Origin of the sequence: Pseudoalteromonas sp. JC3, from assembly GCF_030291895.1 — a bacterium.
Lineage (GTDB): Bacteria > Pseudomonadota > Gammaproteobacteria > Enterobacterales > Alteromonadaceae > Pseudoalteromonas.
Map to the genome: position 1 here is coordinate 4,120,343 of NZ_CP127855.1, position 57,671 is coordinate 4,178,013.

A 57,671-nucleotide genomic window follows, 5' to 3' on the forward strand; every position below is an offset into this window, starting at 1 on the left:
TCATTACCAAGCCAGATCAACGACAAAGTAAACACGTAGAAAAGCCAGTTTATTTCCAACTCTAGGGTTCTCATTGAGTATCTCCTTTATTTACCCAACCACAATCAAATTTGAGCCCTCGACGCAATAACGTGACCCAATTTATTGAAGAAAAGCTAATGATAAAGTGCCAATGTTCCTAAAGCAAGAACTTTAAAATTAATAAAACATGAAATAATCGTGACGACTTTTAGACAGGATGTTAACGCAGTAAATCATTGAGTTTAAAAATAAAAAAGGCCGCCAAAGGCGACCTTTTTATGCAAAATAAGTAATTAATTACTTAGCTGCTTTTTTCTCTTTCTCAGCTGCGATTACCGCGTCAGCAACGTTTGCTGGACATGGTGCATAGTGTGAGAATTCCATTGAGAACTGACCACGACCAGACGTGATAGTACGTAGGTGACCGATGTATCCGAACATTTCAGATAGTGGTACTTCACCCTTGATACGAACGCCCATTGCGCCAGCTTCTTGGTCTTTGATCATACCGCGACGACGGTTAAGGTCACCGATTACGTCACCTACGTTGTCTTCTGGCGTGAACACGTCAACTTTCATGATTGGCTCAAGAAGTTGTGCACCCGCTTTAGGGATAGACTGACGGAATGCGCCTTTAGCAGCGATTTCGAACGCGATTGCTGACGAGTCAACTGCGTGGAAACCACCGTCGAATAGCTCAACTTCAACGTCTAGTACTGGGAAGCCTGCTAGTACACCTTCGTCCATCATTGACTTGAAGCCTTTCTCAACTGCTGGCCAGAATTCCTTAGGAACGTTACCACCAACAACTGTAGACTTGAACGTAAAGCCAGAACCAACTTCACCAGGCTTGATACGGTAGTCAATCTTACCGAACTGACCAGAACCACCAGACTGTTTCTTATGCGTGTAGCTATCTTCAACTTCTTGTGTGATAGTTTCACGGTAAGCAACCTGAGGCTGACCAACGATTAGGTCTACACCGTATGTACGCTTAAGGATGTCTACCTTAATGTCTAGGTGAAGCTCACCCATACCTTTAAGGATAGTTTCACCTGAATCTTCATCAGTCTCAACTTGGAATGAAGGATCTTCTGCAACCATCTTACCGATCGCGATACCCATCTTCTCGTTACCACCTTTATCTTTAGGTGCAACAGCGATTGAGATTACTGGATCAGGGAAGATCATCGCTTCAAGTGTACACTCGTGCTTAGGATCACATAGCGTGTGACCTGTTTGAACGTTCTTCATACCAACAACAGCGATGATGTCACCCGCTTGTGCTTCAGTAAGTTCAGTACGCTCGTCCGCTTGCATCTCAACCATACGGCCGATACGCTCTGTTTTACCAGTTGCAGAGTTAAGGATAGTGTCACCTTTCTTCATGCGACCAGCGTAGATACGGATGAACGTAAGCGCACCGAAACGGTCGTCCATGATTTTGAACGCAAGCGCTTTAAGTGGTGCATCAGCGTCAACAGTTGCTACTTCACCAGTAGGCTCACCTGTTTCTGGATCAGTTAGCGGCTGAGGATCAACTTCTGTAGGAGAAGGTAGGTAATCTACAACAGCGTCAAGTACAAGTTGCATACCTTTGTTTTTGAACGCTGAACCACAGAAAGTTGGGAAAAACGCTAGATCACGAGTACCTTTACGGATACACGCTTTGATTTGCTCGATAGAAGGTACTTCACCTTCCATGTACGCTTCCATTAGGTCGTCGTCTTGCTCAACAGCAGACTCAACTAGCATCTCATGGTATTCTTCAACTTTGTCTACCATGTCAGCTGGAACGTCTTGTACTTCGTAGTTTTCAGGAAGACCTGTGTCATCCCAAACGTATGCTTTCTTCTCAAGTACGTCTACAACACCACAGAACTGGTCTTCGATACCGATTGGAAGCGTCATCACTAGTGGGTTAGCACCAAGTACTTTCTCAACCTGACCAACTACGCGGTAGAAGTCTGCACCCATACGGTCTAGTTTGTTTACGAAGATTACACGTGCAACTTCTGATTCGTTCGCATAACGCCAGTTAGTTTCTGATTGTGGCTCAACACCACCAGAACCACAGAATACACCGATACCACCGTCAAGTACTTTAAGTGAACGGTATACTTCTACTGTGAAGTCAACGTGTCCAGGAGTATCGATAACGTTTAAACGGTGGCCTTTCCACTCACAAGTTACCGCCGCTGATTGGATTGTAATACCACGCTCAGCTTCCTGCTCCATGAAGTCAGTAGTAGACTCACCGTCGTGTACTTCACCAGTTTTGTGGATTTTACCAGTAAGCTTTAGAATACGCTCAGTGGTGGTAGTTTTACCCGCATCAACGTGCGCGAAAATACCAATGTTTCTGTATTTCGATAAATCTGCCATTGTTTTACTCTATTTAAAGTAGAAAAATTATTCGGCGGGAGTATATCACCTCTTGTAGCGAACATCATCCTTGAAGTCGTCTAAAATGCAATCAATTCGCGAAAAAGTTTCTAATGCGAAACTTTGTGACCTATTTTTACCGTATCGCTTACTGCTAGGCCGCTGTATTTAAGAAAATTCCATTGTATTTTGTCAATTTCAGGGCGGTGAGCTTGGGTTTTTGTTTAAAATATCTGCTTTCCGAACAAGTTGGCATGCTGGACTTGGAAGGCATCATCTAGCAAAGAAAAATGCGCTATTTTACCCACTTCAATGCTGCCAAGTTCATTGTCCATATTTAAATAAGTCGCGGGTACTAAACTTGCCATATTGATGGCTTCTAGAAGCGGAATATTGGCCAATTCTGCTAAATTCTTCACTGCTTTTTCAAGTGTTAGTGTACTGCCGGCCAAACTGCCGCTGTGAGTTTTCGCCACGCCATCCTTGACCACAACTGGCATTTCACCCAATTGATATTCACCATCTTTAAGGCCACCAGCATTAATACAATCACTGATCAAGGCCACCTTATGCTGACCTTTTAGGCGGTAGATCAACTGTAAAATCGCAGGGTGCAAATGAATACCGTCGGCAATCACTTCCACCAAGGCTTGGCTATCAAGTAACAACGCACCAGCACAGCCCGGTTCACGGTGATGAATGCCACGCATGCCGTTAAACACGTGGACCCCGCCGCAGGCACCATGTGCCAAAGCGGCATTGGTTTGCGCAAAATCCGCATCACAATGACCTAGCATCACTCGCACCCCATGTTTACTTAGGTACTGTGTCATCTTTACGCCATTAGCCTTTTCTGGTGCAAGCGCCACTGCTTTAAGCGCACCATCAGCCGCGCTAATCATTTCATCAATTAAGGCTTCGTCTAACGGCTTAAAGAAAGCTTCGTTATGGGCACCTTTGTGTTTTTCACTAAAAAATAAGCCCTCACTGTATCCGCCCAACACCTGAGCGCCCGGCATCTTTTGCTTATAGGCGGCTCCAATAACCTTCATCGCTGCAATAGTTTGTGGCCATGTAGTCGTCACCGTGGTTGCCAAAAAGCCAGTGACGCCATGTTTGAGCAACGAAGTGCTAATAGTTTCTATACTGGAGAGTTTGCCATCAATAACATCACAGCCCTCGCGGCCATGAATATGTAAATCAATTAACCCAGGCCACATATCTAAATTAGAATAACATTCGGTATTATCAGGCGCTTCCGCCGCTGGAATAATCGCGTGAAAACGCTCACCTTTTATTACCGCAACGTGCGCTTCAAGGACGCTGGTAGGGGTATAGATACGACGGGGCCGAATATAACGAAGCTGTTCAAGCATGCACTTTGCTCCCTAATAGGGCCGCGCCTAATGCACCACTTGCATCACCATGCTTGGCTCTAACAATATCTGGCACTGACACCGCTGAAAATACATGAGGTTCGATGGCTTTTGGGAGCGCCTCTACAAGTTCATCGATAAGCGACATGCCACCGCCAAGCACGATAACTTCAGGGTCATATGCTTTGATTAAATTTGCAAACGCCGAGCCCAACAGATCCATATAGCAATTAAACGCATGGATTGCTTCACTTTCTCCAGCCCGCATCGCTGTGATAACTTGTTCTGAGGAACGCTTCCGCGTAGTGAAATGTTGATACAAACCGGCAAGCCCTGGTCCTGCGACATAGCGCTCTAAACACCCTTGCAACCCACAGCCACACGCTAAAATAGGCAGGTGATATTTTTGCTGTAACACCGCAGAAAGCGGATGGTGGCCATATTCACCGGCGATCCCTTGGGCACTTTTATACAACGCACCATCAATGCAAAACCCGCCTCCAGCACCGGTGCCTATTATTGCCCCAAAGACCTTTTGATATTGCTTACCGGCTCCAAGACTGGCCTCTGATAACGCAAAGCAACGGCAGTCATTTTCGACCGCGATGGGCCGTTCCAGTTTTGCAACGAGATCAGCCTTAACTTCTTTACCATTGGCGCAAGGGACATTTGCTGATAGCACGCGCTGCTGCGCATTTACTATCCCCGGCATACCAATACCAACCTGTCCTTTACAACCATATTTGTCATCGGCTTGCTGCACCAAAGTGACGATTTGCGCCAAAAACGCCTCATAACTGTGCTTTGGTGTCGCCACACGCCAAGACTCTAAGCGTTGTAGCTTTTCATCAAACACCGCAATTTCAATTTTGCTCCCGCCAACATCCACTCCATAAATCATACTTCACTCCCAAATGGATGAATGACTACGCCCTGCACGACTCTATTCACTTCCCCCGACGGGCAAGGATTGTCCGGTGAAATACCGAGATTCAGCGCTTTATAGAAACTTAACTGCTGTGCAAACAACATATACAGTAACCCTTGCCACACATCTTCTAGTCGTGGCACTTTAGGACAAAGTGAATGCACCGTCATGGCTGTACCGTCACGCTGCAATTCAGCAACTAAATCCTGATCGTACAAGCTGGTATAACCATCACTTGAGATAAAACATACCACGACAGTTTTGCTATTGATAAGTGATTTTGGACCATGACGGAACCCAAGCGGTGACTCGCTCACGCTCATTACTTGGCCTGCCGATAACTCAAGCATTTTTAACGCAGCTTCCTTTGCAAATCCCAACAAACAGCCAGAGCCTAGGTACACCAAACGCTCAAATGGTTGTTGTGCAAATGCACGGATATTTTGCTGCTCTGCCGCAGCTAACATGCTTTGCGCTGCATTGATCAACTTATCCACGGAGCCGTCATCCACTGCAAAAAGTTGTAGCGCTGCAACCATCATTGACGAATAGCTACTCGTCATTGCAAAACTTTGGTCAAGCGTAGGTTCCGGTAGCAATATACTTGTTGCATTGCTTGTCTGCAGCGCTGCTTGATGCAACTTTCCATCACGGTTGCAGGTGATAAAAAGGTGCTGGCTGTTACTAACCAGCTGTGTTACCAACTCTACGGCCGCCACACTTTCTGGACTGTTGCCAGAGCGAGCAAAAGATACTAATAAACAAGGTTTATCCGTCGCTAGGTATTGTCGTGGTGCAGCAACTAAATCAGTTGTGCTCACTGCCCGCACACTTTGGCGCATGTGTGCATTAAGATGAGTGGCGATAGCGTCACCGATATAAGCGGATGTACCCGCCCCCGTCAAAATAACCTGAGTATCAGGGTCATCTAGAAGAGGAGCTAACTCCACCAAAAGCTTAGGCTTTATGCTCGCGACTAATTGAGCGGTTTCTTGCCACATCTGTGGCTGCTGGGTGATCTCTTTTGCTGTCCAATAGGCATTTCGTGTTTTTAATTGCGCAATTTCGTGTCCTAGCAAAGTGTTCATGACGCTTTCTCCATGGCAAAACACGCATTTGAATAGCGAGCCACAACACGTTGAATTTTAGCAATCACTAACGCTTTGGCATCCCTTGCTATTTCACCACGGCGTACTTGTTGATATAGCTCTGGAAAATATTGGCTGATAAGCGGCAATGATAAGGTCTGCTGCGCTAGGTTTTCGAGCATAGTTGCTAACGCCTTTTGCACCGCATCTTGATGCCAGTAATAGCGAATACGGTCGCTAAAGCTAAATTGACGCAAGAAACGGAGTTGCTGTGATTCGCCGTGATAAAAACGCTGCCAACTCGTAGGCTCTGCCAGCATGACCTCGTCCACCACCTCAACAAACTGACTATGAACATAGGGTAGTAATTGCTTTTCAATATGGTGAAGCGCGAATAATCCTTCGCGCAGCGCAAAGGTCAATTCAGGCCCGACTTTCAAAATGGCAAAGTGGTCAGCAACCAACGACTGATAAGCGCCTGCAGTTTGATAATCTGTCGAATGCGCTTCGAAAGCGATACGGTCAACGGTACGAATAAAATCTTTTAATGCACTCGCTTCATTCGATTTGTAGTCAAAAACTTGGGTGTTATCAAACTCAACACCCGGCTGCACCACCATTGCAACCACGCGTTGCCAAGCATCCGCTAATCCTTTATTTGCAAAGAGTTCACGATGGCAAGCTAGGGTTTCTTGCGCAGCAACTTGGCTGGTCGGTTGTAGACTGTCAATCTGTTCATCAGCGCCACCAGGAGGGGGAACTTCAGTACCAATCACATAAACAATATCACTACGACCAAACGTCGCAATCGCGGCTGCTTCCGCTGTTTGACACAACAAGGCAGCGCGATTAGCTACAATATCATCGCTTAACACGTCAGGGTCGTCAGCACAGGGCATGCTGGCATCTAAGTGAATTTTCTTAAAACCAGCCTTCACGTATTCAGCGACTAAGTCACACGCTTTGGCCATTGCGGCTTGGCTATTTTCACTCGTCCAACAGACTGGTCCCAAATGATCACCGCCAAAAATCAGTAACTGCTTATCAAAACCAAGTTCGTCGGCCATCTCTTCGACTTTGGCAATAAAATCCGCGGGACGCATCCCGGTGTAACCGCCAAATTGATTAACCTGATTGGCCGTGGCTTCAATTAATAGCAGCGTATTTTCCTGCTTGGCATATCTTATCGACGCTTCTAGCACCCAAGGGTGAGCTGAGCAAATGGCATAAATGCCTGAGTTTTTCCCCGATTTATTGGCTTCGATTAGGGCTTGAAAACGCCGCATATGATCACCTCTTAAGACGTTATTAAATGTACCTCAATTCCGGCGGCAACCAATTGCTGATGAACATCAGCTGGAATACCACTGTCCGTAACCAAAACGTCAATTTCTTCGCAGGCGATAATGCGATGCACACCTTTACGATCGAATTTACTGGAGTCCGTCACCACTATGACTTGCTTTGCAACCTTACACATCTCGCGGTTAAGCGCAGCTTCCGGTTCAAAGTGTGTTGTTACACCAACATCAACAGAGAACCCATCAACACCGAGCACCAGACGGTCAAAGTGATATTGCTTTAGCTGATCTTCTGCATGGCTGCCATAAAACGACAGTGACTTTTTACGCAGTGAACCACCGGTCATCAACACTTCAACGCCATCAGCTGCAACGAGCGCTTGCGCCACGTTAAGCCCATTGGTCATCACCACTAGCTGTTGATGCTCGGTAAGTTGCTTCGCAACCTCTTCAGTGGTGGTACCTGAATCCAGAATTATAGACTCATCATTGCCTATAAGGCCCGCCACCAACTTTGCAAGCTCGACTTTCACTTGGTGATGATGATCGTGCTTTTCCGTTATGGTAAGCTCTTTGGTTAACCTAGAACTCGCAACGGCACCACCATGAGAGCGAACCAACAAACCTTTTTCATGCAGGGCATTGAGATCATTTCTGATCGTCACGGTTGATACACCAAATTGTTCTGCCAGCTCAGATACTTCTACTCGTTCCGTTTGACCAACGAGTTGAACGATTTCGTGGCGTCTTTCGATGGTGTTCAGCATGACACCTCCTTTCGTTTTGGTTGAATTTAGTCTACACAGCTTTCATTTGCTTTCAATTCATTTTTTTAACTTTAAACAAAAATAAACATAAATAAATGTTTTATAAGGATTTAAAGTTAAATTAGAAACACATTGAAAACAAAGCGAAAGAATATGAAAGATATTTTTCTTGCGTTCAAAATAAAACTGCCGTAATAATAACCAAAAAATAACATTTCGTTTTTAACAACAAGAGTGAACAACTAAGAGGTTATTATGGGTGATCTAAACCGCCGGCGATTTCTTCAATCAATGGCTGCTATCGCAGCAACAAGCGCAGTGGTTGGCTGCGCGAGTAACAATAATAAGACGCCGCTTACACCAAAGCCACAAGGAAATTCAGTTCAAGGTCTAGTCGTACCGAAACTGGATGTCGTGCGAGTGGGCTTTATTGGTGTAGGTCAACGTGGTGTTGGCGCGGTAAAGCACTTTTGCCATCTTGACGGTGTCGAGATCAAAGCCATCTGCGATACGCACCAAGCAGTCGTCGATAGAGCCGTTAAAATTGTTGTCGACAAGGGTTTACCAAAACCTGCGACTTACGGCAAGAGTGATATGGACTATCGCCGCATGTTGGCGCGCGATGACATTGATATTGTGATCATCTCTACGCCTTGGAAATGGCATACGCCTATGGCGGTAGACACAATGGAAAGTGGCAAACACGCTTTGGTCGAAGTGCCAGCAGCAGTAACCATAGAAGAAGCGTGGCAATTGGTAAATACCGCAGAGCGCACGCAAAAGAACTGCATGATGCTGGAAAACGTTTGCTATGGTCGCGACGAGCTGATGGTATTAAACATGGTTCGCCAAGGGCTATTCGGTGAGTTACTGCACGGTGAAGCAGCTTATATCCATGAACTTCGTTGGCAAATGAAAGAAATTGAGCATAAAACTGGCTCATGGCGCACACATTGGCATACCAAACGTAACGGTAACCTCTACCCAACCCATGGTCTAGGCCCGGTTTCTCAATATATGAATATCAACCGTGGCGATCGCTTCGACTATATCTCCTCCATGAGTTCACCAGCACTTGGTCGTGCAGCCTATGCCAAACGAGAGTTCCCAGCAAATCATGAGCGTAACCAACTGAACTATATTGCTGGAGATATGAACACTAGCATCATTAAAACCATCAAAGGCCGTTCGATTATGGTACAGCACGATACCACTACCCCACGCCCTTACTCCCGCCATAATTTAATTCAAGGTACTAACGGCGTATTTGCAGGATTCCCCAACCGCATCGCGCTTGAAAACGGCGGGAGTAAGAGCTTTCACGAGTGGGATTACGACATGAATGATTGGTACGGTAAATATGATCATCCACTTTGGCAAAAAATGGGGGCTGAAGCAGAGCGCAATGGCGGCCATGGTGGCATGGATTTCTTAATGTTCTGGCGCATTATTTACTGCCTTCGTAATGGCGAGCCGCTAGATCAGGATGTTTACGACGCAGCTGCTTGGTCAGCGGTCTTCCCTCTTTCAATGGACTCAGTTGCAGACAGAAGTAATAGCAAGGACTTCCCGGATTTCACCAGGGGCACATGGCGCACTGCAGCACCACTAGGCATTGTCACATAACTAACCAGAGGTTAAATACGCTATCTATAGCAAGTACTAACAATGCCTGAATAAGCGCCCGTAAAGCGGGCGCAATAATAACAACACTCAACAGGACAACAAGATGAAACACACTCTAAAACTGTGTGCTGTGGGATTGGCCGTGAGCTGTGCCCTGTCCCAATACGCGCACGCACAGGAAACAGAACAAAACAGCGGATCTGACGAGCAAGATAAAGCCAAGCAACAAGTAGAGAAAATTGAAGTACGTGGCGTACGTTCCAGTATCAAAGAGTCACTCTTTCTCAAGAAAAACGCAGTCGGCGTAATGGACGCCATCGTTGCCGAAGACATTGGCAAGTTCCCAGATCAAAACCTAGCTGAAGCGCTACAACGAATGACAGGTATCGCCATTACCCGTAACGCAGGTGAAGGACAAAACGTCACAGTGCGGGGCCTTGGCGGGGACTTTAACGTTACCACCATCAATGGTCGTAGAATGGCATCTGAACACACAAGCCGTGACTTTAACTTCGATTTAATTGCGCCTGAAATGGTTCAAGCATTAGAAGTATACAAGTCACCACAAGCACAAACACAAGAAGGGGGGATTGGTTCGGTCATCAATATAAAAACCCGCCGACCGTTAGATATGGATGGCTTTACCCTCGCCGGAAGTGCCAAAGCCATTTACGAAGAACGTACCGGCGATACCAACCCTCAAGCCTCCTTCCTAATTAGTGATACCTTTTTTGACAATACCTTTGGCGCCCTATTTACCGCCGTTTATTCCGAGCGAACACAACGCGAAGACTCCTATGAAGGACAAGGGTTTTACGATCCAGAAGAAAATACTGACGTGCGAGTCCCTGTTGACAGTAACCGAAATGGCGAGCTAGATGAGGGCGAGAAAGTACACCCATCAATGATCCCAGGATATGTGCGCTACTCGAACTGGCAAGATAAACGTGAGCGCATTGGTGCGAGCCTAGCGTTACAATGGCGTCCAACGAATGATATTGATGTCACCTTTGATAGCTTATACTCAAGCTACAAAACCGACGGTGAAAAATATCAAATCTCTTTCGTCACCTATGATGAACCTTGGACACCGGGGATCCCAGCGGTAGGTGAATTAAAATTTAATGAAGATGGCAACGTCAACTACATTGAGTTAGTCGACGGCGCGATGGCTGAGCTACTAAATGTCTCTGAGCCTCGCAATACCGACACTTGGCAGGCCGGTCTTAACTTCAAGTGGTATGCTACCAGCGATCTAACGCTTGAATTTGACGTGTCTAAGTCGCGTGCCGAGCGGATCAATGATGGCGACAACCGCTACATCGTGGCACGTGGCTTTGTGGATACTATCACTATAGATCAAACAGGCGACAACCTCCTGCCAGATGTGACCATGTCACCAGCACTTAATGCCGATCAACCCTTTGGAGCTCACTACAGCTACAACTATGGCACGGAAGTGATAAGCGATGTTGAAGAGTTAAGGCTTGAAGGGACATTTATTCCTGAATGGGAATTTGTCAAAGACATCAAGTTTGGTTTTCATTACGGAAAGCAAACTAAAGGCAGAGACGTAAGTAAATCAGATGATCCGTCAATGTTTAGTAATGGTGGGGCTTATTTTAAAAACTCAGATTACGACAGCTTTGATAACTCAAGTGTGGAAAAGCTCGGTGGTCTTAACTTATTTAGACTACCCGCAGATGTACTTGTACCCGCCAACTTTGATAACTTCCTAGATGGTGAGCCGGGCATGCATCCTGCGCCGTGGGCAAGCTTTGACTACGACAAACTCTATACATTTTATCAATCCATCAATGCCCAAGCCGCAGATGAAAAAATTAGAGCCACCAAGAGCCCTAAAGATTCCTACGAGCTTTCTGAGTCAACGTTTGCACTTTATTTAGAGACCAACCTAGTCGGCGAGCTGTCGGAAATGCCTTACAACCTAAACCTAGGCGTAAGAGCAATAAAAACCGAGATCACCTCTGATGGCTACGTTTTTGATTACCCAAGTCTGGTATACAACGTAGAAGAAGACGAAGATGGCGATATTATCTATCGTATAGAAGGGGATATTGCCGATTATTACTCCGATTCTTACGTAGAAGATGACTACACTGATGTACTGCCTAGCATGAACTTTAAGTTAGAAATAACAGACTCACTGTTATTTAGAACCAGCGCGGCTAAAGTTATCACCAGACCTAGCATCGATTTTCTAACCCCATATAGCTCAATTAATTTCAGTAAGTTTGAGCTTAATCTTGCCAACCCTGGGATCAAACCACTTAGAGCAGACCAACTTGATTTGGGACTAGAGTGGTACTTCTCTGATTATGGTGCGCTCACCTTTGCAACCTATTACAAAGACATTAAATCTGTTATCGCTCAGGGGCGTGTCGGTACGATAAAAGTGGGTAAATTCATAAAAGACGGCGTTGAAGTTGACGGTCCGGAATTTACCCAAGTATCTCCACGTTCGGAAGCGGGGGCAGAGATCAAAGGTTTCGAAATTGCTTATCAACAGTCGTTTGAGGAATTGCTACCGGCACCTTTTGATGGCCTAGGTATGCAAATCAACTATACATTTACGGATAGTAAATACGACGACCCCGAAAAAGATGAGCTACCGTTCGCTGGAATGTCTGAGCATTCTTACAATGCAGTTATCTATTATGAAAAGGATGACTACCAAGCGCGTATCGCTTACAACTGGCGAGATGATTATCTGAAGTATCCAGATGCATGGGGCGGCCCGGAATGGGCAGCGGATTATGGTCAGTTTGATTTCAGTGCCAGCTATAATCTTACGGCAAAGACACGAATTGACCTAAACGTGACCAACCTCACCAATGAGCGTCAATGGTCATACATTAAAACCCAAGAGCAAGTGAGCCACTTGAGCCGTTACGGCCGCAGTATCAGTTTAGGCATTAACACTTCTTTCTAATCAACATGGGGCAACGCGCCCCATTCAAGGAACTTAAGATGAAGAATACAATAATGACACCGATACTGCTGTGCGCCTCGCTATTTACCTCAGCGCAAGAGGCTTATATCAGCAGTTACGGCAACGCTTGGGTCAACAACGATATTGACGCCAGCAAGCAATATATAACTCAAGCAGGAATTGCCCCATGGCAGGATAAGCAGCTTAGATTTAATCACTATTTTTATGCCAATAACGTTGGCACCTATACCCTCTATTTACACCTTGAGAAACCAAGTGCACCAAGTACATTGCTGGTAACGCATAACAATAAACAAGTGACGCTTAACCTCGATAGACAAAGCCCGACTAAGGTTAAAGTCGGTGACTTTGCTGTGACACAAGTTGGCTATCAAACGGTCCAAATAGCCGGTGACACATTAGCCAAAGGGCGAAACAGTACCTTCCCCGCCATTACCGGGCTCAGTCTCGATGGCGAGGCCATGACCCCTGCACCTAACTATGTCAAAGAAGACTTTTACTGGGGTCGTCGCGGCCCTTCAGTACACCTTTCCTATACCGTACCTGACAAAAAGGACTATAACTGGTTTTACAACGAAGTGACGGTGCCATCTGGCTATGATCCACAAGGTTCGTATTTTATGGCGAATGGTTTTGGCGAAGGTTACTTTGGTATTCAGGTAAACTCACCCAGCGAGCGCCGTGTGCTGTTTTCGGTTTGGAGCCCATATCAAACGGATGATCCGAGCACGATTCCTGACAATCTTAAAATCAAATTACTCGCTAAAGGCGACGGCGTTTACGTCGGTGAATTTGGCAATGAAGGTTCTGGAGGACAAAGCTATTTACGTTATAACTGGCAGCCAGATACGACATATCGCTTTTTAGTCAATATCGAGCCCAGTACGACTTATGAAGGCCATACTGAATATCGCGGCTATTTTTATGCGCCGGAAACCGGCCAATGGAAGCTAATCGCAGCCTTTAGCCGCCCTGAAACCAACACCTATGTTGCAAGACCGCATAGCTTTTTGGAAAACTTTTTACCCGAAGCTGGACAGTTTGAGCGTAAGGCATTTTATAATCGTCAGTTTTTGCGTGACACCCAAGGTAACTGGGTTGAGTTAAATCAAGCTAAATTCACTTATGACGCCACCGCCAGAAAAGGGTCGCGTTTGGATTATCAAGGTGGTGAAGAGCAAAACCGTTTTTACTTACGTAACACCGGTTTCTTCACGGGACCCACACCTTATCTCAGCGAATTCACTCGCCCTAGCAGCAATGATGCGCCAGTGATCCCATGGCAGTCACTACAGGCACACCCTTAATTTAGATGATAGCTTCTCTCTGGTCGGCCAATGCTACCGTAGCTTTGGTCGGCTTTTACTTCTTCTATACTAACCAAAAACTCTAAATAGCGCCGCGCGGTTGAGCGGCTCACCCCCACCAATTCTCCCATTTGGGTTGCTGTAAACACCTGCTTGGGCTGACTTTGAAATGCCGTACGAATTTTTTCCAAAGTAAGTGGGTCAACGCCTTTAGGTAGTCTAGCTGTACTTTGTATGCTCGCCTGTTCACTACCAAATAAGGTGTCGACCATAGATTGCGTCACTTCATTGGCACCATCCAAACACTGCTGACGCGCCTCAAAGCGAGCGAGTGCGAGGTCGAGCCGTTCCAAGATCAGCGGTTTAACTAAAAAATCACAGACTCCCAGACGGATCGCTTTTTCTAGCGTCGCCACTTCTTTTGCTGCGGTGATCAGCATCACTTCGCTTTTACAGCCTTGCTCACGTAGCATCTTTAAAAACTCAAGACCGTTACCATCGGGTAGATAAATATCCAATAAAATTAAGTCGGCTTGTATCGCACTCAACAGTACCGTCGCAGTAGAAACATTGTCGCTACTGGCCACCACTCGATATTGCCCTTGCCTTGCGCTACTTGGTGTTGCCGGTGTCACTAGGTATTGCGCTAATAATTGTGCCACAGCTACTTCATCTTCGATGATCACCACAGAATAAGTCATTGTTATTGCTCTTTTACTTGCTTGGGAATAAAGACCGTGATCCTTGCACCAAGTAATTCAGACTCCCCAACCTCTAAGGTTCCGTGGCAGGAATCAAGATTTGTTTTTACGAGATATAAGCCAACACCATGTTGGTCGCCGGACTTAGTACTAAACTGCGGCGTAAACGCCTCTTCGACGTTACCAATCAGTCCAGTGCCGCTATCTTCAACATCAAAGATAATATCCTGAACCGTTTCATCCACTGTTACGACCACTTTGGCAGGCCGCAACTGTGCCGTCGTTCTTGCCGCTTCGATGGCATTATCGATGAGATTACCTAATATTGAAACTATTCGTTCCAACATCTCTTTTTGATGGATAGCGCACAGCGCACTGTCGGAACTCACCTCTAGTGCCACATTATGCTCTCGCGCTTTATGGTATTTACCGAGTAATAAGCCCGCGATCACTGGCTCTTGTATATAGGTGAGGAGGTTTTCAATTTGCGCTTGTGAGCCTTGGCTTTCTTGACCTATCAGCTCAATCGCTTTGTCATATTGTGCCATTTGGATAAGCGCGCCAATGGTATTTAACTTGTTTGAATAGTCGTGCGTTTGCACTCTCAACAGTTCTGCAAAAGCCTGTACTTTAGTGAGCTGCTTTGACACATACTCTAGTTCATCGGAGGGTCGCATACTCAGTAAAATACCTTCGTGTTGACCTTGCACTTGCAGCGCAAACCGCGATAACACCAAACGCTTGTCAGCAACAAATAGCTCAAAACCAACTAAAGGGCGATTGGGATTATGCAACAAGAAGTCGCTATGCTCTGGCAACAGATCGCTCAGGTGCAAACCTTGCTTACTCAAGCCGCGAGGCTTTTCGAGAATTTCGCACGCACGTTGATTCAAACGACGCACGCTGCCATCAGGGTCAAGCGCGATAATCCCCGTCCGTACGGTATTCAGTATGGCCTCTTGCTCTGCAAATAAGCGCCCGATTTCATCTGGTTGCAGGCCAAAAATGGCTTGGCGGACACGTCGACCAATCCAAATTGCGGCAATGACACTGAGCAGTAACACCGCTGCAGCTCCGACAAAAACGGCAATGCTGCGCTGCAACACCAACGACTCGACGGATTGCACTAAAAAGCCTACCGAGACTAAACCAATCACCTCACCAGCGGGAGAGTACACCGGCACTTTTCCCCGAATAGACTCACCTAAACTGCCCTGTGCTGTTGAGATATAACTCTCTCCAGACAGTGCGGCTTGGCTATCCCCTCCGACCATAGTGCGACCAATTTTTTGCTCATCTGGGTGGGCGATACGTCGCGTTTCGGTGTCACCAATGACGATAAAATCTGCGCCAGTTGCCTGGCGCAGCAGCTCAACATTAGTATTGAGGCGTTGGATCTGTGAGCTATCCCTATCTGCTATGAGTGCCGTCATAACATCTTCACGAACCGCCACCGCCTTAGCCAAAGCCAAGGCTTTTTCTCCCACTTCCTGGTGTAAGCTTTGCGTAATAACCTGATACACCAGCGCGGTAAATAAGCATGCTTGGATCACACACAAGCCCACAACCCAAGTGATCAGTCGCGTTTCTAAGCGTTTTGGTCTGCGTGCTAATTTTTGTGATTGCGACACACGTATTTCCTCACTGCTGGGTTACTGCGCAACTTTTCGTTGCTGGAAGTACTCTTTTAATGGGATCAACAACACTAACATGGCAAGCGCAAATATGCCTAAAGTTAGTGGCCTCTCCCAAATAAAGCTAATAGAGCCATCCGAAATCATCATGGCGCGGCGGTAATTGCGTTCGATCATATCGCCAAGAATAAACCCAAGGAGCAAAGGTGCCATCGGGAAACTCAATAATCTCAGCACCACCGCCACCAAGGCAAAACCTACCATCATAAACAAATCGAAGGTATTAAATGACACCAGATAAACGCCAATCAAGCTAAAGAATAAAATCATCACCGTGAGGACCGAGCGTGGCAGAGTCAAAGCCTTTGCAAAATAAGGGATCAGTGGCAAATTTAAAATCAGCAGCACAATGTTGCCAAAATACATGCTTACAATTACCGACCAAAACACCGTAGGATTATCCTGCATTAACGTAGGACCCGGCTGAATACCATAGGCAATCAGCGCCCCTAACATAATCGCAGTGGTGCCAGACCCCGGGATCCCAAGCGTTAACAAGGGCACAAACGACCCAGTACAAGCAGCATTGTTTGCCGACTCAGGTGCCGCTAAGCCGCGAATTTCACCACGCCCAAAACGCTCACGAATAGCTTTTGGTGCCAAATTTCGCTCCGTTGCATAAGCCATAAAACTCGCAATCGTTGCGCCAGCCCCCGGCAATACGCCAATGATAAACCCTAAAATCGAAGAGCGCCCCACAACTGGCGCCATTTCTTTCACTTCAGCGCCTGATAATTTTGTTGAGCCAATAACGGGGGTGTCATCATCATTCGAACCTTGATTAGCTTTTTCAGGACGGATCACGTTGATCAGTGCCTCAGACAATGCAAAGGTTGCCATTGCGACCAACAAAAAGCTTACGCCGTCTAGCAAGTCTGCCTGACCAAAGGTAAAACGCTCAGTTCCAGATGAAGGGTCTATTCCCACCGTCGACAACATCAAGCCAAATACAGTCATCATCATGGCTTTTAAAAATTGCCCTTTTGCAGAAAAAGCAGCAATCGCAGTCAAGCCCAAAAACATCAACATCACATAGTCTGGAGACTGAAAGCTTAAGCTCACTTTTGCAAGTAGTGGTGCGGCTATCATGAGCATCAACGCACCAATCGTTCCCCCAGTAAATGAAGCATAAGCTGCAACAGCTAAAGCCTTACCCGCATGTCCTTGTTTTGCCATTGGATAGCCGTCAAATGACGATGCCACAGTACCAGCTACACCGGGAGCGTTAATCAAAATAGAGGAAGTCGAGCCACCAAAAATAGCGCCGTAATATACGCCCGCCATTAAGATCATACCGGAGTCGGCACCGATGTTGTAAGTGATAGGGATCATCAACGCAATCGCCGTGATTGGCCCTAAGCCGGGCAACATGCCGATAAAAGTACCGACAAAGCAGCCAACAATTACGTACAGTAAGTTTTGCCACATAAAGGCCGTGGACAGGCCAACTAAAATACCGTCTAACATGGCTTAACTCCAAAACTCACCGGGAACCAAATAGATCCCCAGTAGCTGCGTCATAATGGCCCAAAACACGATAACCACAGGCACTGACGCCAATAACAAAATTTGCTTACGTCGCTCACCCATAATTAAAAAGCCACAGCCTAAAAACAAAATGGTCGAAACAATAAACCCGAGTTCTTCAAGCACACTGCTGTAGATAAGCATCAATACAATCAGTGCTGCACATTGGGCTATGGTTGCCTTGGAGGTAGTCTCTGCTTTTTCACGTGTATCAGGTGCAGGGACGCCTTTAAACAGTGTTGCGGCAATCGACAAAAGACAAACAACAATGCCAATCAGCGCGTATACCTTAGGCAAAGTTGCTGAGTTTACCGCCTCGTACTCTTCAAAAGGCATAATCGGGATCTGCCAAGCAGATACCGCATAGAGTGAAAACAGAATTAAAAACAGCACTGGGCCTAACAATTCTCGGTTTAACATAGTGAATTACCCACTTTTAGGTGATGCAGTAACCTCACTGCAACCACCTATTTAATTTAATCAGCGTCTAACGAAACCCAATTCTTCCATCACCACTTTCAGCTGTGTTTCTTGTGCCTCTAGCGCCTCAATAAACTCGTGCTGTGGCTTAAATAGATTCAACCAACCGTTGCGTGCGCGCACCGCTTCCCACTCTTTGCTTTGCACCAGTTTTTGTAATCTCACGGTATATTCGTCGAGTTTTGCTTGAGGGAGATCCGGAGCCGCAAAAAAACCACGCCAGTTAACAAATTCCATGTCATAGCCTAAAGACTTCAGGGTTGGGATCTCTGGATAGTCCGCGATAGGCTCTGGCGCAGTAACAGCAAGAATGCGCGCCTGACCACTTTTTGCCATGTCAAGCGCTTCACTTAATCCGGTCGAGAGCATCTTCACCTCGCCAGACAATAAACCGGCCTTGGCTTTGCCACCGGCATCGTAAGGAATGTAACGCAGCTTGCGACCGTCAACGCCAGCCGCTTTTACTGCTTGTGCTGCAACGAGATGATCCATACTGCCGCGAGCTGAACCACCCGCGACTGTCACAGAGCCCGGGTTTACTTCTAGACGAGCAATCACCTCCTGCCAGCTCTTAAAAGGCGAATCATCACGCACCACGAATGCACCATAATCGGCAATTACGCTGGCAACGGGCGTTAAATCACGATAACTGTAGGGGATCTTACCCGACAATGCGCGCAGCACGATTGGCGTTGAATTAACCATCAACATATCGCCTTTTTTATTGCCCGATTCAATCAAATAAGCAATAGCACGGCCGCCACCACCGCCTGACATATTCTGAAACGATGCATTGGACTCAAGCCCTGATTTCACTAACGCCTCGCCCACAGCTCGAGCCGTGGTATCCCAGCCACCACCTGGACCACCGGGAATTAAAAAGTGGGTATCCGCTAATACCTGAGTAGACATCATCGCCACGCCAGCCATTGCTAACTTGAGATGCTTTAATGCAAACTTCATAACCTGCTCCCGTTAAAATAGATACTGCAAGCGTGCAGCAAAGCCAAATCCTGAATCTTCGTCACCAACCAACGCGGTACTTCCAGCGCCTGAAACATCCGCATAGACAAGGTTAGCCATGAACTTTAAGCTGCTGGAATGGTAATAGGTACCGCCCAGTGTGTAGGCGTCGACTTGCGTGCCTTGGTTGGCGTTTTCAGCATCCATGCTGGAAATACGTGCAACCAACTCCCACGCATTTTTTACCCCTTTAGGTTGCTTAAATACCGCAGAGCCTGCGGAATATTGTTTGTGTTCACCGGTCAGGAAATAGCTCAAAGACAAGTGATAACCCGAAATATCTCCCCCATCTAATGCAGAAGTAGGGTCGAGGGTATCTAAGTTGCGTGTGGCATATTCGGCCTCAAGCATAAAGGCATTATGTTGATAAGCGAGTTCTAACCCGGCTTGTGACATGCTATCAAGGGCAACGACATCACCGCCTGCAGCATAATCCACGAGGCGCACTTTGGCTTCGCGTACTTCACCGCGAGCAAGGCGATTACCCAGCGTAGCACCGCCCATATCACGGTACGAACCCCAACCACCTAAATGCAGGGTTTTACCGGGAGTGTGTTGCGACCAAGTCAAACGCCCCGAATAGGCAAGTGCCAGACGGTCATCTTGGTCACGCCCAGATGCACCAAAGGCGTCGTTTTTATATACCCCTAACGCATAGCGAAAACCGGAATCTTTAAAATATTGATAAGCTGATGCGCCCCATCGAAAGTAAGGAGAAAACGTATCAGCGATAGAGCTGCGCTCTATGGTATTGATGTGTTTGCTGCTGGTGAGCGCATTCAGGGTGATATCTTCTCTTAATTTACCAAACTGAAAGCGCGGGCCGTTGTTCCAGCCGGTATAACGCACTCTTACAGTGACTATCTCGGCATCGCCTTCAGCAAAATCGAGTAGTAACTTGTGTTCCCAGTCGCCTTGCTCACTCTCTACATAGGTGCGGATCCGGCGCGGAAAAAAGTCGCTGGCGGCATTACCCTCATTATCGGCGCTGTATGCACCACTAAAATGGTTAAAATCGAGTTGTACACGCCCACCAAACTCAAGGTTCAGTGATTTATTGGACTGTAATTCCTTTAATTGCGCTTCTAGCTTTGCAACCTTGCTGGCTAGTGCTTCATCTTGTTGTGCCAAAACGGGGCAAGCAGTTACTGCAATTAATGACATTGCTGCAACTGGCTTCATTATTGTTGTTCTCATTGCTCTGTACTCATTTGTCTTAAACGTATTGTGACTAGCGACTACAACCTGCTATCAAGTACGAGCTTATTGTTAACCCTCAATTAACCATAGATTGCGGAAATAAGTTGATTAAGTTGAGTAAAACGCGTTTTGTGCATAAAAATCATGAGCAATATGCACAAAACCCAAAGTAGTGTGGAAATAAATAACGAGTGAAGCGAAAGTATGACTACTGCGTTAATCAAAATATCTAAGATGTGGATGATGAATTAACCTAGCTTTTCTCTGAAGCTCTGGAAACGGTGAGCCTACAAAGCTCAATATAGAATAATACTTTGCCCCCTAGAATAAGCAGAAATAAGACACACAACACACCAAAAACCATCACATTAATAAAACAATACACTCAATAAATTTAAATTTGGTGTAATTCCAATCACTTAGATCTAAATAAGAATTATTTTCAAAAAGAACGTTGACAGCCCTTCAAATCTAATTGATAATCACTATCAACAAGGCGAGAGTGACGGCTCAACTTGTTATCACAATAGTTTCTTGACCCGAAACAAGGCTGGTATCCACAACTACCAAGGACGTTAGCAGGCACTTGCATTGCTCCTCGTATTTAGACGCTAACTCCACTTTTTACTTGCTACATTGCTCATATCGGTGACGGTAGATATGAAATCAAAAAGCCCTGCTCAGGGCTTTTTTTATGCCCAAAATTTATTTTCACTTCGGTATTTCCTAGAAAAACAGCCACACTAATATTAATGAGAATTATTTTCAAAAAAGTATTGACTCATTGTTAAATCTAACTGATAATCACTATCAACAAGACGGCAACGTGTTGTTTCGCCAACTCAGTTAGTAAGGTTGATAGTTGTAAAGCCCTGTCTACCTGATGTACTCACTACCTTGAGATTGGCATTAGTACTCTAGTTTGTTTCTCGACCCTGAAACACGGCTGGCCAACGTTAATGGCTTGAATGAACTTAACTCAGTCGCCCCTAAACCTGACTAAGTTTATTCTCACAATTTACTTGCTACATTGCTCATATCGGTGACGGTAGATATGAACGTAAAAAGCCCTGCTCAGGGCTTTTTTTATGCCTAAAATTTATACCAATTGAATTAATTCTCTAATCAATTTGAAGGGTGAAATAGCATATTAGCTTCGTTAAAAATTTCTCATTTAGAACAACTAAATAGCAAAATTTTTGCCTTGCTACTAAAGCTATTTCCCTGCTTCAAGATAGATCATTTACTTAATACAACTGGTATTATATCTATTTTCAGCACTTACCGAAAAACAGCCGTACAAATATTAATGAGAATTATTTTCAAAAAGGTATTGACCTAACGGCTAATCTAATTGATAATCAATATCAACAAGAGAACATGCTCTTGCTGATTCGACCCTGAATCGTGTTGTCGGTGATGTGCTACAACGCCCCTTGATGTGTATCACTGGCAACCACTTTTTACTTGCTACATTGCTCATATCGGTGACGGTAGATATGAATCAAAAGGCCCTGCTCAGGGCTTTTTTTATGCCTACATTTTCTATCAGCGTTTGTTCAGCTGTAATGTCGTGTAATCGTTTTCTTTTACTAGAATCCGTATCATTCTATTTTTCCAAAAATAACAATAATATGAACGCTCGACGCTACCGTTATAACATGTTGTTAAGTCTGCTGCTGCTGGTAGGGTTTATTTTCACCAGCTGGATAAGTATCGAGCATGCTAAACAATCGTTGTATAAAGGGGTGAGCGATGATGCTCTGCCACTCACCAGCCATCTGATTGATTTAGATATACAAAAACGGCTTCAAGCTCCAATTATTGTTTCTCAGCAAATGGCAAATAACGTCTTTATTAAACGCTGGCTAACGTCTTCACAGCAAGACCCTGCGCTTATTTTCACCTACTTAGAAGATACTCGAGCTTTACATCACGCAAAAACAAGCTTTTTAGTGGATGACAAGAGCCTCATTTATTACCACTTTGATGGTAACACCCAGCAATTAGACATTCGCGCCAAACAAAACGATTGGTACCGAGAAAGCTTGCACAGCGATGCTGACTATGCGCTCAATGTTGATATAGACCCAAGAGATAACAACGAAGCCATTGTTTACGTCAATCATAAAATAAGGCAAAACAACGATGTAATTGGCGTTGTTGGGGTTGGCATCTTATTGGCTGATTTACATAATTTAATCGAACAATACGAAGCCAGCTACGCACGCAAACTGTACTTTATTGACCACAAAGGCAGGCTATTATTTTTTAACGATCAGACCCTATCAGGCACCAGTATTCATGATCGTTTTCCAACCCAAGCAACGGCGCTGCTCAATCAATCCGAATATCAATTTCGGTTGGAAACCGACGACCATGCCGAGTTTGTCCATTCGCGCTATTTGGACTCTATAGGCTGGTATTTAATTGTTGAGCAAACAATAGATAAATCCAGTGGAATAAGCGACATACTCACAACCAATTTATGGGTAGGGAGCCTAGTCACCTTATTAATATTGGCCGTAGCGCAGTTGACGTTTAACCATTATCAAAAACGCTTAGAAAAAATGGCGAAGTACGACAAACTCACCGATACCTTTAATCGTCAAGCCTTCGAGCCACAGCTTCAGCATCATTTAGCGAAAGCGCGTACCCAATCAACCCCTGTAGTAATGTTGATGATGGACATTGACCACTTTAAACAAGTGAACGATCAACATGGCCATGTGGTAGGCGACAGAGTGCTGCAATGCTTCTCGAACGTATGTAAACGCCAGATAGAAAACAACGGTTTGTTGTGCCGCTGGGGAGGTGAAGAATTTATGGTATTGCTACCCAAAGCGACGTTAGAACAAGGAATTGCGATTGCTGAGAAGATCCATGTTGCTCTAGAGCAGGCGGAATGTGAGGTCAAAGTGACAGTCAGTATTGGCGTTGCACAATACCATATTGATGAATCAGAAGATGGTTTTATAAAGCGCGCCGATGCCGCGCTCTATCGTGCCAAACAAGGCCGGAATCAAACCAAATTCGCCGCTTAGCGGCGATTCTTACGCGCTCTTGCGCGGCGCTGACGTTTTTCGTCTTCACGCGCGGCCTTTTTAGCCTCAGCTTGTGCTCGTAACTCAGCAACCATTTCTTCTTCCGACTCTCGCATTTCCGGCGTTTCCATCGTGATCTGTCCGATAACAGCATCGCGCAGTTCGTTGATTAAAATCTCCGACATCTTATGCGTATCGACCTGATTGCCGCCCTTTACACAACCACGCTTGCGGCCAGCCATCTCGATAAATGTCCAATCACAGTCCGGTAATTCGTCGAGCTTGTAACGTGCTTTTAAAAGCTCTGGATATGCACCTAGCAGATATTCAGCGGTGTAACTCGCCACTTCTTCATAATTGATAGCCGTATCGCGAATAGCACCCGTTGCCGCCAAACGATAGCCCGAGTTTTCGTTCTCAACCTTTGGCCACAACATACCCGGCGTATCGTAAAGCATAATGCCGTCTTCAAGCTTAATACGCTGTTGCGCTTTAGTTACCGCTGGTTCATTACCTGTTTTTGCAACAATTCTGCCAGCAAGTGTATTGATAAGTGTCGATTTACCCACATTTGGAATACCCATGATCATGGCTTTTAGCTGCTTATCTTGACCCACTTTATGAGGTGCAAGCTTTTTGCAAAGCGCATTAATACGCTGTACTTCATTCGCCTTATCATGACCAAACGCCAGCGCTTTTACACCGCTCTCACGTTCAAAATACTCCATCCACTGCTTGGTCAGTTCAGGATCGGCAAGGTCCGCTTTGTTCATGATTTTGATAACAGGCTTGTCACCACGTAACTGCCCTACCATCGGGTTTTCGCTACTGTATGGAATACGAGCATCCAGCACTTCAATAATGACATCCATCTGCGGCATGATCTCTTTGATCTCATTGCGCGCTTTATTCATATGCCCTGGGAACCACTGTATTGCCATTATAACCACCTGTATTAATTAACTTTAAAAGCTCATATGTTGAACACCTTGCCAAGCTCACACCTACCATAGCGCCATTCGTACGAAGCAAGAGATAAGTAAAGGATACAACATAGGGTACTAAACGCTTTTAATACAGCAGCAGTACCTCATCACTAAGTTGGTTATTCTACTATAAATTGACAGGATTGGGTTAATGGCTTTGTTAGTACGACGATTCAAAGCCGCCTCATCCATATTCACCCAATCATTTTGCTAACGTATGTTCCCCATTAGGGCTGCCCTTCAGCCCTCTGATTTTTTCTAATACATCGGGTGAGTATACAGCTCATAATCAGTGCAGGGACTGTAATTAAAATGACATAAGGTGTTACCAAGATAAGAACTGCCAAGTTTGATTCCGAAAAGTATATAATCCAAACATACATACTAAAAATCAGCATAATACTGCCGTACAAGTAGTTTCTTACTATTTCACGAATCAACCTTATACCTTTAAAACTCAACATCAATTTGGAAAAAGCAAGTGGAGTTGACTTTGCGACTAGGTCCACCATTAATAAGTACAAAAAAGATGACAATGAAAAGTACGTACCATTATAGGCTAAATTGACAAATTCTAATAGTGGCAAGCTAACGAAAAGAAATAGAAAAGTTAATATATTGTCATGATTAAATTTATCATTCATAAATTTATTTCTTTTTTAATCCTAACAACATAACTATAATTATTTTTAACGTAGTTCTTAATTTTTTCATACTTTTTATTCTGCATCGACTTTACCGAGTACCACTCCAAAATATTGATACCAAACTCAGACTTTGGAGCACCGAAAACGGTTACAGCCTTTTTAAATTCCTCTACATCAGTCTCACCTTGTAAATAATAGAAACTAAAATTCTTACCATAAAGATATAAACCACTTAGGGAATCTAATTTATTTTTTGACAAGCGAGAGATAAGCCATTTATTTTCTGACAAATAACCAGCAACTCTAGTTATGTTAAACAATTGTTTTTGCTCTTTCCAAGACCCATTTCTATGTAGAAAATAGAACTCATTAACACTTATCCCATTCCTTGAATAGTATGCATGCTCTTGATCATTAACATAACCATACAACTCTTCAGAAGGGACTCTCTTAAAATCATCTAAGAATACTGACGGCTTATCATCTATATTATCTATTGAAAAAAGATAACTTACATAATCTTGATAAATAGGCTGACCTTGAAATAACTTTAACGAACCATCTAAGTCAAGACCTTTTATTTTTTCTTTAAGCTCACCAAACCCTACTGCACCTATAAACTTTGCCTTTGTAAAGTCTACATCTTGATACCTACACCTATTATAAAAGTTATAATGTTTATAATTATCAAAAGCTAACTTTATCTTTTTCAATCTATCTTTTCGTTGCAATTCCTTTCTATTAAAAACCTCGCCATAAACGCGCAAATCTATAAAATCAGAAATCACCAACCTTTCACTTATACTATAGCCATCCAAGTTAATCATATCCCCTCGCAAGGAATTTGAACTGGCATCAACATTTAATTCATCTTGCAACTTTTTTATTAATTCAAACCTCTTCTTCGACAACAAGTAATTGGTCAAAGAAAAACTTCTCCCTGAAATGTATATTAACAACTCATGTTTATTACCATCATAGTGTTTTTTCAATAAATCTATAAATGCTTCATCACCTTTATTCTCCAGCAAGATAGTAAGAGATGATTTTGAAACTCGATAACCTAAAGCAGCCAAGCTTTCTACATAATCATCACCAACATCATAAATCAAGGCTAATTCTAGAGTATTAAAGTCCCACCCAGTTACAATATTGTGGTGACTAGCTTCCCCTGATATTACCTTTACCACAGCATCAACAACTAAAGATTTTGTGATCTCAACTTCATCTGACTCAATATCAATATCGTTGAACCAATCCCTTTCGTAATAAACATAGGGCCTCTCAACATTTCCACCAAACCCATCAAAATAAAAGTAATTACAATTAGAAGAAAAGGAGAATGGTGAAAAAAATAAACCTATTAAAAAAATATTTTTTGATAAGTGATTCATTTTCTCGTTCCTAGATAGCCCCAAAAATAGGGCCGTGAGTTAGCTTTTAAAATATTTGTGAATTATAGGTTTGCAAATTTGTAAATTATCGTGCCATTCATAACATGCAGATTCTTCTTGGACCGAGTTATAATAGGACTTCCCAAAACCCTTTACTCCTCTAGCAAAAAGCGTCGCTGTTTTATTACATCTATAATTAAACTCTATATCTTTTTTGCCCTTCGCAGACTTTTCCCATTTTACTTTACATGTCGCAGCCATATCTGCGTGAAATTGATCGTCACAATTCTTTTGTCCTGAACCAAGAGTAGAGTAACACTTATCATGGCCGTTGCAGCTATCTCTAAAAACTCCATCCCAGCTATTAAGTATATCAATAGAACCTATTTCTGAGCTACAACCGTCGACTGATATTGTTGGTTTTAACAATGGATCACAAGAGTCTGGTTTTTGATCTGCATAATTACCACAGAGCCATATAACCTCAGCATCAAATGCTCTTGCTTCTTTTTCTCTTTGCTCAGAGCTAGAGTTATCGTACCCATAACGATCACCCAAAGTTTCAAATGTACGACTTAAATTACTAACAGAATGCCGAAATCGGCTCTTCGGAATAGCAACGCCATTTACTTGTATCCTCTCAATAGCATACGCACTTTTAAAGCCGGCTGATAGCGAGTTACTATTTGATAGTTCGTAAGCATCGATATCAACATTTAATAAAACAGCCCCCCATCAGACTAAAGATCAAACTCTTTTTTATATTCATTTCATTCCTTTTATTAACTTTTCATGTAACTTATTGTGGTAATTGAAAATATGCTTTGAAATTATAACGTTACCGACTCTTCCAAATATTGGTAAGACTTCAACAACACCTTTTTTCTTAAGGTTAATATAAAAATCATCTTTTACTCCCTCTACACTTTCTATAAAAACCCCTTTATCAACCAGAACATTAAATAAGTTATAAAACCTTTCTTCATCCGTCACCCTATAATCTCGCACCACATTAAAAACCAAGGATTCCTTTTCATTGTTAAAGTAATTGGTCAACTCCTTTCCCATTTCTAATAGTGTTCTTAACTCTGGAGAGTTAGCAAAACTCTCATAGGATGAAAGAGATTTAAAATATAGTTCGTTGTACATTTCTTCAGTTTTCTTTGAAAGATGAAGTCTAGGACAATATAAGCTATACTTTTCTTCGACTAAGCTTAGAAATAAAGAGCGAGCGGTCCTTCCATTCGCGTCAATAAATGGGTGTATAGCTACAACTCTAAAATATAAAAAAGGTTACAAGTTAAATTATTTCCAACTCTTTCCTTGTTAAATGTTTTTATCGTATCGTTAATTAAACTTTTAATTTTACTGGGTGCAGGTGGTATATAAATTTTATCATTTTCACACCTACCAACCCATGACTTATGAGTCCTATAGCCTGGAAGCTCTAAACTGAGGCTTTTATTAATTAAATGAATATCACTTTCCTCAAGCTCCCTTTCCCTCAAACCAAAATCAATAGTTTTATAGAACTCCCCTCTCAATCTCAATATATTTTCAACTTTTATTTTTTAATGAATAACTATAATAATCATGTAAAACCAACTCCATTGGTAGTATATTTTTTAATTGTCTAACACAGAAACTCGAAGATACATATCTGTAAATAAAGTTCTTATAATTATGATCGATCTTGCGTAGACCTAGTTGCATTAAATACCACCATTTTGTAATTACTTTACTGCTAAAGGACCCAGTACAGGTACATCATCATGTTTTTAACATATGTCAATTATAATTTATTTTTTGAGTTATTACTCAAGTAACACTTGGATCTAGCTTTGCTCCACCCCCAAACAATTAACATTTAATTAACTTTATAATGTAATTAGAACAGAATACTGATGGATTGATAGGAAAAGACTTATAGTAGGAATACCAACGCCACAATTAAGTAATAATCCACTCAAAAGTTGAGTGGATTGTTCAAACTCAAGAACTCACAACGTAAACTTAGACAGCAGCGCTTCTTGTTCATGGGCGTTTTTAGCGAGTTCTTCGCTGGCGCTGTATTGTTTGTCGGAAAAGCTGCCGACTTCGATGCTAATATCGTTGATATGTATTGTATTTTTATTGATTTCTTCAATCACCACACTTTGCTCTTCTATGGCGGTTGCGATTTGAATATTGCGATCCATAAGCTCTTTTACTGCTTCTGAGATTTCTTCTAGCATATGTGTCGCTTGCTCGGTTTGTGACACACATTGCTGGGTTTTATCTCGGCTACTTCCCATAGGTTGCTGAACTTGAATGGACGAGGCTTGGATCTGGTCGATCATGGATTTAATTTCGGTGGTGGATTCCTGTGTTTTTGATGCTAGAGAACGCACTTCATCGGCCACAACCGCAAAACCACGACCTTGCTCTCCGGCACGTGCGGCTTCAATTGCAGCATTAAGTACCAGTAGATTGGTTTGTTCAGCAATGAAAACCGCTGGCTGGAACGACAAATTTAGGGCACAGGTGTTCTTTGGTTTATAAGTAATCAAAGTATGCTCCGCCCCTAGCGTTTATGTAACGATTGATTTAATCAGATAAACCGCTTTCCTGAGTTAGGTAATGAGAAAATTCCTTAAGTAGAGAATGAGTACTTTTTTCATAAGTACTTTGAAGCGCATCACTAAACTCAATTCCTGTTAATAATAACTGTATTAATTCGTTAAATTGTTTAGGGCTTAGGTCATAGATGAAATGCACAAATAACCCACCAACCCTGTACGACACCCGGTTAACCACCCCATTTTTTGTTACAGCATCACTTGCATCCTGTGATAAAAACCAATAATTCAACTCTCCCGACAAATAGGTATTTACCTCATTTTCATTCATTAGCTCGAAAATCTCTTTACCTTTAGTATAATCTTGCCCTCCATTTGCAACAAACTCAGCGATCCCTTCTCTAAACCATAAAGGTACTTTTTCGATATGGGCCTTATCCCCAAGATGGGTGTAAAAAAGGTAGTGTGTTAACTCATGATTAAGTAACCTCCCAATCGAACTGCTATGAAATGCATTTGGCGATAAAAATAATTTACCCCAATATACTGCACCAACAACATTTTTGGATAAAAATACATATTCATTGAAAGAGTCTTGACTAGCACACACATAAACCGAGATTGGCTTTTTAAATTTAGCCTTGAGCACATGCTCTACTGCATACTGACCCTCACTCAAAACTCTACTTACACGAAATGCATTGTTTTCTGCTGAAGCTTCGTATCTGATACGTCTATCAATCTGGAGAGTTAAAAAATGATCCGTAGACTTATATTTAGCCCATATAGCTTTGATTAACACAGGCTGCATGAGCATAATCAGGATGATGAAAATAGCACTTATCGATAGCAGAACAATAATATACTTCTTAAAGTTTTTTCCGTTAGATCTCATCACCTTTCAACTTAGCCTATTTAATTCAACGAGGAAATTTCTTTTACTTTGAGCAAAACATTGGTTCTCTATGCTACAGGAAACAATAAAAGAGTACGAATACCAACTGGCGGCAATACAAAAACTGCTAGGGGTTAGATAACTTATAGCCACACTTGCCAGAAGACTTAACGGCATACATTGCTTTATCAGCCTTCTCAATTAATGATTCGATGCAATTTCCCTGAGTGGGGAAAAAGCTAATACCGATACTCCCCCCAACTTTATACACCTGATGTTCAACTTCAATTTCTTGCGTGATACTGATGAGTAACTTTCTAGCGATAATCTCCGCTTGTTCTTTTGAGTCTAGCTGCGTTGCGATTACAATAAATTCATCACCTCCAATTCGAGCACATATGTCGGTACTTCGTGTACTGGCAATTAGTCTTGTTGCTATGCATCTGAGTACTTCATCACCAACCTTATGACCACTACTATCATTAATGGGCTTAAAGTTATCCAAATCAATGTAAAATACCGCGGTTAATTAATGTGGGCGATTGGCAAAAATGTTCGCCTGATTAAAAAAGTTAGTCAGATAACGCTTATTCTTAAGCCCAGTAAGTGCATCATGATAAGCAAGTTTCAGTGCATGCTTTTCAGCCTTGAGCAAGCGGCGTTGGAAAGTAATAAGTACTGATGCCAATAAAGCTAAATAGAGTACCAAGTTCACCATAGTACCTAGAATAAAACCATAGATTCTCCAGTCAGGGAAATAATAGATTATTGGGTAAGAAACCAACCAATGTATGGAGAGAATAAGGGCTGCAAGGGAGATAAACCGATACACACAGGTAAAATATGGCTTTTTCTTTCCAAAAAAAAGTATAAATATATAAAATAAAAAAGAAAAGTTAACCATTGCACAGAGGATCTTAAAGTACCAAGGAGATAAGTTTAAGATTGAAATTATAAACAGCGTACCAAGCACATAACTAAATAATTGAATAACTCTTCTTTTTACGCAATTCAATTTAAAGAATCGGCATACTCCAACTAATAGGATTGGCTTCTCAAAAAGGTTAAGTACAAGATAAAGGTTACTACTTAGCTCTGTTGAAATAACAAGTTCGCCTAGCAAAATACAAATTCGTGAAGCAATTGCAAACAAGATAGCGCTCGACCAAAACCCAGCTCCGGAAGGTGTTCTAGGCACGGTTCTGGTAGCAAGTAACAATACCAACAAAAATGAATATAGCGTCAACCCAACCGTATGCACCAAATGAAACATAACGACACCTACCTCTAGCTTCATTGATTAATCACCGCAGCAGTATTGAAATTGAAGCTGCTACCAAAATAGTAGGCCAAAGGTCTACACTCTATTTTTCTCTTTGATAAAAACAATAAGTCCTTTTATTTAAAAGTTTAGAATAAACAATGAATGAAGCAGGAACGAATAAGGACTAATTAACATCGAAAAAAGTCAACATCAATGTCCTAGAGTTCCCTTTACCATTAATATTGTGCTAACTATTAATATATCATCATAAGCTAAGTGGTCGTTATGAGTTGTGAATCTACTCTGATTAATCTTCATATTTTAGTTGTCGGTGGCTTTGTACCATATGATTTAGCCGTGACTTACCAAATGTTTTTTTTTGCAACAAAAGAACGCGAACAACCACGCTATAATATCCAATTTGTAGGTAACCAAGGGCAAGTTCAAAGCGATAGTTTTATCATTGAGAATGTACAACCTTTATCAGCTATCGGCGCTAATGACACATTAATTGTTCCAAGCTTATATACACCGACTGCCTATGATGATGAAAACGTTCTCCGTGCAATTCGCACCGCATATCAACAAGGTTCTCGCATCGTTTCTATCGGTAATGGCTCAGTACTTTTAGCAAAATCAGGTGTCTTAGATGGAAAACGGGCTACCTCGCATTGGGATGTTTTTTCAGAGTTTGAGCAACACCACACGGCGGTCGATATATTGCGTGACGTATTATACGTTGACGAGGGACAAGTTATCACATCGGCCGGCCTTTCTGCCGGACAAGACCTGTGTCTACACATCATTAAATGTGATTTTGGAGCAGCGCTTGCGAACAAAGTTGCGGAACGTTTTGTAATGCCTCTTGAGCGCAGTTTTTCACACCCTCAATTATATCGACCTGTATATAATGTCTTAAATGACATTCAGCGGGTACAATTATGGCTCTCACACAACTATCATAAACCGCTTACGCTCGCTGAAATAGCTGAGCACGCCTGTATGACAAGCCGAGCACTGACTAGAAACTTCAATAAATACGTTGGCCAATCACCCATGATGTGGCTTCGAGAATTGCGAGTGCAGCGGGCGCAAATCTTACTCGAAACAACCACTTTTAACATCAATGTGATATCTGAACTGAGTGGCTTTGGTACTGTTGTGAACTTTCGCATTGCATTCAAGCGTTATGCTGGCTGCTCGCCAACAGAATGGCGCTGTCGCTATAACAACAGCCATGTGTTGTGACCCGTTATATTTCAAGCTCACAACGTAAACTTAGACAGTAGCGCTTCTTGTTCATGGGCGTTTTTAGCGAGTTCTTCGCTGGCGCTGTATTGTTTGTCGGAAAAGCTGCCGACTTCGACACTAATATCGTTGATATGTATTGTATTTTTATTGATTTCTTCAATCACCACACTTTGCTCTTCTATGGCTGTTGCGATTTGAATATTGCGATCCATAAGCTCTTTTACTGCCTCTGAGATTTCTTCTAGCATATGTGTCGCTTGCTCGGTTTGTGACACACATTGCTGGGTTTTATCTCGGCTACTTCCCATAGATTGCTGAACTTGAATGGATGAGGCTTGGATCTGGTCGATCATGGATTTAATTTCAGTGGTAGATTCCTGTGTTTTTGATGCTAGAGAGCGCACTTCATCGGCCACAACCGCAAAACCTCGGCCCTGCTCTCCTGCACGTGCGGCTTCAATTGCAGCATTAAGTGCCAGTAGATTGGTTTGTTCTGCAATACCATTAATGACCGAAAGAATATTCTCAATATTTTGGCTATATTCTGCAAGTTGCGTACTCAACTCGTACGATGCAGTAATATCGTCAGCCAAAGCATTAATTTGGCTTCGCGCTTTAAAGAATATTTCTTGCCCTTCGGAGGTCTTTTCATTTACAGAGGTGATAGAGCTTGCGGCTTGCTGCGCGTTACCTGCGATTTCGGTCGAGGTAGTACTCATTTCATTCATCGCGGTAGCGAGGTTTTCAATTAGGCTAACTTGTTGATCAAGTTTCTGTGAAGAATGCGTCGACAGCTCTTTGGCGGCATCACTGCTTATCACCACGTCGTCTGCACGTTCTTTTACATTACTTACTAACCCATGCAAAAAGCCCAAGAACAAATTAAATTGTCGCGCTACCGTGCCGCACTCATCTTCGTTAACAATTTTTAAGCGCTGAGTTAAGTCACCGCCCCCACTTGCCATGCCGATGATTGCAGATTCCAAATCCCGTAATGGTTGGAGTAAGTGAATTGCTAACGTCCGTACGCAGAATACTCCAATAGCCACGGCTAAAATAGCAATGATCAGGGAGTTTATTGTAATTTCAGTCAGTGTTTTGTAGGCTTTTGATTTATCGATTAATACCGCCAAATACCAGTCCGTACCAAAGGTGTTATCAAGCGAATGTAAGTAAAACAACCTTTTGCCTTCTTTGGTATCCACTTCTTGCAACTTATCTACGCTATCTAAGCGTAAAGCTGGATATACCTGTTGCAATTTTTTGCCGTTAAATTCGGCATGTTGATGAGAAATTACATTACCAGACTTGTCGACCAAAAAGGCATAGCCCGTGTTATCAAAGTTAACCTGATTGACACTATTAGCGATGGTTTTTAGGCTTAAATCTCCCCCAATTACCCCTTTAAAATTACCGTTCACTACAATGGGAGATACCACCGACAGCAATAATTCACCTGTCGCCGCGTCCGTATATGGACTGGTATAAACGGTTTTATTTTGGTTTTTACCAAGCTGATACCAAGCTCGCTCTCTAAAATCGACGCCCGGAGGATTTTTGCGAGCGGGGTTGTTCGACCTGAGCCCTTCCTCATTAGCCAAAGTACCAAAAGCCAGCAGAAACTCCTTTTTAAACACTGGTGTATTCAGTGCTTGTTGAAAGTTATCATCGCTAAAGTTTTGCTCTAACTGACTTTTTATCACATTAATTTGCGTTGCTTTACCAGCCAGCCAATTCTCTATGCTCACAGCCAGCAATTGCGTGCTATCTGTTACATAGGCATGGGTTTTGGTTTTCACCGAATCGCTAACAAACCAGTAAGTAGAAAGCGTCGTCGTCGTGATGATCAATAAGATCACTATGGCAGAAGTCACAGAGAACTTAGTGCGGATCTTCATATTCAACAGCCTGAATAAAAAGTGCTCGAATATCAAAAGTGTTGTCTATAATTCGATTATTGGCAACTGAGCGATGTAAAAACCATGAATTTTACTTTGAGCAATTCAACCGCACTGATTGGCCTAGCCTGTTTACTGACTTCTTCAGCAACTTTGGCAACCGATCGACCTGTCACCATGGCCGACATTGAAAATCTTGAGCGGCAATTAGCTGAGCTTAAAGCTCGGTTTATGACGCAAAATAGCGAACTAAAGGCCGCAGCTCCAATGGCAAAATCAACACCACAAAGTGACCCGGTAAAACCACCTAGCGAGCCCTCAACCACGCTCAAAACCTATGCCACAATACGCCCGACATTTGGCGTAATCAATCAAGATGACGCAAGTAACTGGGATGTTCGTGACGCCTTATCCCACGCAGGGATTAAAGTAACTCATGAATTTATGCCGGGCTGGCAGGCCGAACTTCATGGTGAATGGGGCATCGATCTCGCCAATGAAGGAAATTTTGGCAAGTCACGCCGTGCTTATACTGCGCTAGGTACACCGTATGGTCGATTTGGCATTGGCAAACAAAGGCCTGCACAGTATCTGTTTATTGCCGAATACGTTGATATTTTTAATCACGCCAGCAGCCCATTTGCTTACGATCCAGAGAGTATTTTTTTCGTTGATAATTTAGTCACTTACCGCTACGAATTGGGGCCAATGACGTTTATCGCCGCAGGCCAATTTAATGGTGATAAGGGCGATAATCAAACGGATTTATTCAACACTGGGTTAAGTTACGATAACGCAGGTTTACACGCAGCGATTACTTATCAACAAAACGATGTGTACGATAACGAGCAACATATTGGCGAAAACCAACTTTGGTCTGGTGCGCTGGCTTACCAATTTACCTCCCGCTTTTACGCTGCTATGGCATATCAGGACAAAGACTATCAACGCGTGGAAGCTCTTGATTCTCGACAAGGCCACACCTTTGATCTTTCGTTGGCCTATCAACTCGCAAAACACTATAAACTCAAAACCGGATATTTTGATTTTGATGACGGTTACGGCAGTCATGATCCGCTTAATCAAAGCTTCGATGGCTACAATGTTACACTTGAGTGGCTACCAACACCGCCCCTCAGAGTGCACTTGGAGTATTTGAACAAGTCCTTCGACAACCAAATCGATATGGACTCCATCTCCATTGGCTTTAGGTACGATTACACGCAAGAGTGGCAATTTGATTAGTTAGAATAATAATTTCTAATTTGGATTGATTTATACATCAAGTATTCAAGTGGGGGTGGTACACTCGCGCAAGGCTTAGAAGTATTCAAGTTTAAAGAGGCGGTATGAACCACGCTCCTATTTCACTCAATATTACCGCGAGCGCCAAAATCGAGAGCATTGTGGTGCTACACGGCTTGTACATGTCTGGTTTTGTGATGCGGCCGCTTAGCGCTCGCTTAGGTAAATCGGGCTACCGTATTCTCAATTTAAGCTATAACACATTAACGCCAGATATTGATGAGATCTGCGCCGCTATTGATACTTTTGTTGGCGACTGTCCCGCCGCCCTCGTTTGCCACTCCATGGGGGGCTTAGTTGCAAGAGCATATTTAGAACGAGGTTCTGCCGCGAGCAAGCAAGTAAAAAAAGTGGTGACCTTGGGGACACCACATAAAGGTAGTGCCATTGCCAAGCATATGCACGACAAAGGACTGGAGCTACTGTTAAAAAACAGTGTGGAGTTTTTATTATCTAACAATCAAGATTGGCCTTTCGACGCCAAGCTTTACAGTATTGCCGGTGACTTACCCATTGGACTAATGCCACTGCTACAAAAAGGTAGCCAGTCAGATGGCACTGTGCTGTTAGAAGAAACCAAGCTCAGTGGCATGGCCGAGCACAAAGTATTTCATCTCAGCCATACCAGCTTAATATATTCCCGTGCGGTAATGGACTATATCTGCGAGCTGTTAGGGAGGCCTTAGTGCTCTGCGCTTGCAGCTACTTTGTAAGCAATCACTGCGATCAAGCCAACTAATAACGGTACTGGCGCTGCAATATAGCCAAAGGTATCTGAGTTTGCGATGCTTGCGCCAGCTAAGTGACCTACGAGCCCAACAACAAAAGCCACTAAAGCGATAACAACGACGACGAGTTCCATTTTATGTTCTGATTTTGTTTTGCCTTTCATACTCATTTCCTCAAGTAGTAGACACCGCGTTTTTTGTGTCTTGATGAAATGATTATGCGCTTATGATGCGGCGATATTTTGACCTAAATCAAGTTTAAAACCGCCAAAATACGAACGAGATTAAACACTTGTCTTAGATCAAAAACTACGCGCTCTGGTAAGGCTTTGGGAAAAGTTGGCAAGCTTTATTCCCGCCAAGTATTCATGTCACCTTGTTATTGTTGAGCGCTTTTTGGGGTTTCATCTTGTTTTTTACCACGCTCATCCCAACGTCATATTGTATTAATATTTAATATGTTTTTATTTTATTAATTGATTTTTCCGATTAAACACTTTGATTTTAATCATTGGGCAATCACCTAAGGTTGCGCCATACTGACTGTGAATCAACAAGGAGCATCGCATGACAAACATTAATTCTATCGGTTTAGACAAAGCAAAGAGCCAAGCGCTAGTAACGTCACTTAATACGCTACTAAGCAGCTACCAAATTCAATATATGAATGCCCGTGGTTTTCACTGGAATATCAAAGGTCGTGAGTTTTTTGAACTACACCTAAAATTTGAAGAAATTTATACGCTATTACTTGAGAAAGTCGATGAAATCGCAGAGCGTATTTTGACAATTGAAGGCAACCCATTGCATGCGTTTTCTGATTATTTGGAAACCAGCAAAATTCAAGAAGCAAAAGGGATCAGCAATGGTACGCAAGCACTAGAAACCCTGCTTGATGGCTACACAACGCTTATTTCTATGCAGCGTGAGATTCTAGCGCAGGCGGGCGAAGCCGAAGATGAAGGGACAGCTGCGCTAATGAGCGACTACATCAAAGAGCAAGAGAAGCTGGTGTGGATGCTGAAAGCATATTTAAACTAAGATTAAGGCTAGGGTGTACAAGTCGAGCTAAAAGCTACGACCTACAAGCGAGCCAGCTCCTACCTTGATTCTCCTCTGGTAGGAGCGAGTTTACCTCGCGATCTTTTATCTCGCTGTTGTCGAGTTTGAGCTAGGGTGTACAAGTCGAGCTAAAGCTACGACTTACAAGCAGAGCCAGCTCCTACCTAGGTTTTCCTCTGGTAGGAGCGAGTTTACCTCGCGATCTTTTATCTCGCTGTTGTCGAGTTAGAACTACGACCTACCATTCAATAAGCTGATAAAGAATGCCATTTCTAGCGCTCTTTCATGTAAGCTTTTAAATCGGCCTGAGGCACCACCGTGACCCGCTTCCAAGTCGGTTTTAAAGATCAGCACATTATCATCCGTTTTATATTCTCTAAGCTTAGCAACCCACTTCATTGGCTCCCAATACTGCACTTGCGAGTCGTGCAGACCTGTGGTGACTAGAATATTTGGATAGGCTTTGGCTTCAATATTGTCATACGGCGAATACGCTAAAATATTCTGGTAGTCCGCTTCATTATTCGGATTACCCCATTCATCATACTCGTTTGTGGTCAATGGGATTGACTCATCCAACATGGTAGTTAACACATCCAAGAAAGGCACATGGCAGCCTAACCCTAAATACAGCTCTGGAGCTTGGTTTGCAATTGCACCCATTAACAGGCCGCCTGCACTTCCGCCTGATGCAAACACTTTGTCTTTATGGCCGTAGCCCTGCTCAACCAAGGCCTTGGTAACATCAATAAAGTCGTTAAAGGTATTTTGCTTATGCGCTTTTTTGCCTTGCTCATACCATTCACGACCAAGCATCTCAGAACCTCGAATATGCGCAATCGCGTATACAAACCCTCTATCTAACAGGCTTAGAATTTGACTAGAGAAGTTAGGGTCGATAGTAATACCATAAGAACCATAGCCATACTGCAATAGTGGATTGCTACCGTCTTGATTAAACTTATCTTTTCGATACACCAAAGACACAGGGACTTTAACACCATCTCTTGCGGTTATATGCAAACGTTCAGAGTGATAATATTCAGGTTTAAAATCACCTAACACTTGCTGTTGCTTTTTCAGCGTCTTCTTACCAGTGGTTAAATCACAATCGTACACTGAGCTGGGAGTTGTCATACTCGAGTAGTGGATACGAATATTACTTGAACTTGGCTCAGGGTTATTTCCTACCGTAGCAAAATAACAAGCATCATCAAATCCAAGGTGATAGCTCTGCCCTTGATAATCATGGACAACAAAACGGATCTGCCCTTGTTCACGCTCAGTCAGCACAAAGTGACTATGGAACAGCTCCAAACCTTCTAATAGTACATGGTCGCGATGGGCAACCAACTCTTCCCATTGCTCGACATCACCAACGGTTGCCGCTGTTGCACGCATTAAACGGAAGTTTTTAGCGTTCTTATTACTAAGGATGTAAAAGAACTCTCCCATTTTTTCAAGACCATATTCATGGCCAATTTCTCTTGGAATAAGAGTGCTAAACTCACCGCAAGGATCGTTTGCATCCAGTATTAACTGATCGCTCGTTTCCGTTGCTGCGAGATAGATATAAATAGCGCTTTCGTCACGACTTTTACCCAATCCCATATAAAATTGGCGATCTTGCTCTTCAAACACCAAAATATCATCGCTTTGTGGCGTTCCCAACACATGGCGATACACTTGGAAGCCGAGCAACGTTTGTTCGTCTTTTTTGACATAAAATACGGTTTTATTGTCGTTCGCCCAAATTACCTGACCTTCCGTGTTATACAGCACGTCTTGTAGTAGCGTATTGGTGTTTAAATCAAGAAACTTGATGGTATAAATTCGACGCCCGTCGGTATCTTCACTATAGGCAAGCAGTTGCTCGTCTGGGCTTACAGTAATATCACCGATGTCATAAAACTCGTTGCCAGCGGCTAACTGATTAATGTCTAACAGCAGTTTTTTATCCGACAAATCTTCTTGTGATGCACGATAATACTTAGCATATTCCTCATCACCACTCACTTCACTCACATACCAATAGTTGCCATCTTTTGCGGGCACTGAGCTATCGTCTTTTACGATACGACCTTTCATTTCTTCAAACAGCTGGGTTTGCAGTGCTTGGTGAGGCGCCATTTGCGCTTCACAGTAATCATTCTCTGCTTTGAGGTGTGCCAACACATCAGCATTTTTACGCTCGTCATCACGCATCCAGTAGTAGTTGTCGATACGCTCATGATTATGGTGCAGCAAGGATTTCGGCTGCTTTTTGGCTAGCGGTTTAGTTTTTTCCATCACCAAGTTGTCATCCTAAATTCGTTATTTTTCGCCAGTGTATCATGATTCAAGAGCCATACCAGCGCGCAAAGAAAAAGGCCGAGCATCACTGCGCGGCCTTTATATTATTGAGTGGAAACGAGAGTTTCTAAGCTTCTGCTTTCTCTAGTTGGTTATCGTCAGATTTAGGCTTGCGTCTGATCTTCGCTTTTAAGCGTGAACCCGCACCCTGCACATCCGTTAAGATGATATATAAGGCCGGCACTAACACCAGCGTGATAAGCGTTGCGAATAGCACTGCAAAACCAAGAGATACCGCCATCGGAATAACAAACCTTGCTTGTAGACTCGTTTCAAAGATGATTGGCATGACACCGGCAAACGTCGTGATAGAGGTTAGCGTGATTGCCCTAAAGCGCGCACAACCCGCTTCAATAACCGCCTCTTTAAGCTTAACGCCCTCGGCACGTGCTTGGTTGATATAGTCCGTCATTACCAAGGAGTCGTTGATCACAACCCCTGCAGCGGCTACTAGTCCAAACATAGACATAGTACTCATATCCAAGCCAAACACTAAGTGACCCCATAGCGCGCCAACCAAGCTAAACGGAATTACCGACATCACGATAAGCGGTTGTGCGTAACTCTTCAGCGGTACAGCCAATAGGATATAAACCATCAACATACCAGCGGCAAAGAATAAGATCTGCTCACTGGTTTGCGCTTGACGCTCTTCCACACTACCACCTAGCTTAGTTTTGACGCCTGGGAACTGTTTTAGTAGCTCTGGTAAGATATTTTCTTCGATATTCTTAACCACGGCATCTGGCTCAATCAGCTCTTCATCGATGCTACCGTATACATATACCGTTCTAAAGCCATCTTCACGACGAATATAATTGATACCCGGCTTCTCGGTAAACTCTACGACATCGCCTAGCATCACTTCTTTACCTTTTGGCGTTGTGATGATAGTACGCTTAAGTGAAGCCAAAGCTTTACGATCTAATTCAGGATAACGCACCATCACTTTGATTTCTTCGCCATCACGAATAACACGCTGTGCTTCGCCACCGTAGAAGCTATTGCCAACCTGAATCGCAACATCAGCAAGTTGCAAGCCAAGCTCATAAGCCACTGGCTTAAGCGCGATCTGCATTTCTTTACTCGCAGGGTCAATACTTGAGCTGATATCAAATAGTCCAGGTTGCTGCTGCAACATTGAAATAAGCTGCCTACCCGCCGCGTTGAGGGTCTCGATGTCAGAACCTAGCAAGCGATAGCCAAATTCGCCCTCACCACCACTTTGATCGCCAACACTGTCATACACGATGATTGATTTCACTGCGGTGATCTCTGGCATTGCCTCGCGCCAACGGCGTGCAAGTTCAAAAGCCGTAAATGGTCTTAGCTCTTCGTCAACTAACGTCGATAACACTGAGCCCTTAGCGCGGCTTTGGTTCCAAGAATATACATCCTTAACCATACCTTGACCGAACTCTTGGGCAATCTCTTTATCGACATTACGCACCATTAACTCAATAGACTGCATTGCCGCAATGGTTTGCTCGTCCGAGACATTGTCGTTCATGGTAATTTCGATCTTTGGATAATCCTCTGGCACTTTCGGGAATGGAATAAAGCGCACTAAATTCGAAGTCACTAAGCTAAAGCTAAATACCAGCATCGCCACAAAAGTTAATAATACGGTCCAGCGCCAATCAACACAGCGCTGAATAAAGCGTCTGTATGGTCCGTTTACAAATGCGAAGAACTTCTTGTTAAATGCAGCACGACGACTGTTTGGACGCAGTGGTTTAATCTTAGTATGAGCAATATGCGCTGGCAAAATCCATTTGGATTCAATCAAACTGAATACCAAGCACAGAATAATAACGCCCGAGATTGACTTAAAGAATGCACTTTCAGGACCAGATGAGAACAACATAGGTGCAAACACAGCAATGGTTGTTAATACGCCGAAGGTTGCTGGTGTTGCAACACGCTTAGCACCAATCACCACATTCTTAACGCTGTGGCCTTTGCGTTCAATTTCGGAGTAGGCGGACTCCCCTATGACAATGGCGTCATCCACCACGATCCCAAGTACCATAATAAAGGCAAATAGCGATACGATATTAATACTGATCCCAAGAGCTGGCATAAATAGGAATGCACCAAGGAAACACACCGGCAAGCCAATCATTACCCAGAGCGCTAATTTGAAGCGTAGGAAAATAGTCAGCATGATTGCGACGAGTAACGCACCCTGTAACATATTGCTCTTCATCATCTCGAGTCGAGCGTTCAGGTAGTACGTCATATCAACGATTGGTTCTAATCTTAAGCCTGCGGGTAACTTAGCATTTTTCTCTTCGATATATTTATGTACCGCTTTCGCGATTGGGATCATATTTTGGTCTTTGGTCGCTTTAACCGACAGAAATACCGCATTTTCACCATTCAAACGGAAGTAATATTCACCTTCAGTTAGCCCGTCTTTAATTTCTGCGATGTCTTGAAGATAAATTTTGGCGCCGTTATCACCGACCTTAACAGGGATGTTTCTAAACTCATTACCGCGGTACATTTGGTTTTCAACACGCACTGCAATGATGCCTGATTCAGTTCTGATTTGACCTGCTGAAATGTTGGTTGAATAACGTCTAATTGCGCTACTTACATCACTAATCGTTAGGTTGTAACGGCGCAGAGCATCTGGATCAACTTCAATACCAATCTCATAGTTTGGGGTTGAACGGTCAACCAATGAAATCGTTGGAATTTCGAGTAATTCATCTTCGATCTCTTTGGCGATTGGCTTGAGTGCATTCAACGGTAGATTACCAGCCAGTGCGACGTTCACCACGTCTTGACGAAATTCTATAAGCTGAACCTGCACAGGCTCCATGGATGCTGGGAAAGTCGCGATACTATTCACACGCGAGCGAATTTTATCTTCTACTTCCGTTAAGTCTTCATCTTTATAGATTTCAAGTTGCGCACTACCGCTACCTCTAGCGGCACGGTAAACCCCTTTTTTGATTTCTGTAACGTCTTTTAATGCTTCTTCAATTTTGATCAAAATCCCCTCTTCAATTTCTTGAGGAGACGCGCCAGGATACACAGCTGACACCGTCACATAATTGATTTCAAAGTTTGGAAACATTTGTCTTTGGATAGTCATATAACTGATAAAACCCATTATCAGTATGAAGACCATCAACAAGTTCGCCGCTACCGTATTATTCGCAAAATAAGCGATAATACCGCGCTGCGATGTTTTTTCTATATCACTCATGGTCGCTCCTTGCTGTTACAGCTTTTCCGGCTGACTACTAGGCTTTGATGAGGAGTCCGTGCCAGCAACTTTAACTTCCATGCCTTTTTGTGGATATTCAGGTGGTGTCATGACCACTTTATCGCGACTTGTGATGCCATCGCCGATTAAGAAGAACTCACCCTCTTCACGAATAACTTGCACTTTACGTGGCTCAAGCTGGTTATCTTGATTAAGTAACCAAACCGACTGATTATTCACGATATCTTGTGGTAGACGATAGATTTGTTTTAACGTTTTACCCGCAAAGCTAACTTGTACATACGTGCCGTATTTTATCGCTGGCTGGCGCGTTGTGAGACCATACGGGTCATTGATACGTACCACCAGGTTGTTCATACGCGTTTGTTGGTCAACAGTACCTAAATCTCTATCAATCTCAGCTTCACGAGTGAAGGCATTCACACCACGCTGATAAACCGTAGCGGCAAGCCCTGACACTCGCTCAGGTAAGAACACAGAATCAAAACCCGCGATAGGAATAATCACTTCCGCCGTTTCGATATTATTGACCGTACCAACTGAACTACCCATAGAAACGAACTGGCCAAGACCAACGTCTTTTTTCACCACTAGTGCGTTATAAGGCGCGATAACTTCGCAGTTTTCTAGGTCTCGCTTTGCACGCTGCAGTGCAGCTTTTGCCGATTTTACAGAGGCTTTGGCACTCATGACCTGCGGTTTACGTAAAAATAGGTCGGTATGCTTTTTATTTGGAAATCTTCTCGCTTCATCAGCAGCTACATCAGCTTGTGCTTGCTCTTCGATAAGCTGCGCCTGAGCTCTGGCAAGTTCTGCTTCTGCTTGTAGTAACGCGGCTTCGTAGTTATCTTGCTCAATACGCAGTAACACTTCGCCTTTTTGTACCACACCGCCTTCAACAAAGTTAGGGTGCCAGTATTCAACTTCGCCCGATACTTGAATAGAAAGTTGTGTACTTTCTAGCGGTTTTACTTCGCCATAGCTTTGGATCACAACTTGGTGATCTTGCGCAGCGAGTGTTTCAACTTCAACAACAGGACGAGAATCGACTTCTTGCTTCTCAGGTTCACTCTTAGCAACGGCATTGACGAACATAAATCCGACAACACCCACTATAAGCACGGTAAAGGGTAGAATCCATTTTAAAGTTTTAGCTTGCATGACAGTACCTATTGATAATTTCCTGACCGTATAGTACCAAGTTTAGCGCGTTCTCGGATGTGACATTTGTAAGAATCTGTTACACCTTTAGAACAACTTTTTATAACTATCGAAAAACAGCAAAAATTATAAAGTTATTTCAAACAATTAAGTACCAAAACCATTGATTTGAAAAGACCTTTTTAAGTACGATTTTTGTGATTTATATAACAGTTTTTTCGGCTTTTTGTCACATTTTTCACCCTAGATCTGCTTAGTGACATGATGAAGCTCAAGCACTAGAACTATACTGCCTACCAATACGATAGCGAACAACAGATAGATCCCAAGCAGTGGACTCAAAATACCAAACGTACTCGCCACGACTAAAGACAAGAAAACTGCAATAACAACTGCGACTAACACGAGAGAAGCCCGACTCCAACACTGCTCAATAAGAACATCACGTACCTTAGCACCGACTAAACGCTTGATATAGAAGACTGGCGTACTCAATATGGCGAGGTAGCCGAGCAAACCATACATACCTGCCACTACCTGTATTAACATCATCAGTGCGATCACCAGCCCAGCTAAAAAGCTCAGCATGGCTGTTTTATTGAGTTGCTGCATCCGCGATTTGATATCGACGAGCTTTAAAATAGATTGGCTTGGGTTTTGTTGTTTGTACAAGGCGGTAACCGTATGCAAGCCTAATTTCTCTCCTGCTTTGGCTCGCACCAGAATATTTCCACTAATAAAATTAAAAGGTAGATAAGCTAAGGCTTGTGCTTGAGACGTATGGCTAAAGGTATTTTCGACAATACCCACAAGGGTAATGGGGCGCTGATTTCTGTCGTAGATGGTCATGCCGATATCTGCTGCTGTTACGCCAAGGCGCTGTGCTAAAAGCTGATTGAGCACCACTTTTTTCCCTGAACTATTGATAGCTAGGTCATCCTCAGAGAATCCGCCACCAGCAATAAACCTTAGGCCTGAGGTGATAAAGTAATTTGGCCCGCTGAGCTGTAAATAAGCGACGACTGAGTCGCTGCCATCATCAACTAAGCTTAGCGGCTCCAGAAATACAAATTCGTGGGGTAATACGCCAGCCAGAGCAGCACTCTCGACGCTTGGGTGCTGTCTAAGCGCCGACAAGTTTATCATCGCTTGATTATATCTTGCTTGAATAGCATCTGAGCTGCGGTCGTAGTTACTTTGCTGTAACTCAACAAAATAAAGGTTATTTGAGTTAAAACCACTTGAGGTATTTAGCTGCCCGCCAAAGTAGCTCAATAGCCAAAACGCAAAGCTCATTGTGACTATGCCCACACCGATTTGCAATCCGAGTAAGGCTTGACTCATTGACTTAGGTAATTGTTTGACCTGCCCCTTCCCTGAGCCACTTAGTTGACTATGAATATCCTTAAATGACACCTGAGACATTGCCAGCTTTACAAACACCAGTGCACAAAGTTGAGCAAAGGCAACTGCCAATGAGAAGCTCCACCAAGGTAGCTTGAGCCAAACAGCATGGGCTAGAGCCTCCTTTGCCCAAAACTGCATTAGCCAAACGCCAGCATTAGCTACCCCTATGGCAAGCAATGACGCAAACAAAAAAATTAAGGCAATATAACGCCACTGCTCGAGTTGCAGATTGCCGTGCTTAGCACCGAGTACAATCGCCAGTGCCAGCTGGTTTTGTTTGGCTTTAAAATCTAACAAGTAGAGTGAAAATGCATTCACTAAGGTAATGACAAGCAGCCCAACACCTGCAAGTGCTAACCATTGCGTGGTTGTTCTTAGCTGCCCTTTTAATTTATCAGCAAGTGGTGACAACGAAAATCTGAGCGTCGCACGACCAGATATCCCTTGTTCTAATTGAGCTTGCTCAAATGCAGTTTGAAACTGCGCCTGCAAAAGCGTTAATTGCAGCTGCGCATTTTCGTGTTTTATGCGACCCACAAGAAATAAGTCGCTTCTTACCGCCAAGTGGTCCATACCCGTAATACGGTCACCCATCATAAGTGTGAATGGCAAAAATACCTCACTCATCCGGTTAGATTGATATAACTGCGGTTCAGACTCATCGCACGCGACCACTCCCACCACGATATAACGACGATCATCTAGCTGAATGCTCTGCTCTATAATATTTTCATCAGGAAAATATTGCTGCACAAAGCACTCTGTCACAACGACTTCGTTAGGTGCTGTACCAAGCTCATTACTTTGGGAAAACCACCTCCCTTCTTTTAAAGCAATATTAAAGAGCGAAAAGAAATCATCACCGACGTAAGTTGTCTCAATCCTTGGCTCAACCACTGAACCACGTAGTAAGCTGTGGCTATACAATACTGCGGAGGCTTTATCAAACAATTGCTTGTCTTGAGCAAGCTGCCACGCAACAGGCGTAGAGATAGCATTTTCCATGATCGTCTTGTCATGTTCATCTAACATATTCCCTTGCAGCCAAACGAGTTTATCGCTTTGCGGATAAGGTAGCGACTGATAAGCTTGCCATGATAAGCCAATACTCATCATCATAGCGGCGAAAGCGCCGCTCAATAACACGACTAACATCAGACTTAGCCTAAGCCTATACCTCAATCGCCTCAATAGCTTATGCCATAATGTCATGCTTATCCCTTCACTAATTCAGATGGGTTGATTAATGCGTTGAGTGGCCTGCGCAGTATTTGCTGTAGTGAAAAGTACAAACACGAACTCGACACCAACACTATCCCCACAGCCGCAATCGAAAACTCTGCCACATTAAATGTTTGCTGAAAGTATGGCGACAATAATAAACACCCTGTTAGGGAGATCATTAACGCTATACTTATGTGCTTAAAGTGGGTAGTAAGATCCTCTCGAGTGAGATCGCTATGCTTAGCACCCAGCACCATTTTCGTGCCGTAATAAGAAAGCTTAAGTGATTGGCTATAACGAAAGACACCAAATAGGCCAATAATCACGAGCAACAACGCCAACGCGAAGATAAACAGTGCTCCATAGGTAACCAAGGTATCAGTCAACAGGTATTGCTCACGCTGCGCAGTAAGTGATTTAAAACTAAAGATTTTCAATGCTGGATGAACTTGCATCAGCAGCGCTGCAAAATGGGATTTAGTGACAGGCTGCTGAGTCTTAATTAACACCGTATTACTTCCTTGTACTGCCCGATACACATGGGGCAGTGCAGGTTCGCCTGGCACGGCTAAATCAGCAACGACACCAATAATTTCAAATGCCGCATCTTCGTCGGTAATGTTAAAGCTCAGACGCTTGCCTAGCGCTTTTTCCTCTCCACCTAGCTGCTCAGCAAAGGTTTTATTGATAATTAACTGCTGCTCACCGCGGCGCACCGCTTCACTATCGAAAAACTGACCTTGTAGTAACGGCAAAGAAAAAAACTCAAGATAACCACTATCCACAACTCGGCCAACCGGATGCACGCGTTCGAGCGTCTCGACTTCTTGCAATGACCAAGTGCCAACGCCTTGTCCGATGGGTGAACGGCTTCGACTCACCGCGATTACTTCTGCGGTATTCGCAAGGACTTCACTGGCTTGACGCATTACCTCTGTGTATTCATCTCTTGGCATAGTATCAGGGGCATAAAACGTCACTTCGTATTTATTCTTGAGATCTACCGTATAAGCATTTTTTAGATGAGATATGGCAGCAACGCCGACATTGAAGCAGAAGAAGAGCAAGATAATAGAAATACTTAACTGACTCACCGCCATGAACCGTTGCACTCGCGCACTCACAACAACGGCATTCCCCTTACCGCTTTGTTTTAGCATGTGCGTTAAGTGACGAAAGCGTATTGCAGACATTCCTGCGAACAACAATAACCAGCTCGTCAATAAAGCGACCAATCCCAGTGCAAGTATACTTTGCCAGGTTAACGCTATCAGCTGCGCTTGCGGCAACAGTCCCACGAGTTCTTGCTGTAGCCACTGGCAGATAACATAAGATGCGCCAATTGCAACCACGAGTGATACTGAGCAAAGTGCTAGCAACGGTAACCACTGCATCAGCGCAATATCTCTTATTTTTGCTCCCACCACCGCTTGAATTGCCAGCGTGCGCTGGATCTGACTGAGTCTTGCAAGGTATAAGTTACTGATATTTAATAGCGCAATACCAAGTAAACCAAGCGATACCACAAACATTCCAAATAACAATAAGGGAGACTTACCGAGCATAATTGATTTCAACGACACCGCGCGAATGCCAATATACCACTTCGCAAAATACTCACTGTCGCTCACTTTGTTGCGCCAAAGTGTGTTCATTTCGTTCGATAGCGAGAGGCTGACTTGTTCATGCTCCACCCCTGTAGCCAACTTACCCACCATCAAGTTAAGCGCATATCGGTTCCACCAGTAAGGTTTAGCTTCCTCTGAAGTTAGGTTGTATTGCCAAGGTAGCCAGACCGCAGTGTTGTGTGTCAGCTTTTTTAAGTTAGGTTCATAAAACTGCTCTGCAGCCACCCCGACAATCGTAAACTCTCGCCCATCCAGTCGCAGCGTTTTATTTAAAATATCAGGATCACCATTGAAGTGACTTTGCCAAGCTTGATAGCTCAGCACAGCGACAGGACTGCTCTCATCGACAGGTTCAGTAATAACCCGCCCCATCGCAAGCGGCATATCAAAAATACTAAACCACTGTGGCGAGACATAAGCCGATTCAACTTGAGGCGCATCAACATCCGAAGTAAGCAGTTGCTCGGCATAATGCACCATCGCCAGTTGCTCCATTGCGGCAGGTTTATGCTCGTATAAATACATCAATGATGGATAGTTAAAGGCTTCGCTGCTCTCGTTGCCATTTTCATCAAACATCGGGTATTCAAGCTTCACAATACGTTCTGAATCCGGGTATGGTAGAGGTGAGAAATACAGGCTATGTAACATCCCCATTGCGACCAGCATCACAACGAATACACAGCTCAGCGTAGTCACCACACTAACATGATAAATATTTGCACGGCCTAAGTTGAACACTTGCATGGTGCCCTCTCTATGCTCGTTGACTAACAGGTTGAGCAGAAGCGACGGTGCCTAACAGCTCACCATCGAACAATTTCACCTGCCTTGGAGCCATATCGGCATAACGTGGATCGTGCGTCACCATACAAACTGTAGTGCCTTGCTGATGCAATTCAGCGATTAATTGCATCACCTGATCGCCACTTTTCGAATCTAAGTTACCCGTCGGTTCGTCCACCAGTAGAATGCTTGGTTCGGTCACCAAAGCACGAGCAATCGCGACACGCTGCTGCTGCCCGCCTGATAACTGATTTGGCTTATGTTGAACGCGATGCGACAGCCCAACCTTTTGTAAACAAGACTCGACTCGGAGCTTTACTTCAGCCTTACTCAACTTCTCAGGACGATACTTTAGGGGTAAAGCGACGTTATCGAATACCGAAATTTCATCAATGAGATTAAAAGCCTGAAAGACAAACCCAATATGCTCATTGCGAAGCTCAGCGGCCTGATCAAGCGTCAGAGTTGTCACATCATGAGCACCAATCGTATAGCTACCACTTGTTGCTTGGTCAATTAAACCGATGATGGATAGCAAAGTAGATTTACCGCATCCTGATGGGCCAGAGATCGAAATAAAATCGCCTTTTGCAATTTCCAGTGAAATATTTCTCAGTGCGTGTGTTTGTAGTTCTTCGGTTTCGAACACTTTATTGATATTTTTAAGCACTATCATTTTGATATTCCTACTTTAATAAGATTGTCTCATCTAGACTGGCAAGATAGGCTAGATCAGAAATGATTAATCGTTTCCCGGCTTCAACGCCAGAATCTATAACAATATATTTCCCCGTTGAAGCACCAAAGGTGATTTCTAGCGGCTTTGCGGTGTCATCACTAGTCAGTGCAAATAAGGTCTGCGTTTGATTGTCTTTGGCATTGGCAGGGCGCTGAACATAGGTGGCATTGGCAAGATGCTTAATGGCGATGCTGGCAGAGATACTCAGCTGCGCTCGCGCCTGCTTCGGTAAGGTATTTGGTAAACTCACCTCTACTTCCACGCTATTGTTTGCCACCACGGGGTCAACTCGGAGCACTTTGCCTTTTACTTTGTTGGCCTGCATGTTCACCATCACGTCTTGCCCAGTTTCAACCCAGCGCACTTGGGATTGTGGCACAGACAATACCGCCATCAACGACTGGTTAGAGCCAATCAATGCTAATTCGTCACCAACATTGACTCGTTGCCCAAGCGCCAGAGGCATGCGCTCAATGATCCCTGAAGTGCTGGCTTTAATCTCCAGTTGTTGTTGTTTTTCTAGTAAGTTATTGAGTTCTTGTTCACGAATATTGATTTCCTCGTTAGCAAGAATAAGCGCCGAGCCATGTAGTGCTTGTAACTGTTTAGCTTGCTGCTCTAGCATGGTAATTTCATGTTGTAAGGTACGCAAACTGGTTTCAGTTTGGGCAAAGTTCAGCGCGGAAATAATGCCTTGTTGTGCAAGGCTTTGCTCCGCGCGGTGACGCAATACTAAGGTTTTTAGCGCGCCTTGTTTTTGCATCAGCTGTGTTTGTTCGTTTAACAGCTCCCTTTGTTGAGTGAGTAGCAGCTGCTCTTTTATTGCCCGCGACTGACGCAAAGCTTGTTTGGCTTGCTGAACTTGCAACACGAGATCAGGGCTCACAAGCTCGGCTATCGCATCCCCTTTACGAATAATTGCGCCTGCTTTGTGATGGATCACCTTAACAATAGCCGCACTTTGGGCGTTTAATAAAAACTGCTCAGCACTACGTAATTCTCCAAAGCTATCTACTGACAACGTAAGCGGACCTTGTTTGACCTCCGCTACCAGTATTTCAGCACGCATCACACTAGAATGAGACGCCCACTGTTGCCACAGTAAATAAACAATTATCACCACCATTAAACAGATAGCAACGATGTAATGTTTGGTTTTTTTTGGTTTTGCCGGTTTGACTAGATCCATGTTCCCTCCTCACTGACTGTCGACTGTTAGCGAGAACCATGCCAAATAAAAATAAACTAACATTTCAATAAGTTAAATTAATTCCAGATATCAAAACCGGCTGATATTTCGAAATCGAACACAGCTTTTCGGAATTGAAAAGAGATCTTAACTTTGTTTGCCAATATGTCGTTTATCTTTTGTTACATTCATTTTACCTTGAGTTTCTGACAGGCTCTGATGTTTTGGGTACACTCAGATTTTTACAATTTCGAGTCAACATTATGAAGAAAACTGCATTAAGCATTGCCCTCGCGCTCACCTTCGCAAGCGCCCCAAGCTTTGCAAAAAAAGACAAAAAAGAAGAAGAAAAAACAATCGCTTCACTAGTCGAAAATAAAACCAGTATTGATGGCCTGTTTCCGCTTTATCAGGATAAAGAAAGCGGAGAATACCTAATGCAACTCAATGAGACGCAACTTGATACTCCATTCTTATACTTCGCGCATACTGTTGATGGCGTTACCGATGTCGGCCATTTTCGAGGTAACTACCGAGAAACGAAACTGATTGAGTTTAGAAAACACTTTAACCGCATTGATATTATCAGCAAAACGCCGCGTTTTATCTTTGATGAAAACTCAGCTATTGCGAACGCGAGCGATGCCAACATCAGTGAAGCCGTACTCGCCAGTATCGAAATTGAAAAAGCTGAAGACGGTAAAGTTTTATTCAAAGCAAATAAGCTATTTTTAAGTGAGTCACTACATAAAGTATCTCCTTGGAAACGTGCAGATGACAAGAACGCAAGCAAGCGCTTTGCCCTTGGCAAATTAGACGAGAAGAAATCTCGAATCGTTAAGCACCGTCCATATAGCAACAACTTAGATATTGTTGTTGATTATGTCTTTAGTAACCCAGACCCAAAAGTTGCAGGTTCAAATGCAGTGACAGACTCACGTTTTGTCTCGCTAAAAGTACAACATAGTTTTGTCGCACTGCCAGACAATGACTACCAACCTCGCTACGATGATGCACGTATCGGTTACTTCACCAATCAGTTTGACGTGCAAACTTCACCAGATTGGGCGCCGTATAAAGACGTTATTAAGCGTTGGAACTTAGTGAAGAAAGATCCAAGCGCGGCGCTTTCTGAACCTGTTGAACCTATCGTGTGGTGGATTGAAAACACCACACCAGTCGAATGGCGTGACACGGTTCGTGATGGTGTACTAGGATGGAATAGTGCGTTTGAGAAAATCGGCTTTAAGAATGCCATTGTTGTAAAAGTACAACCTGACGATGCCACTTGGGATGCGGGTGATATCAACTACAATGTACTGCGCTGGACTTCTTCACCTCGCCCACCGTTTGGCGGCTATGGTCCAGCAACTGCCAACCCGCTTACTGGCCAAATTCTTGGTTCCGACATCATGCTAGAGTATGTATTTATGCGTAACCGCTGGATGTATGACTCACTCTACTCTCAAGGTCAAATGAGCCATGGTGCTCAAGCATCAAGCGATACACTACACTGTTCGCTTGGACATGAAATGCAGGGCCAATTGATGACGGCAAGCCTTGCAACAGGTGCTGACATCGAACGCAAAGAAATGCTACGACAGGGCTTAGTACAGTTGGTTCTTCATGAAGTAGGACACACCTTAGGCCTAAACCACAACATGAAGTCTTCTATTTTGTGGGGTCCTAAAGAAGTACACGACAAGTCAAAAACACAAGGTATCGTAACCGGCTCTGTGATGGACTACGCGCCAGCTAACATTGCCCCTCTAGGCGTTGACCAAGGTGATATCTTCCAAACCAAACCAGGTCCGTACGATGATTGGGCGATAGAATTTGGTTACAGCACAGCACTTAACGATGACACCCAAGAGCAACAGCGCCTTGAAAAGATCTTATCTCGTTCTGGCGAACATGGCTTAGCTTTTGGCAACGATGCCGACGATATGCGTGCGCCGGGGCGTCATATTGATCCTCGCGTGATGATTGGCGACTTATCATCCGATCCGGTGACATACGGGGTTGACCGCATGACTCTGGTCAACCATTTATTCACCGAACTAAAAGACAAAGCGCGTGTTGAAGGTCAGTCTAACCAACAGTTATTAACCTCTGCGAATATGCTGTTTGGTCAATACCGTGCTCAAGCAACTGTGATTTCACGCCAAATTGGCGGTGTATACGTTGAGCGCAGCGTAGTAGGCACAGAAGGTGAAACAAAACCATTTACACCAGTACCACTTGCGCGCCAAAAAGCGGCTATGACCGCGCTTAAGGAAATGGTTTTCGCACCGACCGTGCTTGAAAATATGCAGCCTCTTTACAACTACATGCAAGCGCAGCGCCGTGGCTTTAACCATTATGGTAAGAACGAAGATCCTAAAGTCCATAAGATGGTACTTGGCATGCAAAAGTCGGTACTAGACCAAGTACTACACGCGAATGTATTACAACGTATCAGCGACTCTACGTACTATGGTAACGAATACAGCCTAAACGAGGTGATGAACGACCTGACTGCCGCTATTTTCGTTGCTGATAAGAATGCAACTACCTTAAGCCAGAACCTACAAATTGAGTACGTTTCTCGCTTAATTAATGTTGCAGGATTGAGCAAAGCGAGCAAATACGACAATTTGGCAAAAGCCGCTGCACTATTCCAACTGCAGAGTATTTTGGATAAGAGCACAGCTTGGGGTGCCGATCAGGCAACTAAGGCACATAAAGCGTATATTGATCGTATGATCACAAAAGCGTTAGAAGCGTAACTCGAAAATTTTTGTATTACGCGAGTGAAATGAGCGAAAACGTTAAGGGCTAGCAATTTGCTAGCCCTTGTTTTGTCTGTTTATATCACTAAGCTAAAGCGGGTTTAGAGCGATAGTACTGAATACAGCCTAATTGTGCGGCATTAGTCAGTAAAATCATAACAAACATCAACACGTGAGCTACGCTAACATGACCTAAGCTCAGTTCAGCAGCCAAGCCAATTCCTCCGGCTAAAAACTGCAGTGAGAAATACCTAGCGCTTAAGTTAGACACATCACCGCTTTTAATTGTTTTATAGGTCTGCGGCATAACGCGAATTGAACTCATCACTAGCCCTAAGTAAGTTAACGCATTTAGCAACGCAGCAGCTTCAATGTCCTTTGCCAATAAAAGCCCAAATGGCAACGTCGACAAAGCAAGCAAGAGTGCTAATTGATTACACTGTTTCGAGCTTGCGTTGTAGCGAATAAAATAATATAAAATAAGTGCACTTAAAGAACCTGTAACAACAAAAGGCAACACCATAAAAAAACGTTCAAAGAAAACGTTGTAGGCAATAAAGTAAGAGCTTTGTGCAACACCAAAACTCATCATTAACAGTGAGACACCTGATACACTGCGATTTTTACGGATCTTCCTAATCAAAGGAACAAAGCTTAAAACCAAAACGAAAGAAGAAACGATCGGTAAATATTCGCTCAATGCCAACTCCAAATGTCTAAATTGTTGCTAAGTTAAAGTGCTGTAAAACCCTTAAAAACACTTTGTAAAATTATGATTTTTAAGGTTTTTATTTTTGAAGGCGCGCATTTTAAGAACTAAACATAAAAATACAACATAACCTATAGAATCTATTTCCCACCCCTTGGCAAGGCTCAAATACAACCGTATAAAAATAAGTACACTTTAGAAGGCTTAGAAGTGCGGCGGCATGAAAACATCTAACTATCAGCCGGCATGGAATTAATAAAGTAAAACTTATGTTAAAATAATATATATATAACTTTACAAAACGAATTATTGTTTCTATTTTGGTGTGTGGATGTTCAAAAAACATACCACCAACTGGTCGTGCCCTACAGTGCACCCAAGGCTTGGTTCGGTATTGAACGACGCCCAACTTTTTATCTCAAGTTGGATAACCACACACTCAAAAGGAATAACAATGAAACGACACATTCTTGTCACAGCATTAGGTTTAGCATCAGGTATCGCGATGGCACAAGCGCCACTAACGGAAGCTCAGATGATGGAATATACCAGCAAAGCTAGCAAAGCAATGATTGGTAAAAAGTACGAACTAAACCTTCCACTTATTACTCAAAACAGTGCTACAAGCACTTCAACGTCTACACAAACTATTGTGCAAACAGTTTCACACCCAGATGCAAGCTACATCAAACTACACTTTAAAAACCTCACCCTTGCAAACGGCGGTAAACTCGTTGTTCGCTCGGAGGATAGTGGCGAGCGCTATGAATACACCCAAGCAAACCTCCGCGCAGCAACGGTTGATCCAAACCTCGGCGATGACGGCGTTAAACAGTTTTCTGCTATGTCAGTCTCTGCTGATAAAGTCATCATTGAATATACTCCAGGCCAAGGTAATGCAGGCAAAACACCCGAAGTCGATTTTTACTATCATGGTACTGAAGGGCAAGCAACTGTTGAGGGCTTGACCGATGTGACGCCCATGTCAACTTGTGGCGCAATGGAACGCAAAGACGTGCAGTGCTGGGCGCAATCGCACCCGGTGGAATTCGAGCGCTCGCGTCCAGTCGCCAGACTGCTCATGAACGGCAGTGGTTTATGTACGGGTTGGCGTGTTGGTGCAGATAACCGTATGTTTACCAATAATCACTGTGTGGGATCAGCATCAGAGCTGGCGAATACTGAGGTATGGTTTAACTATCAAAGTACGAGCTGTAACGGCAGCCAGCGCGAGACTGTGGTTAAGGTCACAGGTAAAGACTTCCTTAAAACAGATTACACACTAGATTATACGCTGTTTACCATCAATGATTTCGCTAAGGCCCAGCCGTTTGGTTATTTTGGCTTAGACGTGCGTAATCCATCGCAGGGCGAGCGTATTTACATTCCTCAACATGGTTCAGGTAATCCTAAAGAGCTGTCGATTGAGTCTGATCAAGACACCAATGGACTGTGCTCTGTTAACCAAGCAACGGCGAATGGTCGAGGTACGGGTACAGATATAGGCTATTACTGCGACACTATTGGCGGCTCGTCAGGTTCGCCTGTACTTGCAGCCTCAACCAATAATGTTGTTGCGCTACACCACTTAGGTGGCTGTACCAATAAAGGCGCTAAAATCAGCTTAATTTGGCCTCAGGTTTCTAGTCACTTTGGTGGCCAAATTCCTGTTGGCGATAACGGCACTACCGATCCATTGCCCGTTGCATTATTTACTTACAGCTGTAATGACCTAAGCTGCAGCTTCGATGGTTCAGGCTCTAGTTCACCAAATGGTTCTATTACACAGCACAGCTGGCAGTTTGGTGATGGCGCATCCGCTTCAGGCGCGCAAACGTCATATAGCTTCACAAACTCTGGCAGCTATACCGTAGAACTCACCGTGACAGATAGTAATGGTGACACTGCGTCAACAACACAACAAGTCACCGTGACGCTGCCAGGTGAAGAGCAAAAGCTTATCAAGGGAGTAGCCAAAACAGGGCTTGCTGGTGCTAGCGGCAGTGAAACCTTCTTCTATTATGATGCCCCTGCAGGCACGAATACAGTGACATTCAATACAAGTGGTGGCACTGGTGATGCTGATATGTACGTACTTAAAGGTGCAGAACCAACAACCAGCAATTGGACTTGTCGCCCTTACCGTTATGGTAACAGCGAATCTTGTACCCTAAATGAAGGTGCAGGTCGTTATTGGGTGATGATCCGCGGGTATAATGCTTACTCCGGCTTGCAGATTATAGCGAACCATAATTAATCTCAGCACTTTATAACACACCAAACAATGTGCGGGGCTAGCCTCGCACATTGTTTGATAGCAGTCCGCAACGATTACCTACAACTCATACCAAACACTAAACCAAACACGGTTTTCATTGGTCATATTACGCCCCTCTATACGACCAACTCCAGCACTAAACTGTAGATCGGTTAATCCGGCAGGAGCAAAATCAGCGGCCTTATCTAATATCACTCGAGTCAAAGGTAAGCGCATCTTAATACCGTAATTTTGCCCAATCACTTCTCCATCTAACTGATGCTGCTTATAAAATAACTTAGGTTTGCCCTGCTGCCATGAAGTTGCAAATTCATAGCCTAAATAGCGGCTTCCCGTTGCAAATAGATGCGGCAACATAGGTTCGCTGACAGCGTGTAAACTGTTACTAATACTAGTGCTGGTAAGCGCTCCACCGCCCACAGATAGAGGCAATTCGCTGCTGTAGCGGCTATCGACCGATGCATAGAATGGAATTTGCCATGCTTTAGCAAACAAGCTCAGCTGATAATCAAAACCATCTAATTCACCTAGCCACTGAGCTGCAGAGACTTGCAGTGCTACACCATGCTGCTGCGTATCCCACATTGCACGACCGTTAAAGCCGTAACGCCCGCCGCTCCATGCTTTTTCACCATGTTGCACACGAATAACGCCCAATTCGGGAGCGAGGAAATTCAATGCTTCACCAAAACGATAGCTAGATGACAAGGCAAATTGCTTAAAGCTGCTTTTATTCTGGGTCTTTACTTGTGGCGA

Annotated in this window: 41 protein-coding genes and 1 pseudogene (2 of these 42 running past the window's edge); 10 read left to right on the forward strand and 32 right to left on the reverse strand. The window is 43.7% G+C overall.

Annotated features, from left to right (window positions below):
- The 7 genes from QSH61_RS17945 to agaR form a co-directional block, all read right to left on the reverse strand.
- On the reverse strand, positions 1 to 74 hold the start of the coding sequence (locus QSH61_RS17945) for a hypothetical protein (RefSeq protein ID WP_174170239.1). It extends 316 nt beyond the left edge of the window; the window shows 74 of its 390 coding nt (coding positions 1-74); it begins with the start codon at positions 72 to 74; its stop codon lies beyond the left edge, outside the window.
- A gap of 244 nt (positions 75 to 318) precedes the next feature.
- The gene (gene fusA / locus QSH61_RS17950; RefSeq protein ID WP_174170238.1) at positions 319 to 2,406 is read right to left on the reverse strand and encodes an elongation factor G; all 2,088 of its coding nucleotides are present in this window, start codon (positions 2,404 to 2,406) and stop codon (positions 319 to 321) included.
- A 224-nt stretch (positions 2,407 to 2,630) separates the two neighbouring features.
- A complete protein-coding gene (gene nagA, locus QSH61_RS17955) occupies positions 2,631 to 3,782 on the reverse strand; it encodes an N-acetylglucosamine-6-phosphate deacetylase (protein ID WP_206473464.1) in 1,152 nt (383 codons plus the stop codon).
- The gene (locus QSH61_RS17960; RefSeq protein ID WP_102057732.1) at positions 3,775 to 4,683 is read right to left on the reverse strand and encodes an ROK family protein; all 909 of its coding nucleotides are present in this window, start codon (positions 4,681 to 4,683) and stop codon (positions 3,775 to 3,777) included. The genes nagA and QSH61_RS17960 overlap by 8 nt, the downstream gene beginning before the upstream one ends.
- Positions 4,680 to 5,798: an SIS domain-containing protein gene (locus QSH61_RS17965; RefSeq protein ID WP_206473466.1), complete on the reverse strand. Its 1,119-nt coding sequence runs from the start codon at positions 5,796 to 5,798 to the stop codon at positions 4,680 to 4,682. The genes QSH61_RS17960 and QSH61_RS17965 overlap by 4 nt, the downstream gene beginning before the upstream one ends.
- Positions 5,795 to 7,084 carry a D-tagatose-bisphosphate aldolase, class II, non-catalytic subunit gene (locus QSH61_RS17970; RefSeq protein ID WP_174170235.1) on the reverse strand — a complete coding sequence of 430 codons (1,290 nt, stop codon included), beginning with the start codon at positions 7,082 to 7,084 and terminating at the stop codon, positions 5,795 to 5,797. Before QSH61_RS17970 ends, QSH61_RS17965 begins: the two co-directional genes overlap by 4 nt.
- A gap of 11 nt (positions 7,085 to 7,095) precedes the next feature.
- Positions 7,096 to 7,866, reverse strand: coding sequence for a transcriptional repressor AgaR (gene agaR / locus QSH61_RS17975; RefSeq protein WP_102057735.1), 771 nt, complete (start codon positions 7,864 to 7,866; stop codon positions 7,096 to 7,098).
- 255 nt (positions 7,867 to 8,121) lie between these two features.
- On the opposite strand from agaR, the gene QSH61_RS17980 reads away from it, so the two are divergent.
- The 3 genes from QSH61_RS17980 (at position 8,122) to QSH61_RS17990 (ending at position 13,773) form a co-directional block, all read left to right on the forward strand.
- A complete protein-coding gene (locus QSH61_RS17980; RefSeq protein WP_010606892.1) occupies positions 8,122 to 9,492 on the forward strand; it encodes a Gfo/Idh/MocA family oxidoreductase in 1,371 nt (456 codons plus the stop codon).
- Between the two features lie 103 nt (positions 9,493 to 9,595).
- Positions 9,596 to 12,445 carry a TonB-dependent receptor gene (locus tag QSH61_RS17985; protein WP_206473468.1) on the forward strand — a complete coding sequence of 950 codons (2,850 nt, stop codon included), beginning with the start codon at positions 9,596 to 9,598 and terminating at the stop codon, positions 12,443 to 12,445.
- A gap of 38 nt (positions 12,446 to 12,483) precedes the next feature.
- On the forward strand, positions 12,484 to 13,773 hold the full coding sequence (locus QSH61_RS17990; RefSeq protein ID WP_206473470.1) for a DUF3472 domain-containing protein: 1,290 nt from the start codon (positions 12,484 to 12,486) through the stop codon (positions 13,771 to 13,773).
- Here the strand turns inward: QSH61_RS17990 and QSH61_RS17995 are convergent.
- Genes QSH61_RS17995 through QSH61_RS18020 form a run of 6 tightly spaced genes read right to left on the reverse strand, consistent with a single transcriptional unit; the run spans position 13,770 to position 20,380 of the window.
- On the reverse strand, positions 13,770 to 14,474 hold the full coding sequence (locus tag QSH61_RS17995) for a response regulator (protein ID WP_174170232.1): 705 nt from the start codon (positions 14,472 to 14,474) through the stop codon (positions 13,770 to 13,772). The genes QSH61_RS17990 and QSH61_RS17995 overlap by 4 nt on opposite strands.
- Before the next feature lie 2 nt (positions 14,475 to 14,476).
- Positions 14,477 to 16,105, reverse strand: coding sequence for a sensor histidine kinase (locus QSH61_RS18000; RefSeq protein ID WP_174170231.1), 1,629 nt, complete (start codon positions 16,103 to 16,105; stop codon positions 14,477 to 14,479).
- Between the two features lie 21 nt (positions 16,106 to 16,126).
- Positions 16,127 to 17,635, reverse strand: coding sequence for a tripartite tricarboxylate transporter permease (locus QSH61_RS18005; protein ID WP_206473472.1), 1,509 nt, complete (start codon positions 17,633 to 17,635; stop codon positions 16,127 to 16,129).
- A 3-nt stretch (positions 17,636 to 17,638) separates the two neighbouring features.
- Positions 17,639 to 18,115: a tripartite tricarboxylate transporter TctB family protein gene (locus tag QSH61_RS18010; protein ID WP_174170229.1), complete on the reverse strand. Its 477-nt coding sequence runs from the start codon at positions 18,113 to 18,115 to the stop codon at positions 17,639 to 17,641.
- 60 nt (positions 18,116 to 18,175) lie between these two features.
- The gene (locus QSH61_RS18015) at positions 18,176 to 19,138 is read right to left on the reverse strand and encodes a Bug family tripartite tricarboxylate transporter substrate binding protein (protein WP_206473473.1); all 963 of its coding nucleotides are present in this window, start codon (positions 19,136 to 19,138) and stop codon (positions 18,176 to 18,178) included.
- A gap of 12 nt (positions 19,139 to 19,150) precedes the next feature.
- Complete coding sequence (locus QSH61_RS18020; RefSeq protein ID WP_130165264.1) at positions 19,151 to 20,380, reverse strand: OprO/OprP family phosphate-selective porin; 1,230 nt, start codon at positions 20,378 to 20,380, stop codon at positions 19,151 to 19,153.
- Between the two features lie 1,652 nt (positions 20,381 to 22,032).
- On the opposite strand from QSH61_RS18020, the gene QSH61_RS18025 reads away from it, so the two are divergent.
- Positions 22,033 to 23,442 carry a sensor domain-containing diguanylate cyclase gene (locus tag QSH61_RS18025; RefSeq protein WP_174170228.1) on the forward strand — a complete coding sequence of 470 codons (1,410 nt, stop codon included), beginning with the start codon at positions 22,033 to 22,035 and terminating at the stop codon, positions 23,440 to 23,442.
- On the opposite strand, the gene ylqF is transcribed toward QSH61_RS18025, so the two are convergent.
- The 8 genes and pseudogenes from ylqF to QSH61_RS18065 all read right to left on the reverse strand — a co-directional run bounded on the left by ylqF (position 23,439) and on the right by QSH61_RS18065 (position 31,219).
- Entirely contained in the window at positions 23,439 to 24,383 is a 945-nt protein-coding gene (gene ylqF, locus QSH61_RS18030) for a ribosome biogenesis GTPase YlqF (protein WP_039493363.1), read from the reverse strand. The genes QSH61_RS18025 and ylqF overlap by 4 nt on opposite strands.
- 685 nt (positions 24,384 to 25,068) lie before the next feature.
- Positions 25,069 to 26,469, reverse strand: a complete 1,401-nt coding sequence (locus QSH61_RS18035) for a hypothetical protein (RefSeq protein WP_206473474.1) — start codon at positions 26,467 to 26,469, stop codon at positions 25,069 to 25,071.
- 39 nt (positions 26,470 to 26,508) lie between these two features.
- Positions 26,509 to 27,027 carry a phospholipase A2 family protein gene (locus QSH61_RS18040; RefSeq protein ID WP_174170226.1) on the reverse strand — a complete coding sequence of 173 codons (519 nt, stop codon included), beginning with the start codon at positions 27,025 to 27,027 and terminating at the stop codon, positions 26,509 to 26,511.
- A 207-nt stretch (positions 27,028 to 27,234) separates the two neighbouring features.
- A complete protein-coding gene (locus tag QSH61_RS18045) occupies positions 27,235 to 27,618 on the reverse strand; it encodes a hypothetical protein (RefSeq protein ID WP_227386722.1) in 384 nt (127 codons plus the stop codon).
- A gap of 851 nt (positions 27,619 to 28,469) precedes the next feature.
- A pseudogene (locus QSH61_RS18050) lies at positions 28,470 to 28,955 on the reverse strand (methyl-accepting chemotaxis protein); the annotation flags it as partial.
- A gap of 100 nt (positions 28,956 to 29,055) precedes the next feature.
- Positions 29,056 to 29,922, reverse strand: coding sequence for a hypothetical protein (locus tag QSH61_RS18055; protein ID WP_206473475.1), 867 nt, complete (start codon positions 29,920 to 29,922; stop codon positions 29,056 to 29,058).
- 127 nt (positions 29,923 to 30,049) lie between these two features.
- Positions 30,050 to 30,427 carry a diguanylate cyclase domain-containing protein gene (locus QSH61_RS18060; RefSeq protein ID WP_206473476.1) on the reverse strand — a complete coding sequence of 126 codons (378 nt, stop codon included), beginning with the start codon at positions 30,425 to 30,427 and terminating at the stop codon, positions 30,050 to 30,052.
- Between the two features lie 24 nt (positions 30,428 to 30,451).
- Positions 30,452 to 31,219: a GGDEF domain-containing protein gene (locus QSH61_RS18065; RefSeq protein WP_206473477.1), complete on the reverse strand. Its 768-nt coding sequence runs from the start codon at positions 31,217 to 31,219 to the stop codon at positions 30,452 to 30,454.
- A gap of 252 nt (positions 31,220 to 31,471) precedes the next feature.
- Here QSH61_RS18065 and QSH61_RS18070 point away from each other — a divergent pair, with 252 nt between their 5' ends.
- Positions 31,472 to 32,434, forward strand: a complete 963-nt coding sequence (locus tag QSH61_RS18070) for a GlxA family transcriptional regulator (RefSeq protein WP_174170222.1) — start codon at positions 31,472 to 31,474, stop codon at positions 32,432 to 32,434.
- A 17-nt stretch (positions 32,435 to 32,451) separates the two neighbouring features.
- On the opposite strand, the gene QSH61_RS18075 is transcribed toward QSH61_RS18070, so the two are convergent.
- The gene (locus QSH61_RS18075; protein ID WP_206473480.1) at positions 32,452 to 34,335 is read right to left on the reverse strand and encodes a methyl-accepting chemotaxis protein; all 1,884 of its coding nucleotides are present in this window, start codon (positions 34,333 to 34,335) and stop codon (positions 32,452 to 32,454) included.
- 84 nt (positions 34,336 to 34,419) lie between these two features.
- On the opposite strand from QSH61_RS18075, the gene QSH61_RS18080 reads away from it, so the two are divergent.
- Positions 34,420 to 35,580 (forward strand): porin, encoded by a 1,161-nt coding sequence (locus QSH61_RS18080; protein ID WP_174170221.1) that lies wholly within the window; start codon positions 34,420 to 34,422, stop codon positions 35,578 to 35,580.
- Between the two features lie 104 nt (positions 35,581 to 35,684).
- Positions 35,685 to 36,326 (forward strand): alpha/beta fold hydrolase, encoded by a 642-nt coding sequence (locus QSH61_RS18085; RefSeq protein ID WP_174170220.1) that lies wholly within the window; start codon positions 35,685 to 35,687, stop codon positions 36,324 to 36,326.
- Here the strand turns inward: QSH61_RS18085 and QSH61_RS18090 are convergent.
- The gene (locus QSH61_RS18090) at positions 36,323 to 36,532 is read right to left on the reverse strand and encodes a hypothetical protein (protein WP_010376516.1); all 210 of its coding nucleotides are present in this window, start codon (positions 36,530 to 36,532) and stop codon (positions 36,323 to 36,325) included. The two genes, QSH61_RS18085 and QSH61_RS18090, sit on opposite strands and share 4 nt — an antisense overlap.
- 403 nt (positions 36,533 to 36,935) lie before the next feature.
- On the opposite strand from QSH61_RS18090, the gene QSH61_RS18095 reads away from it, so the two are divergent.
- Positions 36,936 to 37,409 carry a Dps family protein gene (locus QSH61_RS18095; RefSeq protein WP_010376518.1) on the forward strand — a complete coding sequence of 158 codons (474 nt, stop codon included), beginning with the start codon at positions 36,936 to 36,938 and terminating at the stop codon, positions 37,407 to 37,409.
- A gap of 252 nt (positions 37,410 to 37,661) precedes the next feature.
- Here the strand turns inward: QSH61_RS18095 and QSH61_RS18100 are convergent, their stop codons facing one another.
- The 7 genes from QSH61_RS18100 to QSH61_RS18130 form a co-directional block, all read right to left on the reverse strand.
- The gene (locus QSH61_RS18100; RefSeq protein WP_174170219.1) at positions 37,662 to 39,719 is read right to left on the reverse strand and encodes a S9 family peptidase; all 2,058 of its coding nucleotides are present in this window, start codon (positions 39,717 to 39,719) and stop codon (positions 37,662 to 37,664) included.
- A gap of 130 nt (positions 39,720 to 39,849) precedes the next feature.
- Entirely contained in the window at positions 39,850 to 43,002 is a 3,153-nt protein-coding gene (locus QSH61_RS18105; protein WP_174170218.1) for an efflux RND transporter permease subunit, read from the reverse strand.
- A gap of 15 nt (positions 43,003 to 43,017) precedes the next feature.
- Complete coding sequence (locus QSH61_RS18110) at positions 43,018 to 44,184, reverse strand: efflux RND transporter periplasmic adaptor subunit (RefSeq protein WP_010606916.1); 1,167 nt, start codon at positions 44,182 to 44,184, stop codon at positions 43,018 to 43,020.
- A gap of 243 nt (positions 44,185 to 44,427) precedes the next feature.
- The gene (locus tag QSH61_RS18115) at positions 44,428 to 46,803 is read right to left on the reverse strand and encodes an ABC transporter permease (RefSeq protein WP_206473482.1); all 2,376 of its coding nucleotides are present in this window, start codon (positions 46,801 to 46,803) and stop codon (positions 44,428 to 44,430) included.
- A gap of 2 nt (positions 46,804 to 46,805) precedes the next feature.
- Entirely contained in the window at positions 46,806 to 49,190 is a 2,385-nt protein-coding gene (locus QSH61_RS18120; RefSeq protein WP_206473485.1) for an ABC transporter permease, read from the reverse strand.
- 10 nt (positions 49,191 to 49,200) lie between these two features.
- Complete coding sequence (locus QSH61_RS18125) at positions 49,201 to 49,905, reverse strand: ABC transporter ATP-binding protein (protein ID WP_010606919.1); 705 nt, start codon at positions 49,903 to 49,905, stop codon at positions 49,201 to 49,203.
- Between the two features lie 10 nt (positions 49,906 to 49,915).
- Positions 49,916 to 51,157: an efflux RND transporter periplasmic adaptor subunit gene (locus tag QSH61_RS18130; protein ID WP_206473487.1), complete on the reverse strand. Its 1,242-nt coding sequence runs from the start codon at positions 51,155 to 51,157 to the stop codon at positions 49,916 to 49,918.
- Positions 51,158 to 51,420: 263 nt separating this feature from the next.
- On the opposite strand from QSH61_RS18130, the gene QSH61_RS18135 reads away from it, so the two are divergent.
- On the forward strand, positions 51,421 to 53,925 hold the full coding sequence (locus QSH61_RS18135; protein WP_206473489.1) for a zinc-dependent metalloprotease: 2,505 nt from the start codon (positions 51,421 to 51,423) through the stop codon (positions 53,923 to 53,925).
- Positions 53,926 to 54,013: 88 nt separating this feature from the next.
- On the opposite strand, the gene QSH61_RS18140 is transcribed toward QSH61_RS18135, so the two are convergent.
- Positions 54,014 to 54,628 carry a PQ-loop repeat-containing protein gene (locus QSH61_RS18140; RefSeq protein ID WP_102057758.1) on the reverse strand — a complete coding sequence of 205 codons (615 nt, stop codon included), beginning with the start codon at positions 54,626 to 54,628 and terminating at the stop codon, positions 54,014 to 54,016.
- 463 nt (positions 54,629 to 55,091) lie between these two features.
- Here QSH61_RS18140 and QSH61_RS18145 point away from each other — a divergent pair, with 463 nt between their 5' ends.
- Positions 55,092 to 56,894, forward strand: a complete 1,803-nt coding sequence (locus tag QSH61_RS18145; RefSeq protein WP_206473491.1) for a PKD domain-containing protein — start codon at positions 55,092 to 55,094, stop codon at positions 56,892 to 56,894.
- Positions 56,895 to 56,972: 78 nt separating this feature from the next.
- On the opposite strand, the gene QSH61_RS18150 is transcribed toward QSH61_RS18145, so the two are convergent.
- Positions 56,973 to 57,671, reverse strand: the 3' end of a protein-coding gene (locus QSH61_RS18150; RefSeq protein ID WP_206473493.1) for a TolB-like translocation protein. Its footprint extends 2,115 nt past the window's final position; the window shows 699 of its 2,814 coding nt (coding positions 2,116-2,814); the start codon falls outside the window, past its right edge; its stop codon occupies positions 56,973 to 56,975.

Coding starts and splice junctions, on each gene's coding strand:
- fusA (WP_174170238.1), bottom strand. CDS start 2,406: ATGGCAGATTTATCGAAATACAGAAACATTGGTATTTTCGCGCACGTT.
- nagA (WP_206473464.1), bottom strand. CDS start 3,782: ATGCTTGAACAGCTTCGTTATATTCGGCCCCGTCGTATCTATACCCCT.
- QSH61_RS17960 (WP_102057732.1), bottom strand. CDS start 4,683: ATGATTTATGGAGTGGATGTTGGCGGGAGCAAAATTGAAATTGCGGTG.
- QSH61_RS17965 (WP_206473466.1), bottom strand. CDS start 5,798: ATGAACACTTTGCTAGGACACGAAATTGCGCAATTAAAAACACGAAAT.
- QSH61_RS17970 (WP_174170235.1), bottom strand. CDS start 7,084: ATGCGGCGTTTTCAAGCCCTAATCGAAGCCAATAAATCGGGGAAAAAC.
- agaR (WP_102057735.1), bottom strand. CDS start 7,866: ATGCTGAACACCATCGAAAGACGCCACGAAATCGTTCAACTCGTTGGT.
- QSH61_RS17980 (WP_010606892.1), top strand. CDS start 8,122: ATGGGTGATCTAAACCGCCGGCGATTTCTTCAATCAATGGCTGCTATC.
- QSH61_RS17985 (WP_206473468.1), top strand. CDS start 9,596: ATGAAACACACTCTAAAACTGTGTGCTGTGGGATTGGCCGTGAGCTGT.
- QSH61_RS17990 (WP_206473470.1), top strand. CDS start 12,484: ATGAAGAATACAATAATGACACCGATACTGCTGTGCGCCTCGCTATTT.
- QSH61_RS17995 (WP_174170232.1), bottom strand. CDS start 14,474: ATGACTTATTCTGTGGTGATCATCGAAGATGAAGTAGCTGTGGCACAA.
- QSH61_RS18005 (WP_206473472.1), bottom strand. CDS start 17,635: ATGTTAGACGGTATTTTAGTTGGCCTGTCCACGGCCTTTATGTGGCAA.
- QSH61_RS18010 (WP_174170229.1), bottom strand. CDS start 18,115: ATGTTAAACCGAGAATTGTTAGGCCCAGTGCTGTTTTTAATTCTGTTT.
- QSH61_RS18015 (WP_206473473.1), bottom strand. CDS start 19,138: ATGAAGTTTGCATTAAAGCATCTCAAGTTAGCAATGGCTGGCGTGGCG.
- QSH61_RS18020 (WP_130165264.1), bottom strand. CDS start 20,380: ATGAAGCCAGTTGCAGCAATGTCATTAATTGCAGTAACTGCTTGCCCC.
- QSH61_RS18025 (WP_174170228.1), top strand. CDS start 22,033: ATGAACGCTCGACGCTACCGTTATAACATGTTGTTAAGTCTGCTGCTG.
- ylqF (WP_039493363.1), bottom strand. CDS start 24,383: ATGGCAATACAGTGGTTCCCAGGGCATATGAATAAAGCGCGCAATGAG.
- QSH61_RS18035 (WP_206473474.1), bottom strand. CDS start 26,469: ATGAATCACTTATCAAAAAATATTTTTTTAATAGGTTTATTTTTTTCA.
- QSH61_RS18045 (WP_227386722.1), bottom strand. CDS start 27,618: ATGTACAACGAACTATATTTTAAATCTCTTTCATCCTATGAGAGTTTT.
- QSH61_RS18055 (WP_206473475.1), bottom strand. CDS start 29,922: ATGAGATCTAACGGAAAAAACTTTAAGAAGTATATTATTGTTCTGCTA.
- QSH61_RS18065 (WP_206473477.1), bottom strand. CDS start 31,219: ATGAAGCTAGAGGTAGGTGTCGTTATGTTTCATTTGGTGCATACGGTT.
- QSH61_RS18070 (WP_174170222.1), top strand. CDS start 31,472: ATGAGTTGTGAATCTACTCTGATTAATCTTCATATTTTAGTTGTCGGT.
- QSH61_RS18075 (WP_206473480.1), bottom strand. CDS start 34,335: ATGAAGATCCGCACTAAGTTCTCTGTGACTTCTGCCATAGTGATCTTA.
- QSH61_RS18080 (WP_174170221.1), top strand. CDS start 34,420: ATGAATTTTACTTTGAGCAATTCAACCGCACTGATTGGCCTAGCCTGT.
- QSH61_RS18085 (WP_174170220.1), top strand. CDS start 35,685: ATGAACCACGCTCCTATTTCACTCAATATTACCGCGAGCGCCAAAATC.
- QSH61_RS18090 (WP_010376516.1), bottom strand. CDS start 36,532: ATGAAAGGCAAAACAAAATCAGAACATAAAATGGAACTCGTCGTCGTT.
- QSH61_RS18095 (WP_010376518.1), top strand. CDS start 36,936: ATGACAAACATTAATTCTATCGGTTTAGACAAAGCAAAGAGCCAAGCG.
- QSH61_RS18100 (WP_174170219.1), bottom strand. CDS start 39,719: ATGGAAAAAACTAAACCGCTAGCCAAAAAGCAGCCGAAATCCTTGCTG.
- QSH61_RS18105 (WP_174170218.1), bottom strand. CDS start 43,002: ATGAGTGATATAGAAAAAACATCGCAGCGCGGTATTATCGCTTATTTT.
- QSH61_RS18110 (WP_010606916.1), bottom strand. CDS start 44,184: ATGCAAGCTAAAACTTTAAAATGGATTCTACCCTTTACCGTGCTTATA.
- QSH61_RS18115 (WP_206473482.1), bottom strand. CDS start 46,803: ATGACATTATGGCATAAGCTATTGAGGCGATTGAGGTATAGGCTTAGG.
- QSH61_RS18120 (WP_206473485.1), bottom strand. CDS start 49,190: ATGCAAGTGTTCAACTTAGGCCGTGCAAATATTTATCATGTTAGTGTG.
- QSH61_RS18125 (WP_010606919.1), bottom strand. CDS start 49,905: ATGATAGTGCTTAAAAATATCAATAAAGTGTTCGAAACCGAAGAACTA.
- QSH61_RS18130 (WP_206473487.1), bottom strand. CDS start 51,157: ATGGATCTAGTCAAACCGGCAAAACCAAAAAAAACCAAACATTACATC.
- QSH61_RS18135 (WP_206473489.1), top strand. CDS start 51,421: ATGAAGAAAACTGCATTAAGCATTGCCCTCGCGCTCACCTTCGCAAGC.
- QSH61_RS18145 (WP_206473491.1), top strand. CDS start 55,092: ATGAAACGACACATTCTTGTCACAGCATTAGGTTTAGCATCAGGTATC.